We start from the raw sequence: 57,671 nt of genomic DNA, 5'->3' as shown, positions 1-57,671 counted from the left end.
TCCAGATTAGCTTGAGCAATTTCCATGGCTTGCTGTGCGCTGCTGCTATCCTGTTGTGTATTTTTATTGCCAGAAAAAGCTGTCGCAAATTGTCCCATACGGGCCGCTGTTTCAGATTGACCTGAAAATGCGGATAGCGCGTTGCCAGCAAGACCAGCCCATTTTGAAACTTGATTATTTTGCTGTGCAGGCGCTTGGCTTAATGCCAGTTGCGATGCTTCTAAAGTACGTTCAAAAGTCTTACGCTCAACGCTCAGGTCGGTGCAATCTAAGGTTTTTAAATAACTGGTGCTATAAACACTATTGTTGGTTTGACTAGCTTGATTGAAATTTGAGGCATAGCCACGGTCTGCTTGAGCCACGGCGTTAGCAGCTTCTTGACGGCTTTGATTCATACGAGCTTCAGCTTGGTCCATAATCGCGCCATTTTTGGCACCCATTACTGCAACAGCTGCATCCAATAAACCTGCTTGAGCGAAACATGGTAGGACACAAAGTGAACTGATTAACGTGATTTTTCTTAGCATCTGGTTTACCCCGAGTTTTAAATTAAAGTTATAAGAATCTAGAGTATTTTATCTAATTGAAGATGTATTTAAAATATTTATTATACTTAAGTATTTGAATATATTTATAATATTAAGTATTTCTTAAGTGGTTAGAAATATTTTTAAACTGAGTTTTAAAATCTCGATAAGTCAAAGGACCGATGCGCTCATCTGTATTGTGGTGTATTTTGTGTCGGAGAGTCGCATAAAATATAGCGTCATGGACGTAGTGTAAAAGATATTGGATCAACAACTTATGGCGAAAATTCAGCTTGAATATAGTGCAATTACTGACTTCTTTGTGGAGCCGCATGGCTTGAGTCGTCAAGAGGTAATTGCCGTGCGTAAACAAGCCATTTACCAATATCGCAATCAATTACTTGGGCAGCGGCTTAATAGATCAGTTGAAAATTCAGATTTTTCAAAGTCTGCGTTTGGTAAGCCTTTTCTTCCTGATTTTCCACACTTTCATTTTAATCATAGTCATAGCCAGCAGCATTATGTATTGGCCAGCAGTGAAAAAATCGCCAATATTGGTGTGGATATTGAAGATTTAAATCGAAAAGTTCGTTTTGATGCGATGGCTCAACATAGCTTTCATCCCGAAGAATTGCTTAATTGGGAGAACTTTGAGCATGATCCTGATTTTTGGTTTAAAGTTTGGACCACCAAAGAGGCGGTACTTAAAGCATCAGGTTTAGGGATTCGAGTGAACCTGAATGAACTGAATACACAGTGTCATCCTGAGCAGAATGGTGGGATGTGTAGTCATCCCGCAATTGGCACTTTTGCTTATCAGAATATTCAACTGCCGCATGTCATGTTGACGGTGGCATGGCAAAGTGAACAATCTTGCCGAGGCTTTCATTTGCCGAAAATTGAGTTGAGTGTCTTATAAATCGGTATGAAATAGAAATCACCATGAAAAAAGCCCTGTTCTGGCTGAACAGGGCTTTTTTTAAATCAATCTAAACTGGCTTTAGATTAGATTTTGCATTTTTTAGAACCTTGATAGATACCAATGTTGTCGATGTTTGCTTGAGCAGCAGATTTGTTCGCTTGTTGAAGTTCAAGGTTGCCTGCATCAGAAGTATCTTGCTCACCAGCCAAGCTGTTTGCAATGTTGCCTGCACGAGCAGCTTTTTCAGAGTTACCACCGAAAGCAGCAAGAGCGCCACCCGCTAAACCAGCAAATTTGCTCAATGATTTGCCTGGCGCTTGAGCAGATGCTTGGATGTTTGCAATGTTTTTGTCAGCAGCTTCTAAAGAGCGCTTAGCATTCGCTTTTTCAACAGCAAGAGTTGCACAATCCATCGCTTTTAATTCTGAAGATGCGAATTGAGTTGTAGCAAAAGCAGAAATTGAAATAGAAGTAACAGTTGCAAGAACAAGTAATTTTTTCATGAAATAATTCACTTTTATTGTTAGAAAATAAACGCCCGAAAGTAATGGGCGGGTGAATATTATTCAAAAAAAGGAATTTTGTCCTGTTAAAATGTGACAATTGTGTAACTTTGTGTAATTTGCGTACAAATATGATTGCAAAATTAAATGATTAGTAACACGTTACTATTTGGGTTTTTGTGCAATCCAAATATTACTTAAGCGGTTGACAAATTGCGGGCTAAACTTCGATAAATTAAATAAAAATTTAGCTTTCATCCCCACAGGTGTATGTGTGGCCATTAAGACCGAATCCCGTTTTTGTACCAAGGCATAAATTTGCTGAGCGACATCGCTCGGTTGAAGATTGACGCCCATTTTCTTAATGCTTTGGGCATCCATGTCTTGCACCATCGCGGTTTGAACAAATAAAGGCATCACATCTAAAACGCGAATATTGTATTTTTGCCATTCAATATCTAAGCTTTCAGTGAGCCCACGTACAGCAAATTTAGATGTGGCATAGCTGGCTAAATCTGCTTGTCCATAAATAGCTGAAGCCGAAGAGAGGTTAATCACACGAGCAAAATTGCTTTGTTGTAAATAGGGGAATGCCGCATAGCAACCGTTTATCACCCCTTTGACATTGATATCAATCGTTCGGTGGTGTGCAGACAGTTCCGTATGTTCAAAGCTGCCTGAATACAGAATTCCGGCATTATTGACTAAGATATTCAGCTGACCTGCCCAAGCAACAAATTCAGCTAAAGCGCTTTGCCATTGCTCTGGTTGTGTCACATCTAAAAGCCCAGCTTTGGCATGGCTACCGAGTTCAGCAGCTAATGAGGTGACTTGAGATTGGTTAATGTCGTAGAGCCCAACTTTATAGCCTTGTTGTATGAACAGTCGTGCAATTGCTGCGCCAATCCCTTGTCCTGCACCGCTAATAAAAATACTTTGCATGTTATGCTTCCCTGAATTGAGTTGCTCATTCCCTGAGTGAATTTTGAGCATATCAAATTCTGTAATCGAAACAATGTACTGATGAGTAAATAGCTGGAGTTCACATGGAACAATTATTAGCAGTGATGAAAGAATTACGTGAAAAATGTCCATGGGATCAAAAGCAAACCCCAGAAAGTCTGACTCGTTATGCTATAGAAGATGCCTATGAAGTTGAAGCGGCGGTTCGTTCAGGTCAGATTGACGATGTGCGAGATGAACTGGGGGATTTGTTGCTGCAAGTGGTTTTTCAGTCGCAGATGTATAGCGAACAAGGCGCGTTTGATTTTCAAGATGTGGTGCAAGCCATTACAGATAAATTAATTCGCCGTCATCCCCATGTGTTTCAGGCAGAGCAGTTTTCTGCACTCAATGCGGATGATGTGGCAACACTATGGAAACAGATTAAACAACAAGAAAAAGCAGGGAAATCAGCATCTAGATTAGATGAGGTTAAACATGCACCTGCATTAAGCCAAGCAGATGAAATCCAAAAAAATGTGGCGAAAATTGGATTTGATTTTCCAGATATTGAAGGGGCTTATGGCAAGCTTGAGGAAGAGCTAGGGGAGTTAAAAGAGGCCTTGGCAGGCAAAAAATCCGACGAAATATTTGATGAATTTGGTGATTGCTTATTTTCTCTAGTGAATGTTGGACGTAAGATTGGCATCTCAAGTGAGATGGCACTGTTAAGTACCATTCATAAATTTAGAAGCCGTTTTGCTTATATTGAAGCACAGGCCACATTACAACAAAAACATGTAGAAGACTTGTCCCTGACTGAAATGGATCAGTTATGGGAACAGGCAAAACAACAATTAAAACAACAGGCTGAATATGTACCACATCCTAAAGAATAAATACTCTACACAATTACTTGTCTTGGTTTTGAGTTTAATGGCAGATTTAACTTTTGCTCAAAGCCCTTCGGGCTACGCGGAATGGAAAGCCATGCAACAAGCTCAAGATCAACAATTAAAAAAGCAATCTGAGGCCTCTAAGTCCAAATCGGCAACTGCACCCAGCAATGCCAACTATTATTTGTCACGACCCAGCACTCAGCAAAATAGCCGATCAGATCAGGTACGCTTAAATACAGCCTCAGTCGATGAACTGCAGACATTGCATGGAATTGGTCAGAAAAAAGCAGAAGCCATTGTGCAATATCGTAAAAGTAATGGCTTATTTAAAAGCATTGATGATATTCAACAGGTTAAGGGCATCGGTCCTGCGCTGTTTGCTAAAAATAAAGCAAAATTGGCACTTTAAGTGAAGTGTAAAAAAAAGAATTAGGTTAAGCTCAGCTTGAGCATCGAGATAATCAAATTGCCCTTTGATTGTGTTAGAGATATCATTAGCGACATCTTAAGAATTTTACGTTCAGACGTAGGAGACAGCGTCTTTTGCAAACTTTGCGCGCGTCCAAATGTGGTTTATCAACCGCACAATTACCTTCTTCCATTTTAGATGTGATTGATGCCTTAACTAAGGCAGGCTATGAAGCTTATATCGTGGGTGGCGGTGTCCGTGACCTAATGTTGGGTCATGCACCTAAAGATTTTGATGCCGTAACTAATGCGACACCAGCTCAGGTGAAAGAAGTCTTCGGGCGACGTTGCCGAATTATTGGTCGTCGTTTTGAGCTGGCGCATGTCTACTCAGGACGTGAACTGATCGAAGTTGCGACCTTCCGTGCGCCACCTAAAAAAGCCGTGACTTCTGCTGCGGGCATGATTTTACGTGATAATAATTGGGGTACGATTGAGCAAGACTTTGCACGTCGTGACTTCTCGATCAATGCAATGTATTACCAACCACGCAAAGGTGAAGTGCTAGATTTTTGTCATGCAGTAGATGACATTAAGCATAAAACGTTGCGTTTATTGGGTGATCCACAATTACGTTTTGAAGAAGATCCTGTGCGGATGCTTCGGACTTTACGTTTTGCAGCCAAATTAAACTTTAATATTGATGAAAAAATTCTGGAGGTCTTTACTCCAGAACTTACTCAATTGCTGCGTGATGTGTCTCCACATCGTTTATACGATGAGTCACAAAAACTCTTTACCATGGGGCATCTCAATCGCGTCTTACCGATGCTGATCGATTTTGGTATCTGGTATCAATTATTTGCAGATATCAAACCGGTCGTAACGCCATTTATTGAGTTGGCAGCAAAAAATACCGATCAACGTATTTCGATTGGGAAAACCATTAACCCTGCATTTTTCTATGCCGTATTATTGTGGATTCCGTTCCAAGAACGTTGTACGTTCTATCTGAATAAAGGTGTTGTTCCAGCTGAAGCACGTGCTCAAGCGGGCTTAGATGTATTGAAACGTCAAGCTACACGAACCATTATTCCACGCTTTGCCGAAACGTTTATTCGTGAGGTTTGGGAAATGCAAACCCGTTTGCTGAATCCAAAACCACAGCAAATTGAAGCACTTTCAGGTCATGCACGTTTCCGTGCAGGCTTTGACTTCTTGCTGCTGCGTGAAAAATCGGGTGATACAAGCACGCAAGGTATGGGCCAGTGGTGGGATGCTTATCAGCAGATGAGCACTGACGAAAAAGAACGGGCAATTAGCCAATACAATCGTCAACGTGCCAAGAGTCGTCGTAAAGCGGCGCATGAAGATGTGGAAACGAAAACTTCTGCACATCAGCAAGTTGAAATTGAACCACTTGTGAATGAACCAGAAAGCAGAAGTCGCCGTCAACGTAAGCCTAAATCACATGCCAACAGTCCAGCGACAGTATCAATTGTTGCAGCGTCAGCCAGTGGTGAAATTGGTGCAGATCATCCGATTTTAAAACGTAAACGTGTGAAACGAGATCTGACTCAGGTTATTTTTGGGCCAACACAATGACGCTGACATATATTGGTTTAGGCAGTAATTTAGGTGATTCCCTGCAGATCCTCAGTGAAGCGGTGCATAAACTTGCGACACTCGGTACTGTAAAAGTCTCACAACTGTATCAAAGCCCACCAATGGGGCCACAAGATCAGCCGAATTATTTAAATGCAGCGGTTGCATTAGAAACTGATCTAGCACCTTTGGCTTTGTTGGATGAATTACAACGCTTTGAACAAGAGTCGGGGCGTGTACGCCTACGCCATTGGGGCGAGCGTACACTGGATTTAGATTTACTGATTTACGGTGAACAGCACATTCAAAATGAACGTTTAACGGTGCCTCATGTTGGTGTTTTAGAACGTGATTTTGTGTTGAAACCTTTATTGGATTTAGATGAGAATCTACAGATTAAAGGACAACCATTAAAAGATTTACCTATTTTGAATAATCCAAATTTAACTGTATTGGATGCAGGAAACTGGGCCCATCTTTAATTTTTGTATGACCACTTGAGAAAGCCGTCATCTGAGGAATATTGAAATGATTAGTCTAAGTGACTTGAAAAAATTTAAAGCGGAAGGCCGCAAATTCTCCTGCTTGACTTGCTATGATGCGAGCATGGCAAAAGCAATGGAAGTTGCTGAAGTCGATAGTATTCTGATTGGTGATTCATTGGGGATGACCATTCAAGGTAATGACTCAACCTTACCTGTCACTGTTGAAGATATGGCATATCACACTGCGGCAGTGCGTCGTGGCAATAAGCATGCGTTTATTCTGACAGATTTGCCATTTATGACCTATGCCACTTTGAATGATGCTTTGGTGAATTCAAAGACCGTAATGCAAGCAGGCGCGCAGATGGTCAAATTGGAAGGTGGTGCATGGTTGTCAGAAACAGTTGAAGTATTGACCCGTAATGGTATTCCAGTGTGTGTGCATTTAGGGTTAACTCCGCAATCGGTTCATGTGTTTGGCGGTTATAAAGTGCAAGCACGTACACGCGAAACTGCGGATCAACTCATTGCAGACTGTAAAGCTGTGGTTGATGCAGGTGCAGCACTTTTACTTTTGGAATGTGTTCCTGCCCAAGTGGGTAAAGAAATTAGTGAATTGTTCCCAAATACACCTGTGATTGGGATCGGTGCCGGTGCAGAAACGGATGCTCAAGTCTTGGTTCAACAAGATATGCTGGGACTGACGTTTAGTCACGTGGCGAAATTTGTTCGCAACTTTATGAAAGAGCAAGCAGGGGAAACGGCAATTGTGGATGCGTTTAAGGCGTATCATGCTGCCGTACTAGATGGTAGCTTCCCTGCCAAAGAACATACATTCCAAATTGAGCTGTAAGACATGAAAACTGAAACAACGATTCAAGGTTTAAGTGCATCGCTAAATCCAGCACGTGCTGCGCGTAAAATCATTGGTTTTGTACCAACGATGGGGAACTTGCATGAAGGTCACCTCAATTTAGTTCGTGAAGCACGTAAACTGTGTGATGTCGTGGTGGTGAGTATTTTCGTTAACCCAATTCAGTTTGGTCCAAATGAAGACTTTGACAACTATCCACGCACTTTGGAACAAGATCAGCACTTATTGGCTGAAGTGGGTTGTGACATCGTGTTTGCGCCGACTGTTGAACAAATGTATGGCAACAAACCGCGCTTAACCAATATTAGCGTGGGCGGCATTACCAATGATTTGTGTGGCGAACAGCGTCCGGGTCATTTTGACGGTGTTGCTGTTGTTGTGACAAAACTCTTTAATATTGTTCAACCGAATTTTGCATTCTTTGGGCAAAAAGATTACCAGCAACTTGCAGTGATTCGTCAGTTTGTACGTGACTTAAATATTCCACTAGAAGTGATTGGTGTGCCGATTACTCGTGCTGAAGATGGTTTGGCATTGAGTTCACGCAATGGTTATTTAAGTGCGGAAAATCGTGCGATTGCACCAACGATTTACCAAAGCTTGAAAACGGCTGAGGCAGAATTACATGCTGGAACTCAACTTGCAGATGTGTTAGCGAATATTAAAGCAACATTGACAGCGGCGGGTTTTGTTGTGGACTATGTTGAAGCACGTACACCTGAATTACAGAAAATTGAAGAATTTGATCAAGACGTGGTGTTGTTTATTGCGGCTAAATTAGGCGCAACACGTCTTATTGATAATATGCAGGTTAAATATACTGCAGTTTAAAACGGCTATGGGGTAGCAAGCGATGAAGCGCATTTTAATTGTTACAGGACAATCTGGATCTGGAAAGTCATCTGCATTACAGATACTTGAGGATTTGGGCTATTACTGTATCGATAATTTGCCATTGGCCTTACTCCCCGAAATTGTTGAAAAACTCGATTCAGAAAATAATCTTGAACAATTGGCACTGGGTGTGGATGTCCGCAGTACACGTGCAGATTTACAAGAGTTCGATTTGGTTTTTCAACAGCTACAACGCCATGGCTCAGTCGATATTATTTATTTGACCACGCGTGATCAGGAATTGATTGCGCGATTCAGTTCATCTCGACGTCCCCATCCGTTGGCAAGTCGTTTCAAAAGTTTAAATGAGTGCATACAGGAAGAAAAATCTTTACTGTTGCCGATTCAATTACGCTCGACAGTACATATTGATACTACTGATAAGAGCGTACATGATTTAAAACATACCTTGCTGTCTAAACTCGGACAGGCAGATAATTTAATTTTGATCTTACAGTCTTTTGGCTATAAGCATGGTATTCCACTCGATGCAGATTATGTTTTTGACGTCCGTCATTTGCCCAATCCACACTGGGATATGGAATTGCGTAAGTATTCAGGATTAGATGAGCCAGTTCGTCAGTTTTTACAACAAAGTGAACAAACCAATGAAATGTTCCAAGATATTTATAATTTTTTGGATAAATGGCTGCCGGCATTTGCCGAAGGGCATCGTCATTACATGACGGTGTCGATCGGGTGTACAGGTGGGCAACACCGTTCGGTATATATCGTAGATAGACTAAAAAAAGCACTTGAGGCAAAATGGTCTATTCAGGTTCTACATAGAGAAATGAAGCACTGGTCATGATCGACACAACTGTTGACGTAATTAATAAACTGGGTTTACATGCGCGTGCATCTGGCAAGCTAATCGAAGTCACGACCAAATTTCGCTCGTCGATTCAAATTGGTAAGGGTGGAAAATTAGTAGATGCCAAAAATATTATGTCTTTGCTGATGCTTGGCGCAGGCAAGGGCACAACTTTACGCTTAGTGATTGAAGGTGCAGATGAAGAAAAAGCTTTGTCTGAAATTCAAGCACTGTTTGCAGCAAAATTTTACGAGGCAGATTAAACGTGGCACGTCGACCGAACCGCTATACCGAAGAAGACTTTGAATCCTTAGAAGGACGTGCAAGTAAAACTGAGCAAAAGAAAGCTGTACAACGTATGGCTGCTTTGGGCGAGGAACTTGCAAAACTGAATCCTAAACAGATTAAAAATCTTCCTGTAGAAGAGCGTCTGATCGAAGCACTACTTGATGCACAAACCATTACTTCACATGAAGCACGACGCCGTCAGTTTCAACGTGTAGGTAAATTGCTGCGTAATGAAGATGAAACCATGATTTTATCTTATTTAACCCCACAGCAAGGTGCGAAAAAAACAGCGCAGCTTCAACGCTGGACTGAACGTATGATTGCCCAAGGTGATCCAGTCATTAAAGAGTTCATGAAAGCACATAATGCTGCTGAACATCATCCTATTCGTCAGCATATTTTGCGTATTCAACGTGATATAGCCAAAAATGTAAGCGAAGAAGAACTGAATGCATCGAAGTTGAAATTGTTTAACTACATTCAACAAGTGGCTTTATTATCTGATAACTAATGCATTATTAGATAGCCAAGTGCTTAGATAGCTCAATGATCAGATAATTCAACATGATCTGATCATTAAAGCAAAGCGTGAAGATGTAGACTTTACATTAAAAAGCGACCTGATCAGGTCGCTTTTTTTTGCTTGAATGGTGAAAAATTCAAGCTTGGCTTTTGAGTTTTAATATTAACCAAATTCACCAACAGCGCGCTCTTTAGCCCATTCACGTAAAACAAACTTTTGAAGTTTACCTGTCGAGGTTTTTGGAATTTCGGTAATCACCACATCTTTTGGCACTTTGAAACGTGCAAGATGTTGTTTACAGAATTCGATCAGTTCTTCAGGTGTTGCCTCTTTGCCTGTTTTCAATTCAATGAAGGCACAAGGCACTTCTTGCCAACGAGGGTCAGGCTTTGCAACCACTGCAGCGGTCAGTACAGCAGGGTGTTGATACAGAATTTCTTCCACTTCGAGCGATGAAATGTTTTCACCCCCTGAAATGATTACATCTTTAGAGCGGTCAGTAATTTTGGCATAACCGTCGGGTTGGCAGACCGCTAAGTCACCGGTATGGAACCAGCCACCGGCAAAGGCTTCAGCCGTTGCTTCTGGGTTTTTCAAATAGCCTTTCATTACGATGTTGCCACGGAACATGATTTCACCCATGGTCTGGCCATCATGCGGAACAGGTAACATGGTTTCAGGATCAATGACTTTCATGCCATCTTGAAGCGGGTATGGCACACCTTGGCGAGAATGCAACTGTGCTTGTTCTTGAATGGAAAGATCAGACCAACCAGCTTGCGATGCGCAAAGTGCTGATGGACCATAGGTTTCAGTCAAACCGTAAACATGTGTGACATTGATACCAATATTACGCATCCCTTCAATAATCGCAGCAGGTGGCGCTGCACCAGCAACCATCACTTCAACGCGATGGTCAAATTGCGCTTTTTTCTCTTCAGGCGTATTGATCATCATTGAAAGTACGATTGGCGCACCGCAGAAATAATCTACTTTGTGCTCTGCGATCAGTTTGAAAATCAGTTCAGGGTCGATTTTACGTAGACAAATATTGGTTCCGCCATTGGCTGCCATCGTCCATGCAAAGCACCAGCCATTACAGTGGAATAGAGGAAGCGTCCACAGATACGTTGCACGTGGCGTCATGCCGCAAGCAATGATGTTACTCGCTGCATTGATATATGCGCCGCGGTGATGATACACCACGCCTTTTGGATTCCCTGTGGTACCCGAGGTATAGCTTAAACTAATGGCATCCCATTCATCTTGAGGTAAGTGCCATTCAAAGTTGGCATCACCTTGCGCCAACCAGTCTTCAAATTCGATTTGTCCAATCGGTTGTGCTGTACCTTCAAATTCAGCATCTGCCACATCAATGACATAAATGTCTTGATCGATTAAAGCTAAAGCTTCTGTGGCTACTTGAGTGAATTCAGGGTCAACCAGCAGGACTTTGGTTTCCGCATGTTCCAACATGAAGGCAATGGTTTTCGCATCAAGACGTGTATTTAGCGTATTCAGTACAGCACCGGCCATTGGTACGGCAAAGTGTGCTTCAACCATAGCAGGAACATTCGGTAATAACACAGACACAGTGTCGTTTTTGCCAATGCCTAATTGTTGCAACTGATGTGCAAATTGACGACAGCGGTTATACGTTTGGCGCCATGAAATATGACGATTGCCATGGATAATGGCATCCTGATCAGGATAAATATAGGCTGCACGCTCTAAATAACGTAGAGGCGAAAGTGCCACAAAATTTGCCGGGGTCCGTGGCAATTCATCGTATGCGCTAACCATCGTGGTACTCCAAGTCCATGTATATTTGTTTTAAATCTGACTTAACAATAATTCAGTCCATAGGGTCTCTGCATTTATGCTTTAGTCGAGTATTTATACTAATTTTTTAAGTGATTGAAAATGAATAAAATAAAATACAATTCAGTGGCGAAAATGAACCCTGTAGTTCTCAAAATTGATTTTTTAGAATAAATAATTTAGCTGAAAAATAGACAATAATTGTTGGTTTTTTATGCTGATTTTGCAGATATTTCCGTGTGTGATCCTCTTTATTGATAATGTTTGAATGATGCTGATCGAATAATCTAGAGCGCCTTGAATAGTCTTTGTGGCTATATAGATGAATTATTTTCTCTTTAATTGATCGTGGCTTATTTGCTGTTTTATAACAATAAACTTAAATTTGAGAAGATACAGAACTTCGTATAATCTAAGTAAAAAATCAAGATGGCTTGTGCATCAACATTGCAAAAGCGGAAATCAAAAATAAAACAATACGGCTGAATACAATAAAAAGTATGGCGATAAGGATGAATATGACAATTCAACACGACATTGCATGGGAAAATTGGTCAGGTGCTCAGAAGTCGATCCCGAAGTCATTTACACAACCGAAAAATCTTGAGCAGTTAATGGAGGTGGTTCAATCCCAACCTAAGATTCGTATGGTTGGCGCAGGGCACTCTTTTAGCCCTTTGGCAAAAACCACAGATACCTTAGTAAGTTTAGATCATCTCAAAGGTATTCTAGATATCGATGCTGAACGCTGCCAAAGTACCGTCCAAGCTGGCACACGATTATTTGATTTGGGCGAGAAGCTCGCGTCTTTTGATCAGGCACTGATCAATCAAGGAGATATTGATCGTCAAAGTTTGGCTGGAGCTATCGCAACAGGGACACATGGCACAGGACTCGAATTGCCGTGTTTATCGGCACTGGTTAAGGGGTTTGAGTTATTAACCGCGCAGGGCGAGTTACTACAATGCAGTGCTGAACAGAACAGCGAAATTTTCCAAGCAGGGCGTGTTTCACTCGGGAGTTTAGGCGTGCTGACGCATGTACAGCTGCAAAATCGACCGATGTATAAACTCAAAGAACAGACGCGATTATGTCCACTGAACGATGTCATGCAGAATATGCAGCAATGGCAATATGAACATCGACATATTGAGTTCTGGGCATTTAGTCATGCCGATCAGGTTATTTTAAAAACCTTAGATGAGACGGAAGATAACCTTCAACCGCGGAAAGAACAGTGCTTAGATGACGACGTATTACTCAAATTTTGTGCAGAATTGACGCGATTCTTTCCACCACTGAATCCATGGCTACAAAAATTATTAGGTGTTTTTGTCAAACCTTCGATGAACGTAGACTGGTCAAGTCGAATTTTTCCTTCTGCTCGAAATACCAAATTTAATGAGATGGAATACCAGATTCCGCTGCAACACGGGATGAATTGTTTAGAAGAAATTTTGCATACCCTTCGACGACATAAGGTTCCGATGTTTTTTCCGATTGAATATCGTTTGGTGCGCGGAGATGATATTTGGCTGAGTCCTTTCTATCAGCAAGATTCTGTTTCAATTTCCATACACCAATTTTATAAACAAGATTATCAAGCTATTTTTAAATGGGTTGAGCCAATTTTACTTAAATACGGTGGCCGACCACATTGGGGCAAAATTCATAGCCTACAGGCGGCGCAGTTAAGAACGTTATATCCGAAATGGGATGAGTTCATGCAGATTAGACAGGAGCTTGATCCAACACAAAAGTGGATTAACCCTTATTTGCAAAAATTATTTTTTGAATAATCTGGAAGATAAGATATTAATAAAGATATTGGAGCATATGCATGGATGCATATTATCAACAATTGAATACCTTGCTCAAACACATTGGTACAGGTATGCCCCAGTTAATCGTGGATGTTGCCGCATTAAATCACAACTTGGTGATCACTCAGCAGCAAATACCACACAGTCTGCATCCGCGCTTGGTGGTGAAATCCTTGGCATGCATGGCATTGCTTCAACATTGTGCTACACAGCTCAAGACACAGCGTTACATGCTGTTTCATTTTGCACATCTAAAAACACTTTTCGAGTCGATGCCGCAAGCTGATGTGTTGTTTGGAAAACCGATGCCGATTCAGGCCTTGAACCATACAGACAAGGCGTTTTTGCAGGCAACTCAATTGCAAGTGCAATGGCTGATTGATAGTGAACAGCGTTTAGGCCAATACCTAAAATTTGCTGAGCAGCATCAACTGTGTCTACGTATTAATATTGAAATCGATGTGGGGCTACACCGTGGTGGCCTGAAAACCATCAATGAGCTAAAGGCTATTTTGGATGTAATCGTTCGACATCCTCAACATTTAAAATTTTCAGGATTGATGGGCTACGACGCACATGTGGCGAAGATTCCACGACTGATTCAATCTGCTGAACAGACTTATCAACTGTCACAGCAAAGTTATCAACAATTCAAAGCTTATGTACAACAGCGCTATCCTACTCTATGTGATGAACACACCTGTTGGAATGGTGGTGGTAGTCCTAGTTTTAGTTTTCATTGTCAGCAGAGCGTCTGTAACGAAGTCTCATTTGGTTCGATGCTGTTAAAACCCGCAGATTTTGAACTGAAAGCTTTGCACGCTTTTCAAAATGCTTTGTGGATCGCCACACCTGTGCTAAAAGTGTTACCGCGGACAGAATTACCGCAATTAGAGTGGCTCAGTCGTTGGGCAAAATCTCAGGCTGTGTTTATTTATGGAGGTTATTGGCGAGGGAACTATGTTTATCCTCAAGGCAGTCAGCCCCATGGGTTATATGGTCGTAGTAGTAATCAGGAACTTGTGCAAATTCCACAGACAAGCAGCATAGAAGTAGATGATTATGTTTTTTTACGCCCTGCGCAAAGTGAAATGATTATCCCTCAATTTGCACAGCTTTGGTGGTACCAAGCCGATCGACTCATGGCCTTCGAGACCTTCAGAGAATAAAAAGAGCCCACTTGGACTCCTTTTTTAGGCTCAATGATTTTGAAAAAAAAAGCTCACGATTTGAAGCTTACTCAAATCCACCATAGTGAATACCAGTGAGGTTCGACATTTCTTTTTTCCATGTGGTGAGATCATCTTTGCAGAATTGATTGAGATGATGATGTCCGCAGGCACGTGCCATGACTTGCATCAGTTCAACGGATGCATTTAGAAAATTCGCCAGTTGTTGTGCCGATTTGTCTATTTCTAAACGACGACGTAAATGATCTTGTTGCGTGGCGATGCCAACAGAACAATCATTGGTCTGACAGGCACGCATACCTAAACAGCCAATGGCTTGCATGGCAGAGTTTGAAATAGCGATGGCATCTGCTCCCAAAGCCAGTGCCTTAATAAAGTCAGCGGGTACACGAAGTCCACCTGTGATCACTTAACTAATATCTGACCGTCCTAAACGGTCTAAATGACGACGCGCACGTGCCAGTGCAGGAATGGTTGGAACAGAAATATTGTCACGGAATAGCGTAGGTGCTGCACCTGTACCACCACCACGGCCATCTAAAATAATGTAATCGACACCAATGGCGATAGCCGTATCAATATCACGTTCAATATGCTGTGCAGAGAGTTTATAGCCGATCGGAATGCCGCCGGTTTCTGCTCGGACATATTTTGCAAATTCACGATATTGTGAAAGATGCGTCCAGTCGGGGAAGGTCGCAGGGGAAATGGCTGCGGTGCCTTCTGGTAATTTACGCACTTCTGCAATCTTACCAACCACTTTATGGCCTGGCAGATATCCTCCCGTACCTGTTTTTGCCGCTTGACCGCCTTTAAAATGAAAGGCCTGACACTTTTTAACTTTTTCGATGTCATAGCCAAAACGACCTGATGCAAGTTCATAAAAATAACGTGAGTTGGTCACTTGTTCCTCAGCAAGCATTCCGCCTTCACCTGAGCAAATGCCTGTACCTGCAAGTTCAGCACCTGTTGCAAGGGCAACTTTGGCTTCTTGAGATAACGCACCAAAACTCATATCTGACACAAACAGGGGGATTTTGAGTTTTAAGGGTTTTTTAGCATTTGGGCCAATTACCACTTCGGTTGCTACGGGTGCATCATCTAACAATGGAATTTTCCACAGTTGTGCGGTGATCAGTTGAATGTCCTCCCATTTCGGGAGTTGATTGAAAGGCACGCCCATGGCAGCTGTCGGGCCATGATGTCCAAATTTACTTAAGCCATTGCGTGCAAGTTCCAAGATCAATTTATTATATGGTTCTTCAGGTGCGGGTGCCGAATCTGCATATAAACCTTGGTATTGATCGCGTTTATACTGCTGTGGATTGCATTTTTCCCAAGCTTTAATTTCTTCTAAATCTACAAAAACCTGATCGTTCTCTACCCCATGCTTTAAATTTTTGCAGATTTTTATTCAGATAACGCGGGTTGATGCCAGTTTTATAAATATAGTGCGAGCCATGCAGCCCACAGACGATTTTATCCCCCTGAATATGTGCATCTGCCATGAGTGCACCGCGGTGCTGGCAACGTCCATACATGACCACAACTTGTTCTGCATCATCATCTTCAAGCCTTAAGACCATAAGATCGACATTGACTGCGAGCGCATAAGCGGGTTGGAGCGGTTTTAAACTAGACCAAGATATAAGTGAATGTGCTTGCATGATACCTGCCTAAATAGAGATTTCAGTGGGTATAGGTGTTCGAAATTCGGAATAATTTTATGAATTAGAACGTGATTATTATGTTGATAGCATAAAGTGCATTTCGGCTGAAATCTGCTTGAATTAACAGGAGTCTTGTAAAAGGCGGCAGAAAAATCAACTTCCATGGGATTAGAGGTTTATTAAAGTTGGCAGGGCGTGTAAAATTTAGGTCGAAATTTATTTATCCACCGTTTTTATCTTTTGAGGGATTCCCTCGATCATAATCTCGCGGTGATATGCTCTATTGTACGGGGCATCACTCCTTAAGGATTTTCTATGCCAATTATCACTTTGCCAAATGGCGATCAAAAAGAATTTGATCATGCCGTATCTGTGATGGAAGTTGCTCAAAGCATCGGTCCTGGTCTTGCAAAAAATACAGTTGCAGGTCGTGTAAACGATCGTTTAGTAGATGCATCTGATCTGATTACCGAAGACGCAAGCCTTCAAATTATCACGCCTAAAGATGAAGATGGTATTCATATCATTCGTCACTCTTGTGCACATTTAGTGGGTCATGCAGTTAAGCAACTGTTCCCAGAAGCAAAAATGGTAATTGGTCCTGTCATTGAAGAAGGTTTCTACTATGACATTTGGATGCCACGTCCATTCACTTTAGATGACATGGCAGCGATTGAAGAGCGTATGAAAAAGCTCATCGATCAAGATTATGATGTCATCAAAAAAATGACACCACGTGACGAAGTGATCAAAGAATTCACTGCACGTGGCGAAGAGTACAAACTCCGTCTGATTGAAGACATGCCTAACGAAACAGAAATGGGCTTGTACTATCATCAAGACTACTTGGATATGTGCCGTGGTCCGCACGTTCCAAATACTAAATTCTTAAAATCGTTCAAGCTGACTAAAATCTCTGGTGCTTACTGGCGCGGTGATGCGAAAAACGAACAGTTACAACGTATTTATGGTACAGCGTGGGCAGACAAGAAACAGCTTGCAGCTTATGTAAAACGTATTGAAGAAGCAGAAAAACGCGATCACCGTAAAATTGGTAAAGCGCTTGATTTGTTCCATATGCAAGAAGAAGCACCGGGTATGGTGTTCTGGCATCCGAACGGCTGGACCATTTACCAGGTACTTGAACAATACATGCGTAAAGTTCAGCAAGACAACGGTTACCAAGAAATCCGTACACCGCAAGTGGTTGATTTCACGCTTTGGGAAAAATCAGGTCACGCAGCAAACTATGCTGAAAATATGTTTACGACTCACTCAGAGAACCGTAACTATGCAGTAAAACCAATGAACTGCCCATGTCACGTGCAAGTCTTCAACCAAGGTTTGAAATCTTACCGTGACCTGCCAATCCGTTTAGCTGAGTTTGGTTCATGTCACCGTAACGAACCATCGGGTTCATTACACGGCATTATGCGTGTACGTGGCTTTACCCAAGATGATGCGCATATCTTCTGTACCAAAGAACAAATCGGTACTGAAGTTGCAGACTTTATTAAACTGACATTAGATGTTTATAAAGACTTTGGCTTTGAAGAAGTACAAATGAAGTTGTCGACACGTCCAGAAAAACGTGTAGGTGATGACAAACTTTGGGACATGGCAGAAAAATCTTTAGCAGATGCTTTAGATGCTGCAGGCCTAGAGTGGGAACTTCAACCGGGTGAAGGTGCATTCTACGGTCCGAAAATTGAATTCTCATTGAAAGACTGCTTAGGTCGTGTATGGCAGTGCGGTACAATTCAATGTGACTTTAACTTACCAGAACGTTTAGATGCGTCTTATGTGACTGAAGATAACGACCGTGATCAGCCTGTAATGTTGCACCGTGCAATTCTTGGCAGTTTCGAGCGTTTTATTGGTATACTTATTGAACACTATGCTGGTTTCATGCCACCTTGGTTGTCTCCAATTCAAGCATGTGTGATGAACATTACCGATTCACAAGCTGAAGCATGTGAGTCAGTCGTCGCTAAACTTAAAGAAAGCGGTATCCGCGCGATTTCAGACTTGAGAAATGAGAAAATCGGCTTTAAGATTCGTGAACGTACTTTAGAGCGTATTCCTTACTTATTGGTTCTTGGGGACCGTGAAGTTGAGGAAGGTACTGTAAACGTCCGTACTCGCTCTGGAAAAAATTTGGGTACTATGTCAATTGATGCATTCGTTGACCTAGTAAAAGCAGCCGTAGCCGAACGCGGCCGGTACATTGTGGAGTAAAAGCGATTAAACAGCCTGACCGTAATCAACAGGGCGGAAAATCAAACCGTCCTGCCTTGAATGATGAAATTCGTGCAAAAGAAGTCCGTCTAGTAGACGAAAATGGCGAGCAAAAAGGGATTGTATCTCTTGCTGACGCTTTGCGTGCTGCAGAAGCAGTAGATCTTGACCTTGTTGAGATTGTTGCTAATGCTGAGCCACCAGTCTGCAAAATCATGGATTTCAACAAGCATTTGTTTGATCTAAAACAAAAGCAAAAAGAAGCGAAGAAAAAACAACATCAAGTACAGGTGAAAGAAATCAAGCTACGCCCTGGTACTGATGTTGGTGACTACAACGTTAAACTACGTGCCATTATCAAGTTCCTTGAAGAAGGCAATAAGGTAAAAATCACGCTTCGTTTCCGTGGTCGTGAGATGGCTCACCAACAACTTGGTTTGGCTCAATTACAAAAAATTGAAGCTGACGTAGTTGAATACGGTGTTGTTGAACAAACCCCGAAAATGGAAGGCCGTCAAATGGGTATGCTGCTTGGTCCTAAAAAGAAAAAGTAAGTATCCATTAAAAAAGCACTGCATTTGCAGTGCTTTTTTTTGCCTATATTTTGGTTTTTTAATCTCAATGATGTTCAAGGGCACCAATAATTTTTGCTGCGTATTGATTGGAAAATAGAGCAAAATTCATGAATGCGAACTTATGTCTGAGGGTATTAAGTAAGTTTCTTTAAGAAAGACAAATTTGATTATATTTTAATTGATATTCAATCGTTGTTTCGATTCAGACGTTTTGAAATGCTTTAATTTAGTTTTAATGTAGGTATAAAGTGAGCAAAGCTTTTTATTGAGCTAACTATGTGAGATCTATTTACATAACACCGGCCGTGAGATGGGGATTTTCAGTACCCTCCAATAGATTTTCATCTTGGTAATATTAGGTCGTATATTCCATGTCATAAAAGCAATCAGAACAAAGTACATTTCATAGAAATAGATAGTAATACAAAGTAGGATTATTTTTTGCAAGATACGCCAAAATTGAAAAAGAGTAGATGAACAGCTTGTAAGCCAGACCCACCAAGGATTCATTAAAACACCTATAGGGAGTATTTAGTTTGGAATAAAAAATCAGAACATAAAATTTGCAATCTAGACACTATATTTTTGAGATGGGATGATTTTAATTCTTTTTTATTATGTTACGAATTTAACTATTTTTTTCAAAAAAAAGACCCCGAAGGGTCTTTTTTTTTATGAGGGTTTACTCAGCGATATTTTCTTGGACATGACTTTCTATCAATGCCTTTTTGCCAATTGGAATTTGGCGTGGTAGTTTTTCTTCAGGAATAATACGCTGTAAGTCCACTGTCAATAAACCATTTTCATATAGGGCTTGTTGCACTTCTATATGTTCATCTAAGCGTAAAGACAGTTTAAATGTACGACGAGCAATGCCTTTATGCAGGAATTCCACAGTTGTATCTTGCGCTTCAGTTGGTTTACCTGAAATGCTTAGCACTTGATTTTCTAAGTTTAGCGAAAGTTCATCTTCTGTAAAACCTGCGGTTGCCACCACAATGCGATAGCTATTTTCAGCCGTTTTTTCAATATTGTATGGCGGGTAATTTGGTGTGTCGCTTTGCATAGCATAATCAAATAAATCGTTGAAACGATCAAAACCAATGCTACGACGGAAAAGTGGGTTAAGATTTAAACTACTCATAATTAGAACTCTCTTTAATAAGCAAAGTTGTAACAATAAGAAATGTTCAGTGATGCTTGGCATCCACTGTTCACTAACAAGATCGTTTGATCCTTGTACATGTATCAATATCGGTCTGTGCTGATTTTTTTCAAGGGATTTTTATAAAAAAATTATATTTTTTGAATTTTTGTACCTTAAGTGATTTTAAAAGCAAAGTGATAATTCACATTTTAACGTTACTTTGCAGAAAAACTGACAAGCTTTCACTGGATTAAACATGTTATACATAAAGCAAAATGAGATTGCCTTACTGAAAATTAAAAAGGAATATAGATGATTGATCTCTACTATTGGGGTACACCCAATGGACATAAAATTACCATCGCTTTAGAAGAAATGGGTTTGGAATACCAAATTTTTCCGATTAATATCTTGGAAAATGATCAATTTCAGCCAGACTTTTTGAGAATTTCTCCGAACAATAAAATCCCTGCAATCGTGGATCAGAATGGCCCACGAGGAGAGTCAATTTCAGTTTTTGAGTCTGGTGCGATTCTGCAATATCTTGGACGTAAAACAGGTTTGTTTTATCCAGAAGATGAGTTTGAGCGCGTTGAAGTTGAACAATGGTTGATGTGGCAAATGGGTGGTTTTGGGCCCATGTTAGGACAAAATCATCATTTTAGTCGTTTTGCACCTGAACGTATTTCGTATGCAACTGAACGTTATGTAAATGAATCTAAACGCTTATATAAAGTTTTGAACCATCAGTTGATTGGTCAAAAATTTGTGGCTGGAGAGTATTCGATTGCAGATATGGCTATTCTGCCTTGGGCACTGCGTCATGAATGGCAGCAAATTCAGCTGGAAGATTATCCATACGTGAAAGACTATATCGATCGACTGACGGCCCGTCCAGCGGTACAAAAAGCCTTAGCAATACACGTTTAAAAAAAGAGCATGGAAACATGCTCTTTTTTTACGAAATAAATAGAAGCTTTTTCCACCAAGGTCTTTGGTTTTCTTTCAGGGTCTTGAGTGAGAAGGGCTGTAAGGCAACAAAGGGGGGAGGCTACACCATTTTCGATATAAGGTTTGAACTTGGCACGTAAAAGTGACTGCTCAACCCGCTTATCAATGTGTGTAAGTCCAGAGCTTTTGATTAATTCAGCTTTTTGAACTTCGCCAGTGGCTAAAACATACAATTTAAAACTAAGGTCACGATTTTGATTGCCCAGATCGTCATTGTTGAAGTTAAAGAAAGGTCGCTTTTGCCAAATCATTTGATCTTGTGTAATCACGTGTTGTTTGGCAACTTCAGAAGGACTTTGTGCATATAAAGCGGTCAAAATTTGTAATAACACGATAAAACTTAAGCAAAGAATTTTTTTCATAAAGTGAGTTAAAATTATTCAATATTTGCGTGGCAGATTAGAAGTCTCATGTATAAAAGTAAAGTGCGGAAAGACTCACCTTAAGATTTTAGATAGGACGGAAGAAAATTCTAACGCTGTGTTAGAATGCGGCGCTGCCGAAAGAACGCGTTGTTGACGGCTTAGTTGGACGATTTTGCGATGAAAGACTTTTTCTTAAATTTTACCCGTATTGTTGAAAATAACCCAAGAATCTATTGGAGTATTATTTTGGGTATTGCAGGCTGCTTAGTGCTATTTGTCGCTGAAATTGTGCATGTTCAAAATATTCTTGCAGATTTACATACCAAAGATCAAAACTTGATGCGAGCTGCGATTGAACCGATTTCTTCACAATATAAATGGTCGAGAATCGTTGTAATTGTTGCAGCAGTGCTTTGGTCAAATTTTGAATATTTGAAGTCGAAGAAAAAATTAGGTCTCTAAGCATTCGTTTCGATGTGGTCGTTTTTAGTTTTATTCTTCGCGGCATTTGGGGCTGCGACCTTACTTCCTTTACAGTCCGAAGCCGTATTGCTCGGATTGTTGAGCTATGGTCAACACAATCCATGGCTACTGATTTTGGTGGCCAGTATCGGAAATATCCTCGGTTCTTGTGTGAATTGGTGGCTCGGTTTAAAAGTAGAACATTATAAAAATAAAACATGGTTTCCCGTGTCAGAGCCAAAAATGCAGCAGGCACAGGGCATTTATCACAAATATGGCTATTGGTCTTTGCTACTGAGTTGGCTGCCGATGATTGGAGACCCAATTACTTTAATCGCGGGTTTAATGAAAGAAAACTTCTGGCGATTTTTCACACTGGTCAGTATCGCCAAAATTGGACGTTATCTGTTTATCTACGGGCTATTTTTTCAATTACATTGAATATTTTTCAGCTGAATGCGCTCTTTAAATTGAATTTTAAAGATCTGATAAAACTTACGTGGCGCTTCGATTTTTGCCAGTTCAAATTTCTTTAATAGCAAGCGGGCAATTGGATCACTTGGACTTTGTATTAAACGAATATCGGAAATTTGGTTCTTACGATCTACGCTAAAACTAAAATCTATGCTGAATTGTTTTGCTTCAGATTCCGTCATCGGCAGCTTCATTGCGGGGACGTCTTTGTATTGAAATGTTCTATGTTGGCCAGACTGTTGGAGCTGCAAGCCCTCGGGCTCAAAATCAGCCCAGCAGGTTTTGATGGGCTTTCTTTTTGGTGTTTTACGTGTCGATGAATAGTCATCAGCATTAAATTCAAATGGCTGCGTCGCTCGGAAGGGATAGCTGATGCCCGATTCTATATAAGGCCTGAAGCGTGCCTTTTTTACCGCGTTAATGACCATATCATCCAAATCTGGCAAGCCTGAACTGGTGATGATTTTGACTGCGGTAATGTTGCCCGAGTTGTCTGCATCAATTGCGACATTGACAAATCTAGGGCGTCCTTCCAGATCTCCTGGCTCAAATTTAACTTTGGGTGCGCGCATCCAGCTGACAGGTCTGTCTTGCAATATTTTTACTTCGCTGGCGGGCGCAGTCTCAGCGGCAGCATACTGCGTGCACATCACTGTGCTTGCACAGAGCATTAGACCTATTGCTGTATATTGTTTCAACATAGTCATTCCATCAGTGCGCGGCATGCCAATGCATTATTTTAATGCCGCTAAAAATTGAGATTATGAGCAGCCATTTACTTGAAATTGAATTTCATCTTTAAAGTTCGACTTTTTATAGATCCAAAGGGTGCTCGCAGTACGTTTAACCGAGATCTGACTATTTCTCAATGCTTCAACGACTTTCTGATCGAGTGCATAAATGCCAGAGCCTTGCTTGATCTTGACCTTTTTTACTTGTCCGTGTTTATCCACTTTAAAGTTAAATTTGACTTTACGATCATGCTGTTTCAACTCATGACTAGTGAGATCTAATTTTGGTTGAGATACATATTGGAATGGCGTTTTCTTATCTGCACTTTGTGCCTTCCAAACTTTTGAATCAAAGTTGAAATCACATTCAGGCGTATTGCCTTTAACTCTCAAATTAAACGCTTGATAGCCAATAATGGCTTTGGCTTCACCATTTTCTAAATGTGGTTTGACTTTAGCTTTTTTGACAGCAGAAATTAAGATTCGGTCGAGTTGATCGACACCTGTACTTTCTTCAACACTTGCATCGGTAATGGTGCCTTTTGCATTTGCTGTAACACGAATAATGGCCGCGCGGTCACGTTGCTTGAGGTCTTCATTGGCATATACCGGTTTTGGAAAAACCGACCAATTTAAACGCGTGGTTAAATGTGCAGGAGCAACTTCAATATTCTGTGCCGGAAGTTGATGGGTTTTGGTTGAAGCACTAAACGCTGTAGAAAATGGAGCGCAGGCCAAAAGGGTTAAGCACAGATATTGTTTCATAAGTCTATTCTAAGATCACAATGTGAGTGATGAATGCGTCGATATTGCTGCGCAGTATTTCCTGTATTGGAAATACTGGCAAGGTTTAAATGGAAAATATGCCATTATTTTTTTGACTGATGGGTAATGTCGATCCCAAACAAGTCACGGGTTTTTGCCCAGCTGATTGCAACAACAGCCATGGTCATACAACCACCAAAAAGTGTCGCCATGATCGTGCCCATGTATTTTGCTGCAAGTCCCGATTCAAAAGCTCCAAGTTCATTACTGCTAGAAACAAACATGCCATTCACCGCAGCAACACGACCTCGCATATTTTCAGGTGGATAAAGTTGCAAAATGGTCTGACGAACCACCACAGACACGCTGTCACATGCCCCAGTCATTGCCAGTGCAAAGAGTGATAACCAAAGATTGCTTGAAAATGCGAATAAAATGGTAAATACACCAAAACCCGCTACAGCCAATAACATATTACGCCATGCATGATGAGTTGGAGGGAATTTGGTCAATGCAATCATAGTGATCAGGGCGCCAATAGACGGTGCTGCCCGTAAGTAGCCTAAACCTTCAGGCCCCACTTTTAAAATATCTTCGGCAAAAATCGGTAAGAGGGCAATCACGCCACCAAAAAGCACAGAAACTAAATCGAGTGAAATCGCCCAAAGGACAATTTTGGTTTTCCAGATAAATCGAAAACCTTCACTTAAACTATCTTTTAAATTGTCAGATTCAATTTTAGGAAAACTGCGTTTATTGAGTAGGTTAATGAGAACGAAGCAGACCGTTAGTAGCGCCGCAACACTGAGTAAGCTGGTTTCACGGCCTAAAAATGCCAACATAAAACCGCCAAGCATTGGCCCAATAATCACCCCACTTTGCCAACCAATCGTTGTCCATGTTGCACCATTGGCATAGAGCTCCCGCGGGATTAAAAAAGGTTTAAGCGACGTTGCCGAGGGATTATAGAAACCACGGATCGTTCCAAGCCCAAAAATGACCGCATAAATTCCCCAAGACAGTTGGGTGACATCAATTTGGCCGAGACCATATTGGTGAAATAACCCCCAAAGAATTAGTGGCATAGGTACAGAAAAAAACAGACAAATTTTCATAATGGTCTGTTTATTGAAACGATCTGCAAAGTATCCTCCCCACAAAGAGAGAACAATAAAAGGAATTGCTTCAGCTAAACCAATTAAGCCCAGTGTTAGCGGGTCTTTAGTGATTTGATACAGTGAGTAAGCAACAATAATTTCTTGAATCAAAATGGCTAAGGTCAGACAAAATTGATTAAGCGTAACAATCGAGAAATCCCGATAACGTAGGGCTGCAAAAGCATCCTGTGCAGGTTTCATAATGGACATTAATAGTTGGCGTGCCGACATTATATAAGCCTTATTGGGCATCGCTTATAAAATCATCGGAAAATCTATATCAGAAAATTAATTAAGTTCGATATTCGGTAGAAAGATTCGCTTTTGTTTTGAGCAAAGATGCTTTAGAATACTCGCTCCCTTACCTGCAGGGCGTCTTTGCAATGGTGCAGACGTGCCGAACAGGTGTTCAAAAGAGGTTCTTATGCCTAAGATGAAAACTCGCCGTGGTGCAGCTAAACGCTTCAAGCCAACTGCAAACGGTTTTAAACGTCACCAAGCGTTCAAACGACACATTTTGACCAAAAAATCTGCTAAGCGTATCCGTCAATTACGCGGCTGTGTAATGGTTCACGTAAGTGACGTTGCTTCAGTTCGCCGTATGTGCCCATACATCTAAGGAGATTATAAATGGCTCGTGTTAAACGTGGTGTACAGGCTCATCGCCGTCATAAAAAAATTCTTGCTCGTGCTAAAGGTTACTACGGCGCTCGTTCACGCGTATATCGCGTAGCGTTCCAAGCAGTAATCAAAGCAGGTCAATATGCTTACCGTGACCGTCGTCAAAAGAAACGTCAATTCCGTGCTCTATGGATTGCGCGTATCAATGCCGGTGCTCGTCAAAATGGTTTGTCGTACAGCCGTATGATCGCTGGCTTGAAAAAAGCTCAAGTGATTATCGACCGTCGCGTACTTGCTGACATCGCTATGCATGACGCAGTTGCGTTTGCTGCTTTAGCTTCTAAAGCTAAAGATGCATTAGCTGCATAAGTCTTTATGACTTAAAAAGGGACCGCTTTTAGCGGTCTTTTTTTGGGCTTTAAATTCTTATGTAAGCTTAACCAATATTAATCGGTTTTTGTTTTAAGCTGGACATAAGCAAGGTCTCGGTGCTGAAAATGATAGTTATGCCAATGATAATAAATGGGAAATTCATAAATTGCATTTATTTTAAAGTGCGTGTTGTAGAAAGGTGTTTTGGGTAAAATATGAAAAGTTTGCTGGTTGTCTAATAACAACCATTTCTGACCATCTGCATCCATTGAGAGTAATTGCGCATCGGTCATTTTATGAGTGCCAAAATGCAAAGCATAATAACTATGCAATACCGGCATTAGAAAAAAGCTCAGGCTCAGCGTTAAAAATGTACTGGACAGCACGCTTCCTGTAAACGCCATTTTGGGAATATCTTTTTGTATCCACAATACGCTTGGAATGAAAATCAGCAGAAAAATAATGGCCAAACACAGCAAAACCGGATAATTGGAAATGTAAAAGAACTGCGCTTGCGCGTTTAAATATAAGCCCAAAATACCAATAGGAACGCTGCCGATAATCAGGTAGGCGATCCGCGGGCTGATCTTGGTTTGCAGAATTAAATTTTGCAGATCTTCTTGAGAAAGCGTCAGCGCCGCAATCTCATCCTGAAAATTATAATATTGTTTGAGTATTTGAATCAGCTGCCCTTTTTCATGTTCACTTAAGCATGCAAGGTGCAGTTGAGATTGAACATTTTTAAGGGGGAAGAATAAAAGCTGTGGATTTTCTTTGTTGGCAGTCTGATAAATAGGACGCTGCAGCCATGAGATCCGTTTTGGGCGTTTTATACCAAGAATGGCAAATTGACAGTATTCTACCTCCTGCCGCTGAATGAATGTGCTGAGAGGTATTTTCCACAAGCGGTAATAAATTTTATCAGGCGTAATGACCAGTTTAATCTGCGTTTTTAAGTAATCAATGACAATTATAGATACGATGTAGAGCAGGATCAGCTGGGCATGATCGGCTTGCAGCTTGTAAATCGGGAAATTTTTTAGGGTGAATTGCAGGTATTCAATCACTATGCTGACGTTAAGCGGTTGAGCTTGATCTCTAAACCATTTGAAAAAAGGTATAATAAAGACCATCGCAATGCCTAGTAAAATAAGCATTAAAATTGTTGGCCATGAAATCAGCGGTTTTTTAGCATAAATGTCAAATTCTGTTTTCATAAAGTCTCATAATAATTATGTTGAAATTTTATATTTAAGTGTTTGGTTACTATATTTAAATTTTGAATATTTGATCGATGCTTAGCGCTAAATTATATCTGAAAATGAATAGGCTAGGTAGGTGCTGCGCCCCGAGCCACGGTTTGTGCGTATTATGTCGTGATTTCAATGTTTAGCTTCGATCTTGTTGCCTGGCCGGTTTGTTTAATGCTCAGTTGAAGGCCCGCACATGCACACGGCGCTTTTCGCTCAGAACGGGAAGGTATTTATATTGCGCATGTTCATCATAATTGCGGGCAGAATTAATTCATTCATCTGGGGACAGCTAGAATCTGTTTTTTTTATAAGGCGTGCAGATAGGGGGGACGGCCATAAATGAATGGATAAATACCAACTGAAAAATTATTGGATCAATATAGTCTGTGAAAAGTGTGTTTTTATACTGCAATTGAACCTGACTTTATCAATATCGATGCAGATCTTTTAAATTATCGTGAAGAATAAAAGTTAACCTATCTTATCTAATACTGTTATCTTGAAGTAGGTTCACTTGACTCAAGTAGATCATCATGACAATGAAAAAAATAAACGTAGTCGGTACATCTGCTACAGGAAAATCAACCTTTTCCAGAGCTTTGGCGGAAAAATTAAGGTTACATTATATTGAACTGGATAACCTATTTTGGCTGGATGATTGGCAGGAGTGTCCTGACGAAATCTTTTTTGCACGTATCGAAGCTGAAATTGCCAAAGCAAAAAATGGTTATGTTATTGATGGCAACTATACTCGGGCGATTCCGGTGAAATGGTCGGAAATAGATACGGTGATATGGTTAGACCTTCCGTTTCCAGTCAATTTATACCGCTCTGTAAAGCGCGCATTTTCTCGGGCTAAGTCCAAACAAGATCTTTGGCCAGATTCAAATAATCAGGAAAATTTGTGGCGGATGTTTGGTCGAGATTCCATTGTCTGGTGGATGATTAAGACCCATAAAAAGAATCGTGAAAAATATCTACAGATGATGAATGCACCTGAATATCAACATATTCAATGGATTCGTTTAAAGTCTGCAAATGCAGTTGATGCATTTTTAGAACAATTGGACTCTTATGTTTTTGATATTTAAGTTTTGATGTTTTATCAATAAAAAGTGCAGTTAAGTTACAGAAATAATCTTTATACCGCGCTTTGCGCCATGCCTAATGTATGGATAGAAAAGAACAAAAGGAAAATAAAATGTTGGCTGAAATAGTTGGTATGGGTCAAGGTAGCATTACTGTAGAGCTCGAAATGATTCCCCGCAAAGGTGAGGCGGTCAAAATCATGTATGGTGCAGACGCAGAGCTTGAGGGGGAAGTAGTCTCGGTCAGTCATTATATTAATCAACATGCCGATCAGCATCGCGTTCGATTAGAAATTCGTCCATTTAATTATTTAACGACCTCATAATTTTGAAATCTTTCATACAGAAGTATGTTTATAAAAAAGCCCCTCTATGAGAAGGGCTTTTTAGTGTTGATCATATTTATACAGTTAAAGTCCGAAGTAATAAGCCAATAAGCAAATCACTACCGTAATAATAATTAAAGTAATCACTCCACCTGCACCGGGTTTATGGGTTGGATTTGGCGTGTGTGCATGCTGAGGATTTGATTTTCTTTGCTCAGTTTTAAATCCATCCAGAGGAGAGCTTTCGACCACAGGAGTTAAACGTGCAGTTTTATAGTGATTGGCGACTTTTACGATAAATTTAGCCGTTAAATCTTCAGTTTTTTGAGCAAAATGGCGCAAATTTAACTGTTCTTCAGGTGTATAGATGCTGCCATCTGCATGATAGGGATGCTGAATTTTAGACTGAATGTGGCGGTTTAATGCATCTAAGCGATGCAAGCTGTCATGTGCAAAATCCGCTTGTGCATCCGTTGGCAAGAGTGCAAGTTTTGTAGATTCATTCGATTCGCTGCTTAGATCAAGCTGCGTACCATAATAAGGTGTGCCCAACACCTCCGGCTCAATAAAACCTTCCGCAGGTTTTTGTAAAAATAATTCTGCTTCAGTGAAGTTATGAATATCATCCCATTTTGGTAACTGCATATCTGCTTCGATGCGTTTAATGAGTTTATGGTTCAGCTCATAGCGCCAAAAAGTTTCTCGACGAATTTGCAGTTGTTGGGATGCCGGTGCTTCATAGTCATTTTCTGCGTTATACCACTCGGCAAGTTCTTTACCAAAAATCCATGCCTGCTTTTTATTTTGTTCATGGCTCACAATAAAATGAGCAAAGGGAAGAAGTTCAACGTTAGCATTCGGATTTTGTTCATCATTCAGCAAGCTAGAGCTATGTAAACTTAAGCGTTGTACCCCTTGTTTTTTTAAGCCCTCTAGCCAAATTTGGAAATGTTGAGCCAATAAATGCTGTGAAAGCAAATCACGAAAATGGAAACTGTGCTGATCAAAAATGTGGTGATTCAACCAACGTTGAAAACTCAAACCTTGGTTGAGAAATTCATTGCCATAAGTGACGAGTGTGAGCTGTTGTTTCCAGATTGGATCGAGTGCCATAAAGATTGGATCCCATTGATATTGTGTTTATCTTATACTTTTTTTAAAACTTGATGCTAATGCAATTTTAACTTGTGAATGCGCTTCATCATAACGGCTAAAAACTGTTAGAATAAGGGGTTTATATTATTTTTTTAAATTGTTGCTTTGAGAGTTACTATGTCACTGGAAGCCCTGACCACTGAAGCGCTCGCTGCGATTGCAGCAGCAGAGGACCTTGCTACACTCGACCAAGTGCGAGTGCAATTTACAGGGAAGAAAAGCCAGCTCGCGGAACAATCGAAGTCGCTCGGTAAAATGGACCCAGAAGAACGTAAAGTTTTTGGTGCTCAAATTCATGCCGTTCGTGAATCGATTACTGGCGCACTGACTGCTCGTCAAGCTGAATTACAAAAAGCTGCATTAGAACAAAAGCTTGCTAGCGAAACGATTGATATTACTTTACCCGGCCGTGGTCAAACGGTGGGTAGTATTCACCCTGTGACTCAAGTTCAAGAACGTATTTGCCAATTCTTTACCAAAGCTGGCTTTACTGTTGCGACTGGTCCAGAAGTTGAAGATGATTATCACAACTTTGAAGCATTGAACATTCCGGGTCATCATCCTGCACGTGCGATGCACGACACTTTCTATTTTGATGCGAATCATTTACTTCGTACGCATACCTCAGGCGTGCAAATTCGTACGATGGAAAATCAGCAGCCTCCAATCCGTATTGTGTGTCCTGGTCGTGTTTATCGCTGTGACTCGGACCAAACGCATTCGCCAATGTTCCATCAAATCGAAGGTTTGTATGTGGCTGAAAACACCAGCTTTGCAGAACTAAAAGGTTTGTTGGTTAACTTGTTAAATGAATTCTTTGAAAAAGATTTGAAAGTACGTTTCCGTCCATCTTATTTCCCATTTACAGAGCCAAGTGCGGAAGTGGATATCATGGATGAACGTGGTAAATGGTTGGAAGTTTTGGGCTGCGGTATGGTGCATCCAAACGTTTTACAAGCCGCTGGCATCGACCCAGAAAAATACAAAGGCTTTGCCTTCGGTTTAGGTGTAGAGCGTTTTGCCATGTTGCGTTACGGCATTAATGACCTGCGTATGTTCTACCAAAATGATGTGCGTTTCTTACGCCAATTTGCTTAAACAGTTTTATACCTCTCCCTAACCTCTCCTAAAAGAAGAGGGGGTGTCCATCATGACTTAGGGTTCGTCCTCTTTCTTTAAAGGGGCGCTAGAGGGGATTAGAAATTTAGAATTAATAGGTTTTTATACAATGAAAATTAGCGAAAATTGGTTGCGTACATGGGTTAACCCAGCCATTGATAGCGATACACTTTCTGACCAACTGACCATGTTAGGTTTAGAAGTTGATGATTTATCTCCTGCTGCAAAACCATTTACTGGTGTAGTAGTCGGTGAAGTTTTAACAGTGGTTCAACATCCCGATGCTGACCGTTTACGTGTCACTACTGTAAACATCGGTTCAGGCGAGCCGTTACAAATCGTTTGTGGAGCTCCAAACGTACGTGTAGGCATGAAAGCTCCTGTAGCAACCATTGGTGCAGTACTTCCGGGCGATTTCAAAATTAAAAAAGGCAAGCTTCGTGGTGTTGAATCACAAGGCATGCTGTGCGGTGCGTCTGAAATTGATCTTGAAGATAAAATCGACGGTCTATTAGAGCTTCCTGCCGATGCACCTGTTGGTGTAAATGTGCGTGAATATTTAGATCTTGATGACAATGTGATTGATATCAGCATCACGCCAAACCGTGGTGACTGCTTCAGTATTCGTGGTATTGCACGTGAAATTGGTGTGATTAATCAACTCCCTGTGACTGCCCCTGAAATTAAAGAAGTTGCTGCAACAATTACTGATGAGAAGAAAGTTGTTGTTGAAACTGATGGTTGCCCACGTTACTTAGGTCGAGTGATCAAAAACGTTAATACCAAAGCACCAACTCCTGAGTGGATGGAGCGTGCATTAGCTCGTGCAGGCATTCGTCAGCACAGTATTTTGGTCGATATTACCAACTACGTTTTAATGGAATTGGGTCAACCTTTACATGCATTCGATGGCGGTAAAGTTGAAGGTTCTGTTCGTGTACGCCAAGCAACAGCAGCAGAAAAATTAACGTTGTTGAATGAACAAGAAGTTGAATTATCTGAAAACGTGATGGTGATTGCGGATGATCAAAAAGCTTTGGCGATTGCAGGGATCATGGGTGGCCTAAGTTCAGCCGTTTCTGATGATACCACTGAAATTTTCCTTGAGTCGGCGTTCTTTGATCAACTCTATATCGCAGGTCGTGCACGTAGTTTTGGTTTGCATACTGATGCCTCTCAGCGTTATGAACGTGGCGTAGACTTTGAATTGCCGATGACGGCAATGCACCGTGCTTCTCAACTTATCGCTGATTTAGCTGGTGGTGAGTTTGGTCCAATTACTGTTGCTGAAAAAGTAGAGCTATTACCAAAACGTGAAGCCATTGAACTGAACCAAGCGCAAGTTGATCAACTGCTCGGTTATAAAGTTGAATCTGCATTTATTACGGATGCTTTAACGCGTTTGGGTTGCAATGTCACTGTGAAAGCAGAAGGTGAGTGGACTGTTGTACCACCATCACACCGCTTTGATATGGCGATTTATCAAGACCTCATCGAAGAAGTGGCACGTATTCACGGTTACGACAATATTCAAATTAGCTTGCCGGTGATTGATGTCAAACTAGCGAAATACCAAGACCAATTTGAATTGGTTCAGTTACGTCAAACTGCAGTGGCTTTGGGTTATCAAGAAGCGATTAGCTTTAGCTTTGCAGATGCGAAACTAGAGAAACAATTGAATCCACAGGTTCAACCACTAGCGCTTGCAAACCCGATTTCTAGCGACCTTGCAGTGATGCGTTCAACCTTATTATCAAGTTTGATCCCATGTGTGCAATACAACGTGAACCGTCAACAAAACCGTGTGCGTTTCTATGAGCTTGGTCTACGTTTTGATTATCAAGGTGCGAACAGCATTCATGATCTTAAACAGATCCCAACCTTTGCACTAGTTGCAACAGGTTCGCGTACGACTGAATCTTGGCATGGTAAAGCACAGCCTATGGATTTCTTTGACTTTAAAGGCGATGTAGAAGAGATTTTAAATTCTGCACGTTTAAATGTTGAATATGTACGTTCAGAACGTACGTGGTTGCATCCAGGCCAATCTGCTGAAATCTTAGTCAATGGTCAATCAATTGGTTACTTCGGTCGTTTACACCCATCTTTAGAAGATGAGTTGGATTTGGCGACTACTTGGGTAGCTGAATTGGATCAATTGGCTGTTTTGCAAACTTATGTATCTAATTTTACAGAATTATCACGTTTTCCGTCGGTTCGACGTGATATTGCGCTTTTAATTAGTGATAAGATTAATGTTAGTGAAATTCAGCAACTTATCGAAAAAACAGGCGGTGAACTTTTAGACGCAGTTTGGTTGTTCGATGTGTACACTGGTCAAGGTGTCGAAGAAGGCAAGCGCTCATTGGCATTTGCAATTCAATGGCAACATCCAACACGTACATTAGAAGATGCTGAAATCAAAAACGGTATGGATAACATACTTCAGGTGTTGGAAAACACTTACCAGGCGACATTGAGGGCTTCATGACAGCATTAACAAAAGCAGAAATGGCTGATCATTTAAGTGAGCTCACGAGTTTAAACCGTCGTGAAGCAAAACAAATGGTCGAGTTATTCTTCGATGAGATTAGCCAAGCGCTAATCTCTGGGGAACAAGTTAAACTCTCTGGTTTCGGTAACTTCGAGTTGCGTGATAAACGTCAACGCCCAGGCCGTAACCCGAAAACGGGTGAAGAAATTCCGATTTCTGCCCGTCGTGTAGTGACCTTCCGTGCGGGACAAAAATTCCGTCAACGTGTTGGAAATGAGCAGATCGATTGATCTGCTTTTTTTTGTCTTTGATTTAGTAGGCGCAGTGCTCATCATCTATCGCACAATTCATGTTGAAGAATATTCGTTTTAAAGTGAGACGATATATTTGAGTTGAGTTGTCGTAAAGATTGATTGTGGCTTTCTTTGAGCTAAATCTTCAGTTTTTATTTTTCAATAAGCATGGGTTTAGTATTTTGAATATTAGCTATTTTTTATTAACTAGGGTTTAAAGTTTGAGGCAATAAAAAAGAGAGCCAAAGGGCTCTCTTTTTGTGCTGAATAATCGGTTAGATTATTGAGCTTCAGAAGCAGCAGCAGTAGCTTCAGATGCAGCAGCAGTAGCTTCAGATGCAGCAGCAGTAGCTTCAGAAGCAGCAGCAGAAGCTTCAACAGCAGCAGCGTCAGACGCAGCAACTACTTCAGAAGCAGCAGCTTCAGATGCAGCAGCAGGAGCAGCTTCTTCAGTTTTTTTAGCACAACCAACGAAAGCTAAAGTAGTAGCAACTGCAGCAGCAATAGCGATTTTTTTGAATAACATGGCATCACTCTCTAAAATATGAGATTAAAAAATAACCTGCGTTAGTCTGTTGTGTGCTTTTATTATGCCTAATTTGAATAGGTATTAAAAATGCATAGAGCAGTCTAACTGGTCTGCGTGTATGCTATCACTGAGTATTTTGAAATGCTACTAGCGACTTTGAAAAAACCGTGAAAAATAGGTGAAAAACGACCATTTTTTAACAGAAAATAACAATTAAGAGAAAGATTTATATTGGGGAAATAGCAAATAAACCACTAAAAAGAATAGGGTTTTTTAAAATATATTTTTTATAATCATCAACTTGAAAATAAGTTTACATGGAAATCCATCAAATGTTTCTTTGTGTAACTAAAGTCAACCAAATAAAAAGGCCATCGTTATAGATGGCCTTTTCAGTCAAACATTCAACTTAGTTGGATGCTTTACGTTTCATTTGATCAAAGAAATCATCATTGGTTTTGGTTTCTTTCATACGATCAAGCAAGAATTCCATCGCTGCAAGTTCGTCTTGTGTATGAAGCAATTTACGTAAAATCCAAACTTTACGTAGGTTATCTTCAGACATTAGGCGCTCTTCACGACGTGTACCTGATTTTTTGATGTTCATCGCAGGGAACACACGTTTTTCAGCAATACGACGGTCTAGGGTAATTTCTTGGTTACCTGTACCTTTGAATTCTTCGTAGATCACTTCATCCATCTTACTACCAGTTTCAATCAACGCAGTTGAGATAATTGTCAGTGAACCACCTTCTTCAATATTACGTGCTGCACCGAAGAAACGTTTTGGACGTTCTAAAGCATGGGCATCCACACCACCAGTAAGAACTTTACCAGATGAAGGGATTACGGTGTTGTAAGCACGTGCTAAACGAGTAATTGAGTCAAGCAAAATCACCACGTCTTTTTTGTGTTCAACAAGACGTTTAGCTTTTTCAATCACCATCTCTGCAACTTGTACGTGACGAGCTGGTGATTCATCAAATGTAGATGCAACCACTTCACCACGAACTGTGCGTTCCATTTCTGTTACTTCTTCAGGACGTTCGTCAATTAGAAGGACAATCAAGAAACATTCTGGATTGTTACGAACAATCGACTGTGCGATGTTTTGTAACAACATGGTTTTACCCGCTTTTGGCGGTGCAACGATAATAGAACGTTGACCTTTACCAATCGGAGCAACCAAGTCAACCACACGCGCAGTTAAGTCTTCAGTTGTACCATTACCCAATTCCATCACCAATTGTTCAGTTGGGAATAAAGGTGTTAAGTTCTCGAAAAGAATCTTATTACGTGAGTTTTCTGGTGTGTCGTAGTTAATTTGATTAACTTTTAATAATGCAAAGTAACGTTCGCCTTCTTTAGGGGGACGAATCGTACCTGTAATAGTGTCACCAGTACGAAGGTTAAAGCGACGGATTTGTGATGGGCTCACATAGATATCGTCAGGGCCGGCTAGGTAAGAACCCGCTGCAGAGCGTAAGAAACCAAAGCCGTCCGACAGAATTTCTAGAACGCCATCACCAAAAATCTCTTCGCCGTTCATTGCGTGGCGCTTTAAGATGGCAAAAATAATATCTTGCTTACGGTTACGAGCCATTCCTTCGAGGCCCATAAACTCGGCAATCTTGATGAGTTCGCCAATCGGTTTTTTCTTGAGTTCGGTTAAGTTCATAGGTGGTCAGATAGAATCTAAAATTCTGAGGTACAGGTTGGAAAAGGGAGCAACAAATGTGCCGCGATCATGCAAGAAACGATAGCAATTGGTTTGCACAAAACAATTCAGAGATCTGATTCGTTATATGAAGAGAGATGTGAAAAACAATTCTGTTGCCGAGCGGCATTTTATGTGTTGTGTGTTGTAAGAAAATGACAGGATTTGAGATCCTTAATTTCTTGAGTAAACAATATAAGAGAGAACACAGCATTTGTCAATTTATCAGGCAAAAAAATACGCTGTATAAAACAGCGTATTTCCATGGGTTTTTATCGAAAAATATTAGATGTTTTCTTCGATGAACGCTGTCAATTTAGATTTTGGTGCAGCACCGACTTGAGTTGCTACAACTTCACCGTTTTTAAACATTAATAATGCAGGAATGTTACGGATGTTGTAGTTCACTGCAGTTTGTTCGCAAGAAGTAACGTCTACTTTAACGATTTTAACTTTGCCTTCAAACTCAGTTGAAAGTACTTCAAGTACAGGTGCAATGGCTTTACAAGGAGCACACCAACCTGCCCAGAAATCTACAAGTACAGGAGTATCAGACTCTAGTACATCGGCTTGGAAGTTTTCATCAGTTGTATTTACGATATTGCCAGACATGGATTTTGCTCCGGAATTAATTTTTAAGTTGACTCTATGTTTATAAGTATTACATAGCCAACTATAACAATGTAGGGGGTTATGTAAATTTTCGACCTGAATGGCGAGTTTGTCTAATGGATGATCACGATGCCGATGATCGTGTATGACTATCATTGCTTCAGATAAAAAATCGATAAGTTCCGCCCGAACTACTCATAAATGGCTTTTAAATTGCATGTATGTGAATTAATCTAAGCACAATTCTGAACAGGTTTTTTTGAATAATGTCTGATTTTTTGATTGATGAAGAATTACTTGCTGCTATCGATATGGGATCGAACAGCTTCCACTTGGCTATCGCACGTGTAGACCATGGTGAAGTGAAAAAAGTTGCATCAATGTCAGAAAAAGTACAGCTTGCCGCAGGTCTAGACGAAAATAAAAATTTGACTGAAGCCGCACAGCAACGAGGATTAGCCTGCCTAGCACGATTTGTAGGGCGTTTAAATCCTGTCCAAGCCAACCGTTTACGTATTGTGGCGACCAATGCCTTGCGCCAAGCAAAAAATGGTCATGAATTTATTCAAAAAGCTGCTGAAATTTTACCCAAGCCGATTGAAATCATTGCTGGTCGTGAAGAAGCCCGTCTTATTTATTTGGGGGTTTCTCATACCATGGCAAACAGTGGTCGTCGCCTAGTGATTGATATCGGTGGGGGTTCTACAGAGCTAATTATTGGTGAAGAGTTTGAGCCGATTCATACTGAATCCGTGCAAATGGGCTGTGTTGCTTTTACCAAAGCGTTTTTTGCAGATGGTGAAATTAACCTGAAAAGCTTTGATAAAGCGGTGAATGCTGCTCGCAAGGAAATTGCTGGCATTGCCAACACTTATAAAGCTGCGGGCTGGGATACTGTTGTCGGTTCAAGCGGTACGATCAAAGCGTGTCGTCAAATTTGTGTCAATATGGGCTGGAGCAACGATCAGGAAGAACTGACGCGTGACGGTCTATTTAAACTCAAAGATAAATTGCTTAAATATAAGCATGTCAATGAAATGGAATTTGATGGTCTAAAAGAAGACCGTCGAGCAGTTTTGCCAGCCGGCATTGCCATTTTATATGCCGTTTTTGATGTGCTGAATATCGATAAATTGGTCTATTCGGATGGCGCATTACGTGAAGGCGTGATGTATGACCTCTTGGGACGTTTCCAACATGAAGATGTTCGAGATCGTTCTGTACATGCGTTGATGGGTCGCTACAACGCAGATGTAAAACAAGCAGAGCGTGTGGTCAATACCGCGCAACAACTGTTTAATGGTGTGGCGACCGCATTGAATTTGACTAGTGATGACAGTGATTTACTGCGTCGTGCAGCGTATTTGCATGAAATTGGCTTAGCGATTAGTCATAGTGGTTACCACCGTCATGGTGCCTATTTGTTGCAACATTCGGATATTCCGGGTTTCTCGCAAATTGATCAAAACCATTTGTCACATTTAGTGGCGCATCATCGTCGTAAGCTACGCAGTGATGCACGTGTCGATGTGATGAAAGTCGGTGGTAACAAACTTGTTTACTTATGTCTATTGCTTCGTTTAGCAGTTTTATTAAATCATAGTCGCAGCGATGAGATGCTTCCTGCCATTGAATTAAGCGTGGACAATGCGCAACAATGGCAACTTAGTGTTTCTGGTGATGCCAAACAGTGGCCTTTGTTGGTTGCAGACTTGCATGATGAGCAAGTGCAATTTAAGCATTGGGATATTGAACTGAATATCCAGTCGGAACAATTTATCAATTAACAGACCAGTTAAGTTAGGGATAATGATCGACCTATGAAAAATAAAGCAGCTCAATCTAAAGCCTGGACTACGGTTCAGATCGCACGTCATCCTGAACGTCCGCAGTTTTTGGATTATGTTGGCGAAATTTTTACAGAGTTCGATGCTTTGCACGGTGACCGCCTATTTGGTGATGACGGCGCGATGATTGGTGGTTTGGCTCGTTTAGATGGTCAGCCTGTGATGATCGTAGGTCAGCACCGTGGTCGTAGTACACGTGAAAAATTACAGCATAATTTTGGTATGAGTAACCCAGAAGGTTACCGTAAAGCACAGCGTTTATTGGATATGGCGGAGCGTTTTAATCTGCCTGTCTTTACTTTTATTGATACCATGGGTGCCTACCCAGGCGTGGGTGCAGAAGAACGTGGTCAGGCTGAAGCGATTGCAACCAGTTTGGCTCAGCTTTCTTCACTTAAAGTGCCTGTAGTGGCAACGGTATTGGGTGAAGGTGGTTCGGGTGGTGCGCTGGGTATTGGCGTGGCTGACCGTGTGATTATGCTATCTCACAGTATTTATTCAGTGATTTCACCTGAAGGCTGTGCATCTATTTTGTGGAAAACTGCAGAGAAAGCAGAACAAGCAAGTGAAGCATTGGCATTGACGGCAGATAAATTGCAGAAGATGGGCATTGTGGAATACGTGGTGGACGAAGCGGAAGGCGCACATTTAAACCCTGAAAAAGTCATGCAGGATTTGAAAGTGGTCTTGAAGCAAGCTCTAGAAGAACTGCAACCAATGGATGCAAACGAACGATGCGAAGCGCGTTATCAGCGTTTAATGAAGTTTGGCAGCGACAATTTAGGGCTGACTGCTTAAGTCAAATTCAGGCGCTGCCTGAACAAAGCCGATTTTTAATAGGATGTAGTGGTGGCATGGATTCCATGTTGCTGCTGCATCTTATGCCGTTTTTGTGCCCTGAAAAAATACGGGTAATTTATATTGATCACCAACTACAAGCGTGTAGTCACGCTTGGGGGGAGTTTGTACGTGCTCAGTGTGCAGCGCTGAATCTTCCATTCATTATACAAAAAGTTCAGGTTGCGCAAGGTAATCTTGAAAATCAAGCCCGCTCAGCCCGCTATCAAGCCTTTGCCCAACATTTACAAGCAGATGAAATATTGGTACTCGCGCATCATCAGCAAGATCAAGCCGAGACACTGATGTTGCGGCTACTTTCAGGTGCGGGTGTCCATGGCCTTGCTGCCATGAAAAAATTCGATGTACGTGAAGATTTTGCTTTATGGCGTCCGCTATTGGATCTTTCACGTGAGCAAATTTGCCAATGGGCAGCACAACTGCATGTGCAAAATATTCAAGATCTCACCAATTTTGATACCGACTATGACCGCGCGTGGAGTCGTGAAATTCTATGGCCTGTACTCAGTGGTCGATTTCCTAAAATGCAGCAAGCCCTGAGTCGAACCAGTTATTTGATGCAAGATGCTGATGAAATTTTACACGAGGTGTTGCAACAAGATTTGGCAGCCTGTGGTTCATCGCAAACTTTATCTTTAGTGGTTTTACAACAGCTCAGTCTGGCACGTCAGCGTCAGTTGTTATCGCACTGGATGAAAGGTGAGGGGCAATATCGTCCAAGTTTTGAAATGGTACAGCGATTATTTTCAGAAGTGATTGGCTCACGCGAAGACTCGCAAGCGGCATTACACTGGAATGGATTTTATTATCTGCGCTTTCAACAGCAACTTCATCGGATTGCCAAAGCGGATTATCTGCCAGCAGAATCCATTCAAGAGGTTGAGGTTATAACTTGTGTTGCAGGTCAGTCTCTCAAGTTGCCTACAGGCCATTTTGTGATTCAATCCTCAGAAGTTGGCTTATCACCTGAATTATTGGGGCAGCAACTGCAGATTCGCCCACGTCTTGGCGGTGAAAAAATTCATTTATATGGTCGTATCGGAAGTTGGCCGTTGAAAAAAGCCATTCAGCAGGCGCAAATTTTTCCATGGCAGCGTCATACTATTCAAATATTAAGCCGAGATAATGTTATGCTAGGCGTCTTTACGCCTCAGGGCTTTTGGTTGGCGCAGTCTGAATTTTGTACTCAAGCTGGCTGGCAACCGACATTATCTCTTAACGCTAAATCTGCAATATCGGATCTTCAATCATGAGCGCAATTCTAAATTGTAATATCAGTTTCATTGGTGGCGGCAACATGGCACAGGCTTTAATTGGTGGCCTAATTGCACGTGGTGTCCCGACTACACGTATTACAGTTTCAGATCCCGTAGAAAAAGTACGTGAGCTTTTGGCTGAAAAAGATTTGCATGTGACCGATGATAATGTTGCAGCAATTCGAGATGCTGACATTGTACTTTTTGCAGTTAAGCCTCAGGTGTTGGCAAAAGTTTTGGCACCATTACAAGGGTTGCTAGAAGGGAAGTTAGTGATTTCAATTGTTGCTGGTGCGGAAATTGCAACGATTTCAAAACTATTAGGCACAGAGCGTATTGTTCGTGTCATGCCAAACACACCTGCTTTAGTTCAAACCGGTGCGCATGGTTTGTATGCAGGTGAAGCGGTTTCGGCTGAAGATCGTGATCTTGCAAGTCAAGTTTTGGCTTCAACGGGTTTAACACTTTGGGTAAACTCAGAAGCGCAAATTGATGCGGTAACAGCAGTTTCTGGCTCAGGTCCTGCATACTTTTTCTATATGATGGAAAGTATGATCCGTGCAGGTAAAAACATGGGCTTGGATGAAAAGGTAGCTACAGCGCTAACCTTGCAAACTGCATTAGGTGCCGCACAAATGGCAATTACCAGTGCCAATAGTCCTGCGGAGTTACGTAAAAATGTAACCTCTCCAAACGGTACAACACAAGCCGCGATTGAAGTGTTTGATCGTGCTCAAATTTCACAAAATATTCAGGCTGCTTTAGCCGCAGCGCAAAAGCGTAGCCAAGAGTTGGCACAAGAGTTAAGCGAAAGCACCAAATAATTCGATTTGATTTAGGAAAGTTCAAGTATGGGCTCTGCTCAAATTTTTGGAATCATTATTAACGTTGCAATTTTGCTCGTATTTTTCCGTTTTTTAATGCAGCTTGCTGCCGTGAGTCCATATAACCCTGTGGTTTTGGCAACAGCAAAAGCAACAAAAATTGTCGATATCTTTAGCCGAATTTTCCCAACTTTGGCCAAAGGTCGAGTGAATACTGCAGCTTTGGTGTTGGTGGTGATTCTGTATTTGTTAAAAATGTTTGGTTTGATGTATTTGTCTGGAGTGGCGGTGAATAGTCCATTCCATTTGATCATTATGACCTTTGTGACCATGATTCAGGATTTAATCCGTTTCTGTCGTTACTTAATTTTTGCATCGATTATTTTGAGTTGGGTCGTGATGTTTAGTCAGTCACGTTCGCCTTATATTGAAGTGGTTCAAGAGCTGGCGGAACCGCTACTTGCACCATTCCGCCGTATTCTTCCAAATATGGGGATGATTGACTTGTCACCAATTTTTGCGATTTTGGCATTGTTGGTTGCGGAAACCATTATGAAGCAAGTCGCAATTGCATTATTGACTGGTCTTTAATCTGAGCTAAGACAAGTTAAATTAAAAAGGACGCCGAGGCGTCCTTTTTTGTGGATTTAATATGTGGTGTAAAACAAGATATTTCTACTAACTAAGAAACATCTCACCTCCATCCCAACCTTCCTCCTATAAGGAGAAAGGTGTGAATGAACGTGAATGAATTAGTGTGCTTCGTCCCAGTTATTGCCTTGACCGACTTCCACAATCAGTGGAACGGAAATTTTCAACACAGATTGCATCACTTCAGTCAGTTGGGCAGACAGTTCATCGGCAATTGCAGCATCAACTTCAAACACCAATTCATCGTGTACTTGCAGTAACATTTTGGCTTGATCTTTCGGTAAGATTTTATCGACGGCGATCATGGCCAATTTAATAATATCCGCTGCAGAACCTTGTAGTGGTGCATTGATCGCTGCACGTTCAGCGCCTTGTTTCACCATTTTGTTGCTCGCCATAATGTCCGGTGTATACAGACGACGACCTAAAATGGTTTCCACAAAACCTTGTTCACGTGCCACTTGGCGAGTACGTTCCATATATTCCAAAACACCAGGATAGCGTTGGAAGTATTTACCAATATAGTTGCGTGACTCTTCACGAGTGAAACCCAACTGACGAGTCAAACCGAATTCTGACATGCCATAGAGCAGACCGAAGTTCACCGCTTTGGCTTGACGACGTTGGTTGCTAGTGACTTCGTCGAGTGGAATGCCCAAAACTTCTGCCGCAGTACGTTTATGTACGTCTTGTCCATGATTGAAGGCATCGACCAAGGCATGATCTTGCGAGAAATGTGCCATTAAACGTAATTCGATTTGCGAGTAATCGGCTGCCAATAAAATGCGACCTTCAGGTGCAATAAAGGCTTTACGGATTTGACGTCCAATATCTTCACGGACAGGAATGTTTTGTAAGTTTGGATCGGTAGATGACAAACGACCTGTAGCTGTTAAAGCTTGGTGATAACTTGTATGCACACGATGTGTGTCATTATTCACTTGCTTTAACAGACCATCGGTATAAGTGCTTTTCAGTTTAGAGAGACCACGATATTCCAAAATTAAATCGGTAATCGGATGATCGATTTTCTCTAGAACACTTTCACTGGTACTGTACTGACCTGTAGAGGTCTTCTTACCGCCTTTTAAACCTAATTTATCAAACAGAATCTCGCCGACTTGTTTAGGCGAGCTGACATTGAAGCTTTGACCCGCAAGATCGGTAATTTCTGTTTCTAAATTTTGAATGGTATTGGCAAATTCCACACCGAGTTGGTCGAGGAAGTCCATATCCAACTCAATGCCGTTTTCTTCCATAGAGGTCAGAACACGGGCAACTGGCATTTCAATATTGTGCAAAATATTGATCAGTTCCGGATGGGCTTGTAACTTCTTATCGAGTACTTCATATAGACGATAGGTCACATGGGCATCTTCTGCGGCATAATGGGCTGCCGTTTCAAGCTCAATTTGGTTAAAGGTTTTTTGTTTTGCACCTTTGCCCGCCACTTGTTCGAACGTCGTTGTGAGATGACTTAAATACAAACGTGCGACGTCATCCATTCCATGACGCGTAGCCACAGAGTTGAGGACATAAGAGGCCAACATGGTATCGAAATACCAACCTGCCAAATGAATGCCATGATTTTCTAAGACATGTGCATCATATTTGAGATGATGACCAATTTTTTGTACGTCATTATCTTCAAGTAAAGGTTTGAGTTGATTCAGAATTGTGTCGCGATCAAGTTGTTGCGGCGCATCTTCATAATCATGCGCAAGCGGCACGTAATAGGCATCATGTGCATCTAAAGCCACCGAGAAACCTACAATCTGCGCCACGCGGTAGTCAAGGCTAGTGGTTTCGGTATCAAAGGCAAAACGCTTTTCAGTACTTAGACGCTTGAATAACACATCCCAATCTTCTTGGGTCAATACCGTGTGATATCGAGCTTCACCGAGTAAATCATCAACACTGGTTTTGTCCGCTTGATCTTCAGCTTCAGGTGCATTGGCAACAGTCGCCGTGGTGTTGATAGCTTTGGCTGCTTGTTTGTAGGTTGCACCATTGGGGTTGTTCGGATGATCTAATGACTGCAGTTGGTTACGGAATTCTAGTTCAGTATATAAATCACGAAGTGCTGGAATATTTGGATCAGCAAGTTTCAAATCTTCGTATTTAAGGCCCATGTCGAGGTCGCAAACAATGCTCGCCAGTTGGTGGTCAAGAGTAATCCCTTCGACATTGTCTTTAATGTTTTGACCGACTTTACCTTTAATGCTGTCGACATTTTCTAAAATGCCACCAATCGAGCCGTACTCAGTTAAAAGTTTCGCTGCTGTTTTTGCGCCAACACCGGGTACACCACGAATGCCGTCAGAGGCGTCGCCCATCAGCGTGAGGTAGTCAATGATTTGATTCGGCCACACCCCAAATTTTTCAAAAACGCCTTGAACGTCCATCGGTTTGTCTTTGAAGCTGTCTTCTAAAGTGACACGCTCAGTAACGAGCTGCGCCATGTCTTTGTCACCAGTGGAGATCAAAACTTGATGACCGGCTGCTTCAGCGCGTTTGGCTAAAGTTCCGATAATGTCATCGGCTTCAGCACCTGGCAACATATGCAGCGGAATCCCTAGAGCACGAATTAATGCATGAAGATATGGAATTTGTTGTGATAATTCTTCAGGCATGCTTGGACGGTCACCTTTATAAATCGGGGACAATTCATGACGGAAGGTTGGTTCAGGTGTATCGAAAATAACGGCCATGTGCGTCGGTTGGATACGACGCATTAATTTTTGGATGGCAGAAATGGCACCTCGGATTGCATTGGTATGCAAACCGGTTGAAGTGGTTAATGGTGGCAGTGCATGGTAGGCACGAAATAAAAAGTATGAGCCATCGACCAAGACAAATGGTGGCATTGATAATTTCCTAATCCTAAAAACGGTTTTATTGTACGTGATTTTTTGCCCGCACGCAGAGTCTAGATTGTATATGTAACTTACCGAATCACTGATGAATAGTTTTAATCCATCCGTCGGGCTCATGTATCATCAAAACATTCAGGAAAATGACGAAGCAGGTATGCTGAAACAGAATAATGAACTCAAGATGATTTGGTTGATGTCGCTGATTATGGTAGGGATCGGGGCATGGTACTTAGACATCCGTATCTTGAGTTATATCAGCGGCATTGGTTTTATGCTCAGTTTGATGAATTATGTCGATGATTTACAGCACGGCGCTGATGCACTGAGTTCATCAAAACAACCATTCCAAGTGACATCAAAGGTTCCGTTATATATTGCATCGTTATTAACGGTCGTTGGGCTGTTAACAGAACTGGGATACTTGGTTGCGATTGGGATTAGCCTGTGGGTTTATTTTTTTCTGCGTTGGCTGAAACGATTGGAACATCAGCTGCATTTATTGCAAGGACGTGCGCTCCAGTCGCAATCGATTCATGCAGCTACTTCAATATCAGCGTCGACAATAGACCGTCCTGAAAATTTTGATTCTGACGATACACCATCTGTACATCCCGCGACGGAAATTGGTAAAGCTAGACATCAGACACCATTCAATTCAACACCTTCTAATACACCATCCAAGATTGCGCCAAATCTATCTAATCAAATTCAGCAATGGCTTTTTCAAGGTAATCCCGTGTTGAAAGTGGCGGTACTGGTCTTGGTGATTGGCGTGGTGTTATTACTTAGATTTGCCACAGAGCATTGGCAACTAAGCTTGGCCATGAAATTGCTGATTGTGAGTTTGAGCAGTGCTGGTGTTGTCGGACTGGGTTTTTGGCTGCAAACCAAAAACCGCAGTTTTGCCTTGGCTCTAGAAGGTCTAGGTCTTGCAGCGCTGTTTTTGACTTTATTTTTTGCCTATTACAATGCCGTGATTCCGGGCTTTGGCATAGCTTGTCTACTGTATGCTGCACTTATGGCATTGACGATTTGGCTCAGTCTGAAACAACAGTCGGTAGAACTGGCAATTATGGCAATGCTGATCGCCTATCTTGCGCCATTTACCTTGCCTGTTCGTGATGCAACTGCAACGGAATTTATTGCCTATTATCTTGTAATTAATCTGGCTGTTGCAGTCATGAGTACTTTAAGACCGTGGAAATATCTGAATCAAATCGCATTTTTGATGACGGTGATTATGGGTGGTGGATATGCTTTTTACCACGGATACACCACCGAACGTCAGATGATGAGCGTGTTGGTTTTAGCTCACGCTGCGATTTTTATTTGGCTCGGTTTTCGTTTTAGTCAGTTATTGGCAAAACAGGATCTTGCGCATTTTCAGCTCAAACCAGCCTTGGATATTGCACTGATATTTGCTTCGCCAGTGCTTGCTTATCTGGCATTGTATTTGATGTATTTTGAGGAAACCGTATGGCAGGCGGGGTATAGCTTGCTATTCGCGGCGCTTTTTGCCGCACTGTATAGCATCAGTAAACGTAGTGCTGTGATCCCACTGATTGCACAAAGTTATTTGAGTTTGACCTTAATTTTCTTGGCATTGATTCCACCAATAGTATTGAAAGAGCAGTGGAGTGTGGTCGGTTGGGCAGTTGAAGGTGCGTTGATATTTATATATGCCTTATACAAGCAGTCCAATATCAGCCGTTATTTAGGCATGGCGCTCTTGGTGATGGCGGGGTGTTCAAGTCTGTACTATTTGGTTCAACTGCCACATTTCCCTGCACAGATGTATTGGGGCGTGTGTTTAAGCTATTTGGCAGCCATTATCGTGACACATGCTATTCCTGCATTTCATAAACAGCTTTCAAGTTCGAGTATTGCCTTTCAATGTGTGCAAATGCTCTCAGCAACCATCATGTTCATCATGTTGCTCTTAGATTGGCTGCAGACTAGCCATCAATTGGCCTTGAGTCTATTGATCGTCAGTGTGGCTTATCTGTTGGTGAATGAAGGCTTGTTAAAACGAAAAGCTTCGTGGAGTTGGTCCATCATTAAATGGACGGGTCTAGTGCCTGTTTATGTGATGGGGCTGTACCAAGTTATTTCAGTGAGTGAGAACGGTCAGTTACTTTGGCATTCAACGATGGAGCAGATGTATTTTGCATTCGCTGGGCTGAGCTTGACGCTGCTTTGGCTACGACCATTACTCGGTGTGCGTGAAGAAAAAGAGTGGGTCAGTCTCGGAATTTTGAGCAGCTTGGCGTGGACCAGTCTGACGCTGATACCCGGTATGCCGTATATCAGTGTGGTAATTTTGCCGCTATTATTTTGTGCATGGTGTTATTGGCAAGCCAAAGAACCTGTCTGGAAAATGTTTTGGCAAGCGCGTAGCAGTTTGTTTTTGGCTTTGAGTTGGATCATCAGTTCGCAATTATTTAGTCAGCAGGCTTTTGTGGGATATATCTTGCCGATACTGAATCCTTTTGATGCAGTGAGTTTGCTGTTGTTAGCGGCTTTTTTATGGATGTTGAATCAACAGTTAAAAGCCGGTTTAGATCGTAGCTTGGCTGCCGTGTTGAGTGTTCTTGGGCTACTTTGGTTAAGTAGCTATGTTGTGCTCCGCGCCTTACATATATATCTGGATACGCCTTATAACAGTTTAGACATTTGGAGCGATGCAACCATTCAGCTGAGTTTTACTGTGCTGTGGGTGTTATTGGCTTTGGTGAGTATGCGCTTTGCCACTCAGCGCCAATTACGTTCAGTTTGGCTACTTGGTGGCAGTATTTTGGTCTTGGTTACGTTGAAATTGGTCTTACTGGATTTATCTCATGTCGGCACTCTCATGCGAGTGATTTCATTTATGGCCGCAGGTTTTGCCATGCTTTTGATTGCCTATATTGCCCCCATGCCGAATGACAAGATTGAACCATGATGAAGTTCTTAAACGTACTAGATCACTAAGCTGTAGAGGTCGTTGGCTATAAATAGTAGATAATAAAAAAGCCCTGCACATTTGATGATATGCAGGGCTTTTTATATCAATTCTATAAACCATTATTTGAGTTGAGGCTCTCGTTGGATTTCTTGTGTATTGGCATATTGATCGACGTCAGCATCGCTTGCTTGTGTAGAAAGCGGGTGGTCAACAAAACCCATTTTCGGGACAGGGATTTCAATTTTATTTTCGACAAAGGCATTTCGAATCCGTTCCTGCATTTCATCACGGACTTTCAGGAAATTCTCTCTTTGACACCAAATAGCAAAAAGCAGCTCAATGGAAGATTCTCGAAAGGCAGTGACGGTCACGGCAGGTTTAGGATCGGCCAAGACCAATGGATATTTACTAACGGCATCTAATAAAACTTCACGGACTTTGATGATGTCTTCATGAAAGTTAATCGCAAGGGTAATTGGAATTCGCCGTATTGGAAACTTAGACAGGTTATGTACAGGTGCCCGAATCAGTTGTTCATTCGGCAAACGGACATAGACATTGTCCTGCGTGAGTAATTTGACCGACAGTAAATCAATCGAGATTACTTCACCTTCAATGGTATGCCCGCGAATCAGTGTCAATTGAATGGTATCACCAACTTCAAAAGATCCTTCACCGATCAAGAACATCCCGCTGATCAGGTTGGATGCGGACGTTTGCGAGGCAAAACCCAGTGCGACCGTTAAAATACCTGCTGCACCCAAGAAGACGCTGAGTTTAAAGCCGGCTTCTTTTAAACTGGCCATCACAAAGATGATAAAGATGAAATAGAAAATCCCGCGACGCCAAACCAACTGCTGATGGGCATTGAAACGCATACCTACAGTGCGGATAAAGGTGTTTGAGATAAAACGTGCAATCAGAAAGCCGATGACTGCCAGTAAAACAGCCACCAATAATTCTGTCAGCCGATCGGTATTGAGATTGGCGACCATTCCTTTTAGGCTGCTGGTAATTTCTGTCGAAATATTTAAATCTGCCATGGCTCACCGTTAGAAAAATGAATCAAACATATTGAATAGTACATTAGCTGACTCGCGTGGCGGATGCAGATAAATTACGTCACCGGCTTGTGGCGGTGTACGGTTTTCAATTTTGACCCGCGGCGGTTTGTCATGACCTTCATGCACGACTCGAATTTGTGAAGTCCATAAACGTCCTGTACTTTCACTATAAAATAATGGCAAAGCCGGTACAGGGACATTCATACGGTCAAAACGAATCTGTTGATTACTCACGTTATGAAACTCAATAGGGGTTACTGCACGAAAAGCACGCGGTTTGAGTTGTTTAAGTTCTGTACGACCATCAACTGCTGTGGCATAGCAAATTTCACCCATTCGATGGTTCGGACCAAACCAGGTATCTTTTGGTAGAATCGCAGGTATATCAAACAAAGGTTCTCTAAGACCTTCGACAAAACCAGCAATCCAAAGCGGTGTGCTGATATATAGCGTTCCGCGCTGTCCAGCTGGAATATAAATCGGATCGACTGGTTTAATCACCACAGACCGATCGGCCAAACGTGGCATGATTTGAATTTTGTCATGTGTTTGGCGGAACATATAGCGTTCCATTTTAATGGGCTGTGGAAAACCAAATTCAGGGTCTTGTATCGGATGCCATTGCTGCTCATAGTCAAACTGAAAGGTCGGGCGATGGTATTCCATACGCCACTCTTGCATGCCGCGCGTTACACGGAACAATAAAGACCCAAACTGCCAACTGCGCGGGTGATTCAGTTCAAATTGATATTCCCCCCACCATTTACGTTTTGGGGATTCCTTTTCAGTCAAATCATTTTCTAATGGCAATGCGTATATCCCTTGTCCTGATAAATCCTAAAAACAGACTTCACGCTGTCAGATGCTTAGAGTACACTCAAAACAACTTTTTTCATCATTATAATGCGTGATGCAAGTACTTAAACAATTACAAATACCATATAGTTTTGCCAAACGTCATGGCGTATTGCTTCGATATGAGGGTGATCAAGCTTTTATTGTGCGTCGTGACAGCACGCCACTACTGGCTTTGCAAGAAGCACGTCGCTATTTAGGGCATCCTGCACAATATCAATTATGTAGTGAGCAAGAGTTTAATCAATTACTCAGTGCAAGCTTTGCCGGAGACACCGGTGAGTCTCAACAAGTGGCAGCGGGTCTGGAAGATCATCCTGATTTACTTAGCCTTGCGGACTCTGTGCCAGAAGCTGAAGATTTGATGGATCAGGAAGATGATGCGCCGATTGTACGCTTAATCAATGCTTTATTGTCGGAAGCAATTCGTGTTGGAGCTTCAGATATTCATATCGAATCTTTTGAAAAAAAGCTGTCTGTCCGCTTACGTGTTGATGGTCAATTACGTGAAATTGTGCAGCCTCGTCGTGAACTTGCGCCATTGTTGGTGTCACGGATCAAAGTCATGGCCAAACTCGATATTGCAGAAAAGCGAATTCCACAAGATGGTCGTATTTCTCTGCGTTTGGCGGGCCGTGAAGTCGATGTTCGTGTATCAACCTTACCGTCTTCGTATGGTGAGCGTGTGGTGATGCGTTTACTCGATAAGCAAGCTGGGCGTTTAAATATGACCCATTTGGGCTTGATGCAACCGGATTATGAACGTTTAACCCATCTGGTGCATCGTCCGCATGGCATTATTCTTGTGACTGGGCCGACAGGCTCGGGTAAAACCACCACTTTATATGCGGCATTGTCCGACCTGAATGACGGCTCAAAAAATATTTTAACCGCTGAAGACCCAATCGAATATCAACTGGAAGGTATTGGGCAGACTCAGGTCAACACCAAAGTGGATATGACTTTTGCCCGGGCTTTAAAAGCCATGCTGCGACAGGATCCAGATGTGGTGATGGTGGGTGAGATTCGTGATTTGGAAACAGCAGAAATTGCCGTGCAAGCATCCCTTACGGGTCATTTAGTCCTTTCAACCTTGCATACCAATACCGCGATTGGTGCAGTAACGCGTTTAAAAGACATGGGGATTGAGCCGTTTTTACTTGCCAGTTCTTTAATTGGTGTGATTGCCCAGCGCTTGGTTCGTACCTTATGTCCACGTTGTGCAACATGGCATGAAGCGGATGCTTTTGAAACAGAAATTTTCCGCCATTTAGATGTCGGCACTGAACTGAAGTTACCGCAACCCAAAGGTTGTGAGCACTGTTCACATACCGGATTTATCGGGCGTACTGCCATTTATGAAATTGTCCCGGTCGATGATCAAATGCGCCGTCTAGTGCATGGCAATGCTGCGGAATATGAAATTGAAACCTATGCGCGTAAACAGTCGGGTTCTATTCGGGATGATGGTTTGCGCAAAGTGTTGGCCGGTAAAACCACATTGGAAGAAGTGCTTCGAGTCACCAATGAAGCGGCGGAGTAGAGAGTTTTTCTGTAATTTTTAAATATAAGATGTACTTATAAAGTGCATCTTATATTTTGGTAGGTATGAAATTAGCTTATTTTTCTAAAATCTCTTTTATTTCCATTTCTAATCTTTCATAGAATTGATCTAAAGTCATATTCTTATAAAATTTATTTCTATTTACATAGGGTAAAGCTTCCTGTACCAATTGATTATATAAAGGATCATTAACATGCTTCGCCAAGACTAAACGAGAGATAGCACCTAGCCCTGTAATATATTCTTTTTCATCTCCATGATTCAGCCATTGGTTTAATGTTTCTATATCTTTATGTTTTTCTGCATCATAAATTAAAAAGTCATAGAGCTGATTTAATATATGTTGTAGTTCTTTGGGATTATTAAAATGGCTAGCCTCGCCCTCAATACCATGAATATTTGGAAAATATTGTAGGGTTTTATCATTTATGTGGTGTGTTCTAAATATTTTGATTGCTTTATCTAGTGTAACTTGTACGTAACTTGCCAAACTTAATTCACTATAAGCAAGAACATTTTTTTTTCTTGAACATAGAATAAAAATACTTTCATATATATTTGAATTTATATCCCTATAGAGATTATCTGAAGTAGGATATTGATGCTTTTTTTCTATTTTTGTAAATTTTAATTTATTATAATTTGACTCTAACCATTGGTAAGCGAATCTACTCAATTTATCACTATTTGATGGAACTGCTTTAAATTGTAATAACTGTTCTTTAGTCACTGCTTGAACGGCATTCAACATTTGCTCAATGCTTTTTTGGTCAGGAAAAATAACATCCCGACTGAAAAACACATAATGCTTTGCATCAAAAGCAACGAGATTATGCTTGCGCAATGTTTCGACCAATATTTTATAAAGGTATTTACTTTTTTCCTGCAAATATTCAATCACAAAAACATTCGTAGAAAAGTTAAAGAAGCCCTTTACATTACTAAAGAACTGGATAATTTCTTCATCGAAATTTTCTGCAAGTTCAGGATTAGTCACAATACTTTCAACTTCAATGAGCCAATTTTTCAGATTTTCTGTAAAACCTAAATCTTGAGGATTGGTTGCAAAATATTCTGCCTGTTCTAATGTAGAAATTGTTGTTTGAAAATGATGCTGTTCAGCATCCCATACATAAAATAACGCAGACATTTCTTATAAACTCGGTTTTAATTATTCGTCTTATCTTATTTATGTTTGAAATATAAGGCTATATTTTTTATAAAATTTATTTTGATAATTTAGGAAGCTACCCTAAAACATTTTGTTTTAGGGTAGGAGTTCATCAGGTAATCGCATTTAACGTTACATTGATATTGCCACGTGTTGCATTGGAATAAGGGCAGACAATATGTGCAGCATCGACCAGTTTTTGGGCTTCTGCCTGATCCATCCCTTCTAAATGAATATTTAAGGTCACTTCAATACCGAAACCGGTCGGGATCGGACCAATACCAACTTCACCTTCAATATAGGCATCTTGAGATATATTTAATTTATCGCGGTTGGCAACAAATTTCATCGCACCTAAAAAACACGCTGAATAACCAGCGGCGAAGAGTTGTTCAGGATTCGTACCATTACCTGTACCCCCCATAATTTTCGGCACAGCCAATTGAACATCTAAATGACCATCGGATGTCGTTGCACGACCATCACGACCACCAGTGGCTTTTGCATGGGCTGTATAAACTACTTTTTCTAAAGTCATTTTTCTAATCCCTCAGATGATGGTTCAAAATCATATCGTGGGGGATTTTGTTTAAATAATATTCAGTTTTTTTGTAATTTTATACAGAGTGAAAATCAATATTGAACCAAAACACGGTGCTGCATCAGTGGCATAGATGCGCGAATCTGTTGCTGCTCGTCTAAGTCAAAAGGAACTGTGAGTAGTTGAGCGCCTTCTTCTGCGGTGATTGCTAAAATTTGACCACGGCTGTTGCTTGCTCCAGCATGACCCCAAGTTTGACGCTTTTCACCATGCCAGCCTTGTTGTGCGGCACCTAATACGGCACATTGACTATCCATGGCACGAGCTTGCAGTAACAACTGCCAGTGCATTTCACCCGTGGTATAAGTAAAAGCTGCAGGCGCCGTTAAAATGTTTGCACCTTGGCTACGAAGTTTCAAAGCCAGTTCAGGAAAGCGCAAGTCGTAGCACACCATCAGGCCAATATTGCCAAAAGGTGTTGTTGCAACTACGGTTTCAGTACCAGGTTCAAAGAATTTTGATTCTTGATAGCCACCGACAGCGTCACCAACTTGCACATCAAATAAATGAATTTTGTCATAACGTGCTTCGGTACGTTCAGGGCTGATACACAGGCTGACAGTACGGACACGGCCATCTTGAATGATTGAACCATCTGGACGATAAGGGCATGGGAGTGTGCCCGCAACAATCCAAAGTTGATAACGATGTGCGAGTTGTTCTAGTCGCTGCTGAATACTTTCAAATTGCGCCGCGGTTTCGCGTTGTTTACCTGCGGCAAAACAGACAAAATTTTCGGGAAATACAATGAGACTCGCACCTTGAGCCTGACTTTGTTGCATCAATGACTCGATCACTTTGAAGTTATCTTCAATGTCATTTTGAGAATTCATTTGTGCAACGGAAAGTAAAGTCATGCGAAGAGAGTCTCTGCTGTGATTAACCTAAATTAGACATTTTGCTGCTTGGGTTGCTCTAGATTGTCCTGCTCTTTTTGCAGTTGTTTGACCAAAGGCTCAAACATATTTTGGTTGCTATCATTTAGTTTCATCAGCGTTTTGTGTGCATCTAAAACCGTATTCAGCATATTGCTATGGGTAATGTGTTCTTCCATAAGTGCGCGAGTGCATACACTTGGATCACCACAATAATTCAAAATAACAAACACCTGACCTAAACCCATGCTATTGGCAAGCGTTGTGATATCAGAGTTTGTAGACAACATTACCGCTTGGATATGGTGAACTTGTTTGAGCTTCAAACCCAGTTTAGCCAAAATGCCAAGGACAGTACTATCGATAAATGTCGTTTGGGTTAAATCAACGATTGCACCGACGACATTTTGTTGCTGTTCAATTTTGTTTAATAACTTGTCTAGACTAATACAAGATTGGGCACGCACTTCGCCAATAAGCTTAAAAATATGCGTTCCGTTCAAGCTTGCATATTCAACATGACCTGTTGACATATAAATGCCATTTGCAGAGAAGGATAGTAAATTATCCCATAGGGGCACAGCTTACTCAAGTAGCCGAGTATGATCAGAAAGTCGTATTCGGTTTAAGTGATTGATTTCGTGATTAATTGATTCGACGTAAACTTAGGATGGCAATATCATCAGCAACATGGTCTGGTGCTTGAAATGATTGATTTTGCAAGTGATAAACCAATTGACCTAGCTGTTCATTCAATCCACCGTCAAAAGGTTCAAGTGCGCCATCCGAGCAAATTACAAAGCGAGAATAACGATTTAAGGTAAATTCAAACTCTTCAACTTCTAGATCTTCAGTTAAGCCGAGTGGGAAGCTGCTGGTATTTAAAATTCGTGCGGGAAGACCGGGTTCAAATAAAATGGCCGGCGGATAATGGCCTGCACTAGACCATTTCAAGACATGCGTATCGAGATTGAGTATCCCCGCAATCATGGTAATGTGCTTTTCAATATTTTCTTGAACCAACATGCCATTGAGCTTTTTGATGAGTTCTCTCGGGGTTTTTGAACGACCGTGGAAAGCAGCCATCCAAGAGGTCAGTAAACTACTCGTCACCCCATGACCAGATACATCTGCAAGATAAAACATGATTTCTTTATCGCTGATTTTCCAGTAATCGTACCAATCACCGGATAAATAGGCTGAAGGCTGGAAGAATGTTTCAATTTTATAGTTGTGGAGTTCAATCGGGTTGGGCAGTAAACGTTTTTGCAAATCTGCAGCAGAAGGGAGATCACGGCTGTCTTGATTGCGTTTGTATTGCGCATCAATTTTAGTGAGTGCCACCTGAAGGTTGGTTGGAATATGGTCCCACACCCATCCTGCTAAAGCACCTTGTTGCCACGCTTGAGCCAATGCAGCGCCCTCATGCTCAAAAGCGAGCACAATGGTAGGAAGTGTCCATTGGTGATTTAAAAAGTCGGCAACATCAGCAATTGCAATGATCGTTGGATCATACAAGTCTAGATCTTCAATGTTAATCATTTGTACGCTAGGAAGCGCATCAAGTACCTGATCTAAATATGGAATATCACGAGTAGGTTGAATGAAATACATAAAGAATTAGATGAATCCTTCGATAGACAATAAGTGTACTATAGCAAGCTAATGATGGCTGGAGGGAAAAACCACACCAGCCAATTGAAAAATTTTATTTATTCAGTTGTTACCGTGTCGGTATCATCTGAACTGCTGTCATCAATGAAATCGGTAGAATCATCAGATGAAACATCTGTTGAATTATCTTCAGATTCATCAATATCGTCATCTTCTTCATCAATAAATAAGTTTTCTTCAGCAATACCTTTTTTCTCGGCAATAGAATAGTTCAGGCGTTGCAAATAGATATCACGAATTTGAGCGTATTTATCGCCTTGCAATACACCTTCGATATCCAGTAATTGAGCGCGAGTATCAATTCCACGTAAAGTTTGCTCAGACCAGTAAGCTACATCATGACCATCAAGCATATATTTCTGTGGACGTCCTTGACTATCTACAGCTAGACCAACGGTTTGGCGCAATGTGCTTGGGCCAAGCACTGGTAGAACAATATAAGGACCAGAAGGAATACCGTAATATCCTAAAGTTGCACCAAAATTTTCATCTTCGGTTTCTAGGCCTAGGCGACTCGCAGGGTCAGCAAAGCCTAAAGTTGTCAGTGTATTAACAGTAAAGCGACCTAGACTTTTTGCGGCACGTGTCGGTCGTCCTTGGATGAGTTGGTTAAACGCATTCCAAGGTTCGCCTAAATTTTTACGGAATAAACGATAAGATTCACGAATATCCTTTGGAGTTTTTGCGACATATTGCACAGCAGCAGGGCGGGCAATATGGACATCTAAATAATCATTAAATGCGTAAACTTTCCGGTTGATCGGTTGGAAAGGGTCTTTATCTTCTTCTGATTGTGCTGCATTGGCATTTACAGATAATTTTTTTGCAACTTCAGATGACTTGACCATCGCAGCATGCGCAAGTTGTTGTGTTTTTGATTTATTGGCAGCTTCTGAGTCTTGAGCAACAGGTGCTGAAGCCTCGTCATTTGCAAATACAGGTGTTGTTACGACAAGTGACAATAATCCTGCATATAAAAAAGAAGTTTGGCGCATATATAGTCCTGACGCTTTTAGCGCGGCAAAATGTTTGCCGTATAATAAGTAAAAACGTTCAAATAATCCTGATTTATTACTATTAAACCAAATTTGATCAAAATATGAATGAAAAAATGTAATTTGAGTGAAAAATGTGCGCTCAAAATAATTATTTTAAAAAAGGTGTTGCAACGGATGTGAAATGCTGTAGAATGCACATCCATCGGCGGTGATGAAGATTAAAACTTCTGATAAAACAATGACTTGGTTGAATTGATTGAGTTGGGTTTTATTTGATAAGTTTAAAAATAATTTGAATTACTGGTTGACTCTTTAGAAATAAAGAGTAATATAGCCGACCTAGCTTGCTGGTGACGAACCAACAAGAAGATCATTAAGAGATTATGAAGAACAACTTGTGTGGATTTTTACTGATTGATTGATCGAAATTATTTTCATTGATTGATGGTAGAAATTACTCGAAGTTTATTTGAGCAAATTTTTGTCAGTAATTGATGAGCCAAGATTGGTACCCTTTAAGGTACTATTGATTTTAAACTGAAGAGTTTGATCATGGCTCAGATTGAACGCTGGCGGCAGGCTTAACACATGCAAGTCGAGCGGGAATAGGTAGCTTGCTACCGATTTCTAGCGGCGGACGGGTGAGTAATGCTTAGGAATCTGCCTATTAGTGGGGGACAACATTTCGAAAGGGATGCTAATACCGCATACGTCCTACGGGAGAAAGCAGGGGATCTTCGGACCTTGCGCTAATAGATGAGCCTAAGTCGGATTAGCTAGTTGGTGGGGTAAAGGCCTACCAAGGCGACGATCTGTAGCGGGTCTGAGAGGATGATCCGCCACACTGGGACTGAGACACGGCCCAGACTCCTACGGGAGGCAGCAGTGGGGAATATTGGACAATGGGGGGAACCCTGATCC

Annotated in this window: 55 protein-coding genes, 1 rRNA gene and 1 pseudogene (1 of these 57 running past the window's edge); 32 read left to right on the top strand and 25 right to left on the bottom strand. The window is 41.3% G+C overall.

Going from position 1 to position 57,671, the window contains the following annotated elements:
• On the bottom strand, positions 1–527 hold the 5' portion of the coding sequence (locus FTV11_RS01575; protein WP_180073269.1) for a hypothetical protein. Its footprint begins 43 nt before the window's first position; the window shows 527 of its 570 coding nt (coding positions 1–527); it begins with the start codon at positions 525–527; the stop codon falls past the left edge of the window.
• Positions 528–804: 277 nt separating this feature from the next.
• Here FTV11_RS01575 and FTV11_RS01570 point away from each other — a divergent pair, with 277 nt between their 5' ends.
• A complete protein-coding gene (locus FTV11_RS01570; RefSeq protein WP_180073268.1) occupies positions 805–1,446 on the top strand; it encodes a 4'-phosphopantetheinyl transferase superfamily protein in 642 nt (213 codons plus the stop codon).
• 86 nt (positions 1,447–1,532) lie between these two features.
• On the opposite strand, the gene FTV11_RS01565 is transcribed toward FTV11_RS01570, so the two are convergent.
• The gene (locus tag FTV11_RS01565; RefSeq protein WP_078192655.1) at positions 1,533–1,952 is read right to left on the bottom strand and encodes a hypothetical protein; all 420 of its coding nucleotides are present in this window, start codon (positions 1,950–1,952) and stop codon (positions 1,533–1,535) included.
• A gap of 165 nt (positions 1,953–2,117) precedes the next feature.
• A complete protein-coding gene (locus FTV11_RS01560; RefSeq protein ID WP_180073267.1) occupies positions 2,118–2,894 on the bottom strand; it encodes an SDR family oxidoreductase in 777 nt (258 codons plus the stop codon).
• A gap of 104 nt (positions 2,895–2,998) precedes the next feature.
• On the opposite strand from FTV11_RS01560, the gene mazG reads away from it, so the two are divergent.
• The 9 genes from mazG (at position 2,999) to yjgA (ending at position 9,672) form a co-directional block, all read left to right on the top strand.
• Entirely contained in the window at positions 2,999–3,793 is a 795-nt protein-coding gene (gene mazG / locus FTV11_RS01555) for a nucleoside triphosphate pyrophosphohydrolase (protein WP_180073266.1), read from the top strand.
• Positions 3,771–4,202, top strand: a complete 432-nt coding sequence (locus FTV11_RS01550; protein WP_180025976.1) for a ComEA family DNA-binding protein — start codon at positions 3,771–3,773, stop codon at positions 4,200–4,202. Before mazG ends, FTV11_RS01550 begins: the two co-directional genes overlap by 23 nt.
• A 134-nt stretch (positions 4,203–4,336) precedes the next feature.
• Complete coding sequence (gene pcnB / locus FTV11_RS01545) at positions 4,337–5,806, top strand: polynucleotide adenylyltransferase PcnB (RefSeq protein ID WP_180025975.1); 1,470 nt, start codon at positions 4,337–4,339, stop codon at positions 5,804–5,806.
• A complete protein-coding gene (gene folK / locus FTV11_RS01540; RefSeq protein ID WP_180005386.1) occupies positions 5,803–6,288 on the top strand; it encodes a 2-amino-4-hydroxy-6-hydroxymethyldihydropteridine diphosphokinase in 486 nt (161 codons plus the stop codon). Before pcnB ends, folK begins: the two co-directional genes overlap by 4 nt.
• Before the next feature lie 46 nt (positions 6,289–6,334).
• Positions 6,335–7,144, top strand: a complete 810-nt coding sequence (gene panB, locus FTV11_RS01535) for a 3-methyl-2-oxobutanoate hydroxymethyltransferase (protein WP_180007226.1) — start codon at positions 6,335–6,337, stop codon at positions 7,142–7,144.
• Between the two features lie 3 nt (positions 7,145–7,147).
• Complete coding sequence (panC, locus tag FTV11_RS01530; RefSeq protein ID WP_078192648.1) at positions 7,148–7,996, top strand: pantoate--beta-alanine ligase; 849 nt, start codon at positions 7,148–7,150, stop codon at positions 7,994–7,996.
• A gap of 22 nt (positions 7,997–8,018) precedes the next feature.
• Positions 8,019–8,870: an RNase adapter RapZ gene (gene rapZ, locus FTV11_RS01525; RefSeq protein ID WP_078189595.1), complete on the top strand. Its 852-nt coding sequence runs from the start codon at positions 8,019–8,021 to the stop codon at positions 8,868–8,870.
• Entirely contained in the window at positions 8,867–9,136 is a 270-nt protein-coding gene (locus FTV11_RS01520; RefSeq protein WP_067763492.1) for an HPr family phosphocarrier protein, read from the top strand. The genes rapZ and FTV11_RS01520 overlap by 4 nt, the downstream gene beginning before the upstream one ends.
• Positions 9,137–9,138: 2 nt before the next feature.
• On the top strand, positions 9,139–9,672 hold the full coding sequence (gene yjgA, locus FTV11_RS01515) for a ribosome biogenesis factor YjgA (RefSeq protein ID WP_180073265.1): 534 nt from the start codon (positions 9,139–9,141) through the stop codon (positions 9,670–9,672).
• 174 nt (positions 9,673–9,846) lie between these two features.
• Here yjgA and FTV11_RS01510 read toward each other — a convergent pair whose 3' ends face one another.
• Positions 9,847–11,487, bottom strand: coding sequence for an acyl-CoA synthetase (locus tag FTV11_RS01510; protein WP_180065880.1), 1,641 nt, complete (start codon positions 11,485–11,487; stop codon positions 9,847–9,849).
• A gap of 536 nt (positions 11,488–12,023) precedes the next feature.
• Between FTV11_RS01510 and FTV11_RS01505 the strand changes: the two genes are divergently transcribed.
• Together FTV11_RS01505 and FTV11_RS01500 are read left to right on the top strand one after the other, a co-directional pair.
• Positions 12,024–13,304: a D-arabinono-1,4-lactone oxidase gene (locus FTV11_RS01505; RefSeq protein WP_180073308.1), complete on the top strand. Its 1,281-nt coding sequence runs from the start codon at positions 12,024–12,026 to the stop codon at positions 13,302–13,304.
• A 41-nt stretch (positions 13,305–13,345) separates the two neighbouring features.
• Complete coding sequence (locus FTV11_RS01500) at positions 13,346–14,497, top strand: alanine racemase (RefSeq protein WP_180073264.1); 1,152 nt, start codon at positions 13,346–13,348, stop codon at positions 14,495–14,497.
• Between the two features lie 67 nt (positions 14,498–14,564).
• Here FTV11_RS01500 and FTV11_RS17005 read toward each other — a convergent pair.
• Positions 14,565–15,701 (bottom strand): annotated as a pseudogene (locus FTV11_RS17005) (FMN-binding glutamate synthase family protein).
• 160 nt (positions 15,702–15,861) lie between these two features.
• Complete coding sequence (locus FTV11_RS16945; protein WP_218950446.1) at positions 15,862–16,185, bottom strand: Rieske 2Fe-2S domain-containing protein; 324 nt, start codon at positions 16,183–16,185, stop codon at positions 15,862–15,864.
• Positions 16,186–16,503: 318 nt separating this feature from the next.
• Here FTV11_RS16945 and thrS point away from each other — a divergent pair, with 318 nt between their 5' ends.
• Complete coding sequence (gene thrS, locus FTV11_RS01490; RefSeq protein ID WP_180073263.1) at positions 16,504–18,426, top strand: threonine--tRNA ligase; 1,923 nt, start codon at positions 16,504–16,506, stop codon at positions 18,424–18,426.
• Positions 18,427–18,431: 5 nt separating this feature from the next.
• Positions 18,432–18,980 carry a translation initiation factor IF-3 gene (infC, locus tag FTV11_RS01485; protein WP_180026032.1) on the top strand — a complete coding sequence of 183 codons (549 nt, stop codon included), beginning with the start codon at positions 18,432–18,434 and terminating at the stop codon, positions 18,978–18,980.
• Between the two features lie 703 nt (positions 18,981–19,683).
• Here the strand turns inward: infC and FTV11_RS01480 are convergent.
• A complete protein-coding gene (locus FTV11_RS01480; RefSeq protein WP_180011698.1) occupies positions 19,684–20,145 on the bottom strand; it encodes an Hsp20 family protein in 462 nt (153 codons plus the stop codon).
• 315 nt (positions 20,146–20,460) lie between these two features.
• On the opposite strand from FTV11_RS01480, the gene FTV11_RS01475 reads away from it, so the two are divergent.
• Positions 20,461–21,078: a glutathione S-transferase N-terminal domain-containing protein gene (locus FTV11_RS01475; RefSeq protein WP_180073262.1), complete on the top strand. Its 618-nt coding sequence runs from the start codon at positions 20,461–20,463 to the stop codon at positions 21,076–21,078.
• Here the strand turns inward: FTV11_RS01475 and FTV11_RS01470 are convergent.
• On the bottom strand, positions 21,075–21,491 hold the full coding sequence (locus FTV11_RS01470; RefSeq protein WP_180025970.1) for an energy transducer TonB: 417 nt from the start codon (positions 21,489–21,491) through the stop codon (positions 21,075–21,077). The genes FTV11_RS01475 and FTV11_RS01470 overlap by 4 nt on opposite strands.
• Before the next feature lie 210 nt (positions 21,492–21,701).
• Between FTV11_RS01470 and FTV11_RS01465 the strand changes: the two genes are divergently transcribed.
• Entirely contained in the window at positions 21,702–21,986 is a 285-nt protein-coding gene (locus FTV11_RS01465) for a hypothetical protein (protein WP_180025969.1), read from the top strand.
• Between the two features lie 12 nt (positions 21,987–21,998).
• Positions 21,999–22,427, top strand: a complete 429-nt coding sequence (locus FTV11_RS01460) for a YqaA family protein (protein WP_180025968.1) — start codon at positions 21,999–22,001, stop codon at positions 22,425–22,427.
• On the opposite strand, the gene FTV11_RS01455 is transcribed toward FTV11_RS01460, so the two are convergent.
• The 3 genes from FTV11_RS01455 to FTV11_RS01445 all read right to left on the bottom strand — a co-directional run bounded on the left by FTV11_RS01455 (position 22,415) and on the right by FTV11_RS01445 (position 25,314).
• A complete protein-coding gene (locus FTV11_RS01455) occupies positions 22,415–23,161 on the bottom strand; it encodes an energy transducer TonB (RefSeq protein ID WP_180020973.1) in 747 nt (248 codons plus the stop codon). The genes FTV11_RS01460 and FTV11_RS01455 overlap by 13 nt on opposite strands.
• Positions 23,162–23,221: 60 nt before the next feature.
• Entirely contained in the window at positions 23,222–23,956 is a 735-nt protein-coding gene (locus FTV11_RS01450; protein WP_180025967.1) for an energy transducer TonB, read from the bottom strand.
• A gap of 104 nt (positions 23,957–24,060) precedes the next feature.
• A complete protein-coding gene (locus FTV11_RS01445) occupies positions 24,061–25,314 on the bottom strand; it encodes an MFS transporter (RefSeq protein ID WP_180073307.1) in 1,254 nt (417 codons plus the stop codon).
• 223 nt (positions 25,315–25,537) lie between these two features.
• Between FTV11_RS01445 and rpmI the strand changes: the two genes are divergently transcribed.
• Both rpmI and rplT read left to right on the top strand, forming a co-directional pair.
• On the top strand, positions 25,538–25,732 hold the full coding sequence (rpmI, locus tag FTV11_RS01440; protein ID WP_065994397.1) for a 50S ribosomal protein L35: 195 nt from the start codon (positions 25,538–25,540) through the stop codon (positions 25,730–25,732).
• Positions 25,733–25,743: 11 nt separating this feature from the next.
• On the top strand, positions 25,744–26,103 hold the full coding sequence (rplT, locus tag FTV11_RS01435) for a 50S ribosomal protein L20 (protein WP_004647525.1): 360 nt from the start codon (positions 25,744–25,746) through the stop codon (positions 26,101–26,103).
• A gap of 77 nt (positions 26,104–26,180) precedes the next feature.
• Here rplT and FTV11_RS01430 read toward each other — a convergent pair whose 3' ends face one another.
• Positions 26,181–27,323, bottom strand: coding sequence for a hypothetical protein (locus FTV11_RS01430; protein WP_180011779.1), 1,143 nt, complete (start codon positions 27,321–27,323; stop codon positions 26,181–26,183).
• Between the two features lie 575 nt (positions 27,324–27,898).
• Between FTV11_RS01430 and FTV11_RS01425 the strand changes: the two genes are divergently transcribed.
• The gene (locus FTV11_RS01425) at positions 27,899–28,450 is read left to right on the top strand and encodes an adenylate kinase (RefSeq protein ID WP_180073261.1); all 552 of its coding nucleotides are present in this window, start codon (positions 27,899–27,901) and stop codon (positions 28,448–28,450) included.
• A 110-nt stretch (positions 28,451–28,560) separates the two neighbouring features.
• Positions 28,561–28,773, top strand: a complete 213-nt coding sequence (locus FTV11_RS01420) for a hypothetical protein (RefSeq protein WP_111884721.1) — start codon at positions 28,561–28,563, stop codon at positions 28,771–28,773.
• Between the two features lie 84 nt (positions 28,774–28,857).
• Here the strand turns inward: FTV11_RS01420 and FTV11_RS01415 are convergent, their stop codons facing one another.
• Complete coding sequence (locus FTV11_RS01415) at positions 28,858–29,886, bottom strand: hypothetical protein (RefSeq protein WP_180025965.1); 1,029 nt, start codon at positions 29,884–29,886, stop codon at positions 28,858–28,860.
• A gap of 159 nt (positions 29,887–30,045) precedes the next feature.
• On the opposite strand from FTV11_RS01415, the gene pheS reads away from it, so the two are divergent.
• The 3 genes from pheS (at position 30,046) to FTV11_RS01400 (ending at position 33,831) form a co-directional block, all read left to right on the top strand.
• Positions 30,046–31,026 (top strand): phenylalanine--tRNA ligase subunit alpha, encoded by a 981-nt coding sequence (gene pheS / locus FTV11_RS01410; RefSeq protein WP_078192633.1) that lies wholly within the window; start codon positions 30,046–30,048, stop codon positions 31,024–31,026.
• A gap of 130 nt (positions 31,027–31,156) precedes the next feature.
• Positions 31,157–33,538, top strand: coding sequence for a phenylalanine--tRNA ligase subunit beta (pheT, locus tag FTV11_RS01405; RefSeq protein WP_180073260.1), 2,382 nt, complete (start codon positions 31,157–31,159; stop codon positions 33,536–33,538).
• Complete coding sequence (locus tag FTV11_RS01400; RefSeq protein WP_004649746.1) at positions 33,535–33,831, top strand: integration host factor subunit alpha; 297 nt, start codon at positions 33,535–33,537, stop codon at positions 33,829–33,831. Before pheT ends, FTV11_RS01400 begins: the two co-directional genes overlap by 4 nt.
• A 283-nt stretch (positions 33,832–34,114) precedes the next feature.
• Here the strand turns inward: FTV11_RS01400 and FTV11_RS01395 are convergent, their stop codons facing one another.
• From FTV11_RS01395 to trxA, 3 genes are all read right to left on the bottom strand, one after another.
• Positions 34,115–34,360, bottom strand: a complete 246-nt coding sequence (locus FTV11_RS01395) for a hypothetical protein (protein WP_078192631.1) — start codon at positions 34,358–34,360, stop codon at positions 34,115–34,117.
• Between the two features lie 412 nt (positions 34,361–34,772).
• Entirely contained in the window at positions 34,773–36,041 is a 1,269-nt protein-coding gene (rho, locus tag FTV11_RS01390) for a transcription termination factor Rho (RefSeq protein WP_067731074.1), read from the bottom strand.
• A gap of 324 nt (positions 36,042–36,365) precedes the next feature.
• Entirely contained in the window at positions 36,366–36,692 is a 327-nt protein-coding gene (gene trxA, locus FTV11_RS01385; protein WP_078192629.1) for a thioredoxin, read from the bottom strand.
• A gap of 266 nt (positions 36,693–36,958) precedes the next feature.
• Between trxA and ppx the strand changes: the two genes are divergently transcribed.
• Genes ppx through FTV11_RS01360 form a run of 5 tightly spaced genes read left to right on the top strand, consistent with a single transcriptional unit; the run spans position 36,959 to position 42,068 of the window.
• Complete coding sequence (ppx, locus tag FTV11_RS01380) at positions 36,959–38,479, top strand: exopolyphosphatase (protein WP_078189571.1); 1,521 nt, start codon at positions 36,959–36,961, stop codon at positions 38,477–38,479.
• 33 nt (positions 38,480–38,512) lie between these two features.
• Complete coding sequence (locus FTV11_RS01375; protein ID WP_078189570.1) at positions 38,513–39,337, top strand: acetyl-CoA carboxylase carboxyltransferase subunit alpha; 825 nt, start codon at positions 38,513–38,515, stop codon at positions 39,335–39,337.
• The gene (gene tilS, locus FTV11_RS01370) at positions 39,274–40,650 is read left to right on the top strand and encodes a tRNA lysidine(34) synthetase TilS (RefSeq protein ID WP_180073259.1); all 1,377 of its coding nucleotides are present in this window, start codon (positions 39,274–39,276) and stop codon (positions 40,648–40,650) included. Before FTV11_RS01375 ends, tilS begins: the two co-directional genes overlap by 64 nt.
• On the top strand, positions 40,647–41,477 hold the full coding sequence (gene proC, locus FTV11_RS01365; protein WP_168378486.1) for a pyrroline-5-carboxylate reductase: 831 nt from the start codon (positions 40,647–40,649) through the stop codon (positions 41,475–41,477). Before tilS ends, proC begins: the two co-directional genes overlap by 4 nt.
• Before the next feature lie 27 nt (positions 41,478–41,504).
• A complete protein-coding gene (locus tag FTV11_RS01360) occupies positions 41,505–42,068 on the top strand; it encodes a YggT family protein (RefSeq protein ID WP_078189567.1) in 564 nt (187 codons plus the stop codon).
• A gap of 161 nt (positions 42,069–42,229) precedes the next feature.
• Here FTV11_RS01360 and polA read toward each other — a convergent pair whose 3' ends face one another.
• A complete protein-coding gene (gene polA / locus FTV11_RS01355; RefSeq protein WP_180073258.1) occupies positions 42,230–44,995 on the bottom strand; it encodes a DNA polymerase I in 2,766 nt (921 codons plus the stop codon).
• 163 nt (positions 44,996–45,158) lie between these two features.
• Here polA and FTV11_RS01350 point away from each other — a divergent pair, with 163 nt between their 5' ends.
• Positions 45,159–47,945 (top strand): DUF2339 domain-containing protein, encoded by a 2,787-nt coding sequence (locus tag FTV11_RS01350; RefSeq protein WP_180073306.1) that lies wholly within the window; start codon positions 45,159–45,161, stop codon positions 47,943–47,945.
• Between the two features lie 122 nt (positions 47,946–48,067).
• On the opposite strand, the gene FTV11_RS01345 is transcribed toward FTV11_RS01350, so the two are convergent.
• Both FTV11_RS01345 and FTV11_RS01340 read right to left on the bottom strand, forming a co-directional pair.
• Positions 48,068–48,991, bottom strand: a complete 924-nt coding sequence (locus tag FTV11_RS01345) for a mechanosensitive ion channel family protein (RefSeq protein WP_180020954.1) — start codon at positions 48,989–48,991, stop codon at positions 48,068–48,070.
• A gap of 9 nt (positions 48,992–49,000) precedes the next feature.
• On the bottom strand, positions 49,001–49,822 hold the full coding sequence (locus FTV11_RS01340; RefSeq protein WP_180050205.1) for a hypothetical protein: 822 nt from the start codon (positions 49,820–49,822) through the stop codon (positions 49,001–49,003).
• Between the two features lie 100 nt (positions 49,823–49,922).
• Here FTV11_RS01340 and gspE point away from each other — a divergent pair, with 100 nt between their 5' ends.
• A complete protein-coding gene (gene gspE / locus FTV11_RS01335; RefSeq protein ID WP_180073257.1) occupies positions 49,923–51,410 on the top strand; it encodes a type II secretion system ATPase GspE in 1,488 nt (495 codons plus the stop codon).
• A gap of 76 nt (positions 51,411–51,486) precedes the next feature.
• Here the strand turns inward: gspE and FTV11_RS01330 are convergent, their stop codons facing one another.
• The 6 genes from FTV11_RS01330 to FTV11_RS01305 all read right to left on the bottom strand — a co-directional run bounded on the left by FTV11_RS01330 (position 51,487) and on the right by FTV11_RS01305 (position 56,747).
• Positions 51,487–52,581, bottom strand: coding sequence for a hypothetical protein (locus FTV11_RS01330; RefSeq protein WP_180059699.1), 1,095 nt, complete (start codon positions 52,579–52,581; stop codon positions 51,487–51,489).
• A 133-nt stretch (positions 52,582–52,714) separates the two neighbouring features.
• Entirely contained in the window at positions 52,715–53,140 is a 426-nt protein-coding gene (locus tag FTV11_RS01325; RefSeq protein WP_180073256.1) for an organic hydroperoxide resistance protein, read from the bottom strand.
• A 95-nt stretch (positions 53,141–53,235) separates the two neighbouring features.
• Positions 53,236–54,060, bottom strand: a complete 825-nt coding sequence (locus tag FTV11_RS01320) for a carbon-nitrogen hydrolase family protein (RefSeq protein ID WP_180011795.1) — start codon at positions 54,058–54,060, stop codon at positions 53,236–53,238.
• Positions 54,061–54,092: 32 nt separating this feature from the next.
• On the bottom strand, positions 54,093–54,611 hold the full coding sequence (gigB, locus tag FTV11_RS01315; protein ID WP_078189558.1) for an anti-anti-sigma factor GigB: 519 nt from the start codon (positions 54,609–54,611) through the stop codon (positions 54,093–54,095).
• A gap of 112 nt (positions 54,612–54,723) precedes the next feature.
• On the bottom strand, positions 54,724–55,692 hold the full coding sequence (gene gigA, locus FTV11_RS01310; RefSeq protein ID WP_078192616.1) for an RsbU family protein phosphatase GigA: 969 nt from the start codon (positions 55,690–55,692) through the stop codon (positions 54,724–54,726).
• A gap of 98 nt (positions 55,693–55,790) precedes the next feature.
• Positions 55,791–56,747 carry a VacJ family lipoprotein gene (locus FTV11_RS01305; RefSeq protein WP_078189556.1) on the bottom strand — a complete coding sequence of 319 codons (957 nt, stop codon included), beginning with the start codon at positions 56,745–56,747 and terminating at the stop codon, positions 55,791–55,793.
• A gap of 537 nt (positions 56,748–57,284) precedes the next feature.
• On the opposite strand from FTV11_RS01305, the gene FTV11_RS01300 reads away from it, so the two are divergent.
• Positions 57,285–57,671: ribosomal RNA gene (locus FTV11_RS01300) — 16S ribosomal RNA — on the top strand; the annotation flags it as partial.

The sequence above is a fragment of the Acinetobacter sp. YH12231 genome, from assembly GCF_013417755.1.
GTDB classification, from domain to species: domain Bacteria; phylum Pseudomonadota; class Gammaproteobacteria; order Pseudomonadales; family Moraxellaceae; genus Acinetobacter; species Acinetobacter amyesii.
This window is presented reverse-complemented; position numbering and strand designations above follow the sequence as displayed.

Coding starts and splice junctions, on each gene's coding strand:
- FTV11_RS01560 (WP_180073267.1), bottom strand. CDS start 2,894: ATGCAAAGTATTTTTATTAGCGGTGCAGGACAAGGGATTGGCGCAGCA.
- gigA (WP_078192616.1), bottom strand. CDS start 55,692: ATGTATTTCATTCAACCTACTCGTGATATTCCATATTTAGATCAGGTA.
- FTV11_RS01425 (WP_180073261.1), top strand. CDS start 27,899: ATGAAAAAAATAAACGTAGTCGGTACATCTGCTACAGGAAAATCAACC.
- FTV11_RS01520 (WP_067763492.1), top strand. CDS start 8,867: ATGATCGACACAACTGTTGACGTAATTAATAAACTGGGTTTACATGCG.
- FTV11_RS01415 (WP_180025965.1), bottom strand. CDS start 29,886: ATGGCACTCGATCCAATCTGGAAACAACAGCTCACACTCGTCACTTAT.
- panC (WP_078192648.1), top strand. CDS start 7,148: ATGAAAACTGAAACAACGATTCAAGGTTTAAGTGCATCGCTAAATCCA.
- FTV11_RS01480 (WP_180011698.1), bottom strand. CDS start 20,145: ATGAGTAGTTTAAATCTTAACCCACTTTTCCGTCGTAGCATTGGTTTT.
- FTV11_RS01325 (WP_180073256.1), bottom strand. CDS start 53,140: ATGACTTTAGAAAAAGTAGTTTATACAGCCCATGCAAAAGCCACTGGT.
- rapZ (WP_078189595.1), top strand. CDS start 8,019: ATGAAGCGCATTTTAATTGTTACAGGACAATCTGGATCTGGAAAGTCA.
- folK (WP_180005386.1), top strand. CDS start 5,803: ATGACGCTGACATATATTGGTTTAGGCAGTAATTTAGGTGATTCCCTG.
- polA (WP_180073258.1), bottom strand. CDS start 44,995: ATGCCACCATTTGTCTTGGTCGATGGCTCATACTTTTTATTTCGTGCC.
- FTV11_RS01460 (WP_180025968.1), top strand. CDS start 21,999: ATGTGGTCGTTTTTAGTTTTATTCTTCGCGGCATTTGGGGCTGCGACC.
- FTV11_RS01510 (WP_180065880.1), bottom strand. CDS start 11,487: ATGGTTAGCGCATACGATGAATTGCCACGGACCCCGGCAAATTTTGTG.
- rplT (WP_004647525.1), top strand. CDS start 25,744: ATGGCTCGTGTTAAACGTGGTGTACAGGCTCATCGCCGTCATAAAAAA.
- rpmI (WP_065994397.1), top strand. CDS start 25,538: ATGCCTAAGATGAAAACTCGCCGTGGTGCAGCTAAACGCTTCAAGCCA.
- gspE (WP_180073257.1), top strand. CDS start 49,923: ATGCAAGTACTTAAACAATTACAAATACCATATAGTTTTGCCAAACGT.
- FTV11_RS01400 (WP_004649746.1), top strand. CDS start 33,535: ATGACAGCATTAACAAAAGCAGAAATGGCTGATCATTTAAGTGAGCTC.
- FTV11_RS01375 (WP_078189570.1), top strand. CDS start 38,513: ATGAAAAATAAAGCAGCTCAATCTAAAGCCTGGACTACGGTTCAGATC.
- FTV11_RS01420 (WP_111884721.1), top strand. CDS start 28,561: ATGTTGGCTGAAATAGTTGGTATGGGTCAAGGTAGCATTACTGTAGAG.
- FTV11_RS01570 (WP_180073268.1), top strand. CDS start 805: ATGGCGAAAATTCAGCTTGAATATAGTGCAATTACTGACTTCTTTGTG.
- mazG (WP_180073266.1), top strand. CDS start 2,999: ATGGAACAATTATTAGCAGTGATGAAAGAATTACGTGAAAAATGTCCA.
- FTV11_RS01465 (WP_180025969.1), top strand. CDS start 21,702: ATGAAAGACTTTTTCTTAAATTTTACCCGTATTGTTGAAAATAACCCA.
- FTV11_RS01350 (WP_180073306.1), top strand. CDS start 45,159: ATGCTGAAACAGAATAATGAACTCAAGATGATTTGGTTGATGTCGCTG.
- FTV11_RS01565 (WP_078192655.1), bottom strand. CDS start 1,952: ATGAAAAAATTACTTGTTCTTGCAACTGTTACTTCTATTTCAATTTCT.
- FTV11_RS01395 (WP_078192631.1), bottom strand. CDS start 34,360: ATGTTATTCAAAAAAATCGCTATTGCTGCTGCAGTTGCTACTACTTTA.
- FTV11_RS01305 (WP_078189556.1), bottom strand. CDS start 56,747: ATGCGCCAAACTTCTTTTTTATATGCAGGATTATTGTCACTTGTCGTA.
- ppx (WP_078189571.1), top strand. CDS start 36,959: ATGTCTGATTTTTTGATTGATGAAGAATTACTTGCTGCTATCGATATG.
- FTV11_RS01330 (WP_180059699.1), bottom strand. CDS start 52,581: ATGTCTGCGTTATTTTATGTATGGGATGCTGAACAGCATCATTTTCAA.
- FTV11_RS01320 (WP_180011795.1), bottom strand. CDS start 54,060: ATGACTTTACTTTCCGTTGCACAAATGAATTCTCAAAATGACATTGAA.
- pheS (WP_078192633.1), top strand. CDS start 30,046: ATGTCACTGGAAGCCCTGACCACTGAAGCGCTCGCTGCGATTGCAGCA.
- rho (WP_067731074.1), bottom strand. CDS start 36,041: ATGAACTTAACCGAACTCAAGAAAAAACCGATTGGCGAACTCATCAAG.
- trxA (WP_078192629.1), bottom strand. CDS start 36,692: ATGTCTGGCAATATCGTAAATACAACTGATGAAAACTTCCAAGCCGAT.
- FTV11_RS01500 (WP_180073264.1), top strand. CDS start 13,346: ATGGATGCATATTATCAACAATTGAATACCTTGCTCAAACACATTGGT.
- panB (WP_180007226.1), top strand. CDS start 6,335: ATGATTAGTCTAAGTGACTTGAAAAAATTTAAAGCGGAAGGCCGCAAA.
- tilS (WP_180073259.1), top strand. CDS start 39,274: ATGCGAAGCGCGTTATCAGCGTTTAATGAAGTTTGGCAGCGACAATTT.
- FTV11_RS01505 (WP_180073308.1), top strand. CDS start 12,024: ATGACAATTCAACACGACATTGCATGGGAAAATTGGTCAGGTGCTCAG.
- FTV11_RS01360 (WP_078189567.1), top strand. CDS start 41,505: ATGGGCTCTGCTCAAATTTTTGGAATCATTATTAACGTTGCAATTTTG.
- thrS (WP_180073263.1), top strand. CDS start 16,504: ATGCCAATTATCACTTTGCCAAATGGCGATCAAAAAGAATTTGATCAT.
- FTV11_RS01430 (WP_180011779.1), bottom strand. CDS start 27,323: ATGAAAACAGAATTTGACATTTATGCTAAAAAACCGCTGATTTCATGG.
- FTV11_RS16945 (WP_218950446.1), bottom strand. CDS start 16,185: ATGCAAGCACATTCACTTATATCTTGGTCTAGTTTAAAACCGCTCCAA.
- proC (WP_168378486.1), top strand. CDS start 40,647: ATGAGCGCAATTCTAAATTGTAATATCAGTTTCATTGGTGGCGGCAAC.
- pheT (WP_180073260.1), top strand. CDS start 31,157: ATGAAAATTAGCGAAAATTGGTTGCGTACATGGGTTAACCCAGCCATT.
- FTV11_RS01475 (WP_180073262.1), top strand. CDS start 20,461: ATGATTGATCTCTACTATTGGGGTACACCCAATGGACATAAAATTACC.
- FTV11_RS01455 (WP_180020973.1), bottom strand. CDS start 23,161: ATGTTGAAACAATATACAGCAATAGGTCTAATGCTCTGTGCAAGCACA.
- FTV11_RS01550 (WP_180025976.1), top strand. CDS start 3,771: ATGTACCACATCCTAAAGAATAAATACTCTACACAATTACTTGTCTTG.
- FTV11_RS01345 (WP_180020954.1), bottom strand. CDS start 48,991: ATGGCAGATTTAAATATTTCGACAGAAATTACCAGCAGCCTAAAAGGA.
- FTV11_RS01445 (WP_180073307.1), bottom strand. CDS start 25,314: ATGAAACCTGCACAGGATGCTTTTGCAGCCCTACGTTATCGGGATTTC.
- gigB (WP_078189558.1), bottom strand. CDS start 54,611: ATGTCAACAGGTCATGTTGAATATGCAAGCTTGAACGGAACGCATATT.
- FTV11_RS01450 (WP_180025967.1), bottom strand. CDS start 23,956: ATGAAACAATATCTGTGCTTAACCCTTTTGGCCTGCGCTCCATTTTCT.